Annotated in this window: 46 protein-coding genes and 9 pseudogenes (2 of these 55 only partly in view); 30 read left to right on the top strand and 25 right to left on the bottom strand. The window is 55.4% G+C overall.

Translation table 11 applies throughout. The features are described 5' to 3' along the window. On the bottom strand, positions 1-523 hold the beginning of the coding sequence (locus O1V66_RS15480; protein ID WP_045048296.1) for an ABC transporter substrate-binding protein. 533 nt of this gene lie to the left of the window's left edge; 523 of the gene's 1056 nt are visible here — the first part of the coding sequence; it begins with the start codon at positions 521-523; its stop codon lies off the left edge, out of view. Between the two features lie 230 nt (positions 524-753). Between O1V66_RS15480 and O1V66_RS15475 the strand changes: the two genes are divergently transcribed. From O1V66_RS15475 to O1V66_RS15460, 4 genes are all read left to right on the top strand, one after another. Further along, the gene (locus tag O1V66_RS15475) at positions 754-1614 is read left to right on the top strand and encodes an inositol monophosphatase family protein (protein WP_241481422.1); all 861 of its coding nucleotides are present in this window, start codon (positions 754-756) and stop codon (positions 1612-1614) included. Between the two features lie 67 nt (positions 1615-1681). Continuing rightward, entirely contained in the window at positions 1682-2350 is a 669-nt protein-coding gene (locus O1V66_RS15470) for a glutathione S-transferase family protein (protein WP_045048298.1), read from the top strand. Positions 2351-2708: 358 nt separating this feature from the next. Next, on the top strand, positions 2709-4076 hold the full coding sequence (locus O1V66_RS15465) for an NCS2 family permease (protein WP_045048299.1): 1368 nt from the start codon (positions 2709-2711) through the stop codon (positions 4074-4076). Positions 4077-4289: 213 nt separating this feature from the next. Continuing rightward, positions 4290-5936 carry a Na+/H+ antiporter gene (locus O1V66_RS15460; protein WP_045048300.1) on the top strand — a complete coding sequence of 549 codons (1647 nt, stop codon included), beginning with the start codon at positions 4290-4292 and terminating at the stop codon, positions 5934-5936. A gap of 64 nt (positions 5937-6000) precedes the next feature. Here O1V66_RS15460 and O1V66_RS15455 read toward each other — a convergent pair whose 3' ends face one another. The 5 genes and pseudogenes from O1V66_RS15455 to lpxP form a co-directional block, all read right to left on the bottom strand. Next, entirely contained in the window at positions 6001-6762 is a 762-nt protein-coding gene (locus O1V66_RS15455; RefSeq protein ID WP_045048301.1) for an amino acid ABC transporter ATP-binding protein, read from the bottom strand. An 8-nt stretch (positions 6763-6770) separates the two neighbouring features. After that, on the bottom strand, positions 6771-7880 hold the full coding sequence (locus O1V66_RS15450) for an amino acid ABC transporter permease (RefSeq protein WP_045048302.1): 1110 nt from the start codon (positions 7878-7880) through the stop codon (positions 6771-6773). Positions 7881-7889: 9 nt separating this feature from the next. Next, on the bottom strand, positions 7890-9068 hold the full coding sequence (locus O1V66_RS15445; protein ID WP_045048303.1) for an amino acid ABC transporter permease: 1179 nt from the start codon (positions 9066-9068) through the stop codon (positions 7890-7892). Positions 9069-9161: 93 nt separating this feature from the next. Then, positions 9162-10188, bottom strand: a pseudogene (locus O1V66_RS15440) (amino acid ABC transporter substrate-binding protein). 473 nt (positions 10189-10661) lie between these two features. Beyond that, complete coding sequence (gene lpxP / locus O1V66_RS15435) at positions 10662-11588, bottom strand: kdo(2)-lipid IV(A) palmitoleoyltransferase (protein ID WP_045048305.1); 927 nt, start codon at positions 11586-11588, stop codon at positions 10662-10664. 520 nt (positions 11589-12108) lie between these two features. Here lpxP and O1V66_RS15430 point away from each other — a divergent pair. After that, a complete protein-coding gene (locus O1V66_RS15430; RefSeq protein WP_045048306.1) occupies positions 12109-12330 on the top strand; it encodes a hypothetical protein in 222 nt (73 codons plus the stop codon). A gap of 110 nt (positions 12331-12440) precedes the next feature. Here O1V66_RS15430 and fis read toward each other — a convergent pair whose 3' ends face one another. The 10 genes and pseudogenes from fis to msrP form a co-directional block, all read right to left on the bottom strand. Then, complete coding sequence (fis, locus tag O1V66_RS15425; RefSeq protein ID WP_004097144.1) at positions 12441-12737, bottom strand: DNA-binding transcriptional regulator Fis; 297 nt, start codon at positions 12735-12737, stop codon at positions 12441-12443. A 21-nt stretch (positions 12738-12758) separates the two neighbouring features. Beyond that, a pseudogene (gene dusB / locus O1V66_RS15420) lies at positions 12759-13725 on the bottom strand (tRNA dihydrouridine synthase DusB). Between the two features lie 426 nt (positions 13726-14151). Then, the gene (gene prmA / locus O1V66_RS15415; RefSeq protein ID WP_045048307.1) at positions 14152-15036 is read right to left on the bottom strand and encodes a 50S ribosomal protein L11 methyltransferase; all 885 of its coding nucleotides are present in this window, start codon (positions 15034-15036) and stop codon (positions 14152-14154) included. Between the two features lie 37 nt (positions 15037-15073). Next, the gene (panF, locus tag O1V66_RS15410) at positions 15074-16519 is read right to left on the bottom strand and encodes a sodium/pantothenate symporter (RefSeq protein WP_045048308.1); all 1446 of its coding nucleotides are present in this window, start codon (positions 16517-16519) and stop codon (positions 15074-15076) included. Further along, positions 16509-16751, bottom strand: coding sequence for a YhdT family protein (locus tag O1V66_RS15405; RefSeq protein WP_045048309.1), 243 nt, complete (start codon positions 16749-16751; stop codon positions 16509-16511). The genes panF and O1V66_RS15405 overlap by 11 nt, the downstream gene beginning before the upstream one ends. Positions 16752-16818: 67 nt before the next feature. After that, a complete protein-coding gene (accC, locus tag O1V66_RS15400; RefSeq protein WP_045048310.1) occupies positions 16819-18162 on the bottom strand; it encodes an acetyl-CoA carboxylase biotin carboxylase subunit in 1344 nt (447 codons plus the stop codon). An 11-nt stretch (positions 18163-18173) separates the two neighbouring features. After that, positions 18174-18635: an acetyl-CoA carboxylase biotin carboxyl carrier protein gene (gene accB, locus O1V66_RS15395; protein WP_045048311.1), complete on the bottom strand. Its 462-nt coding sequence runs from the start codon at positions 18633-18635 to the stop codon at positions 18174-18176. Positions 18636-18665: 30 nt separating this feature from the next. Next, positions 18666-19118 (bottom strand): type II 3-dehydroquinate dehydratase, encoded by a 453-nt coding sequence (gene aroQ, locus O1V66_RS15390; RefSeq protein ID WP_045048312.1) that lies wholly within the window; start codon positions 19116-19118, stop codon positions 18666-18668. Between the two features lie 239 nt (positions 19119-19357). Continuing rightward, positions 19358-19966 carry a protein-methionine-sulfoxide reductase heme-binding subunit MsrQ gene (gene msrQ, locus O1V66_RS15385; protein ID WP_152623633.1) on the bottom strand — a complete coding sequence of 203 codons (609 nt, stop codon included), beginning with the start codon at positions 19964-19966 and terminating at the stop codon, positions 19358-19360. Continuing rightward, complete coding sequence (gene msrP, locus O1V66_RS15380) at positions 19966-20967, bottom strand: protein-methionine-sulfoxide reductase catalytic subunit MsrP (RefSeq protein WP_045048313.1); 1002 nt, start codon at positions 20965-20967, stop codon at positions 19966-19968. Before msrP ends, msrQ begins: the two co-directional genes overlap by 1 nt. Before the next feature lie 295 nt (positions 20968-21262). Here msrP and csrD point away from each other — a divergent pair, with 295 nt between their 5' ends. The 8 genes and pseudogenes from csrD (at position 21263) to tldD (ending at position 33951) form a co-directional block, all read left to right on the top strand. Next, entirely contained in the window at positions 21263-23200 is a 1938-nt protein-coding gene (gene csrD, locus O1V66_RS15375) for an RNase E specificity factor CsrD (RefSeq protein WP_045048314.1), read from the top strand. A gap of 348 nt (positions 23201-23548) precedes the next feature. Next, positions 23549-24592 (top strand): rod shape-determining protein MreB, encoded by a 1044-nt coding sequence (gene mreB / locus O1V66_RS15370; protein ID WP_007891976.1) that lies wholly within the window; start codon positions 23549-23551, stop codon positions 24590-24592. A 322-nt stretch (positions 24593-24914) separates the two neighbouring features. Continuing rightward, positions 24915-25927 (top strand): annotated as a pseudogene (gene mreC, locus O1V66_RS15365) (rod shape-determining protein MreC). Continuing rightward, on the top strand, positions 25924-26412 hold the full coding sequence (gene mreD / locus O1V66_RS15360; protein ID WP_045048316.1) for a rod shape-determining protein MreD: 489 nt from the start codon (positions 25924-25926) through the stop codon (positions 26410-26412). The pseudogene mreC and the gene mreD overlap by 4 nt, the downstream one beginning before the upstream one ends. A gap of 7 nt (positions 26413-26419) precedes the next feature. After that, positions 26420-27013, top strand: a complete 594-nt coding sequence (locus O1V66_RS15355) for a Maf family protein (RefSeq protein ID WP_045048317.1) — start codon at positions 26420-26422, stop codon at positions 27011-27013. After that, positions 27003-28471, top strand: a pseudogene (rng, locus tag O1V66_RS15350) (ribonuclease G). The gene O1V66_RS15355 and the pseudogene rng overlap by 11 nt, the downstream one beginning before the upstream one ends. 96 nt (positions 28472-28567) lie before the next feature. Next, entirely contained in the window at positions 28568-32422 is a 3855-nt protein-coding gene (gene yhdP, locus O1V66_RS15345) for an AsmA2 domain-containing protein YhdP (protein WP_045048319.1), read from the top strand. Positions 32423-32504: 82 nt separating this feature from the next. Continuing rightward, a pseudogene (gene tldD / locus O1V66_RS15340) lies at positions 32505-33951 on the top strand (metalloprotease TldD). Positions 33952-33991: 40 nt separating this feature from the next. On the opposite strand, the gene aaeR reads toward tldD, so the two are convergent. After that, entirely contained in the window at positions 33992-34924 is a 933-nt protein-coding gene (aaeR, locus tag O1V66_RS15335) for an HTH-type transcriptional activator AaeR (protein WP_045048320.1), read from the bottom strand. Between the two features lie 305 nt (positions 34925-35229). Between aaeR and aaeX the strand changes: the two are divergent. The 3 pseudogenes from aaeX to aaeB all read left to right on the top strand — a co-directional run bounded on the left by aaeX (position 35230) and on the right by aaeB (position 38332). Beyond that, a pseudogene (gene aaeX, locus O1V66_RS15330) lies at positions 35230-35432 on the top strand (p-hydroxybenzoic acid efflux pump operon protein AaeX). 7 nt (positions 35433-35439) lie between these two features. Further along, positions 35440-36373 (top strand): annotated as a pseudogene (aaeA, locus tag O1V66_RS15325) (p-hydroxybenzoic acid efflux pump subunit AaeA). Between the two features lie 2 nt (positions 36374-36375). Then, a pseudogene (gene aaeB / locus O1V66_RS15320) lies at positions 36376-38332 on the top strand (p-hydroxybenzoic acid efflux pump subunit AaeB). Positions 38333-38400: 68 nt separating this feature from the next. Here the strand turns inward: aaeB and O1V66_RS15315 are convergent. After that, entirely contained in the window at positions 38401-39966 is a 1566-nt protein-coding gene (locus O1V66_RS15315) for an APC family permease (RefSeq protein WP_269127896.1), read from the bottom strand. Positions 39967-40409: 443 nt separating this feature from the next. On the opposite strand from O1V66_RS15315, the gene O1V66_RS15310 reads away from it, so the two are divergent. The 3 genes from O1V66_RS15310 to O1V66_RS15300 all read left to right on the top strand — a co-directional run bounded on the left by O1V66_RS15310 (position 40410) and on the right by O1V66_RS15300 (position 42690). Beyond that, the gene (locus O1V66_RS15310) at positions 40410-41891 is read left to right on the top strand and encodes an NAD-dependent succinate-semialdehyde dehydrogenase (protein ID WP_045048325.1); all 1482 of its coding nucleotides are present in this window, start codon (positions 40410-40412) and stop codon (positions 41889-41891) included. A gap of 113 nt (positions 41892-42004) precedes the next feature. Next, complete coding sequence (locus tag O1V66_RS15305) at positions 42005-42394, top strand: ribonuclease domain-containing protein (protein WP_241481425.1); 390 nt, start codon at positions 42005-42007, stop codon at positions 42392-42394. 5 nt (positions 42395-42399) lie between these two features. Beyond that, entirely contained in the window at positions 42400-42690 is a 291-nt protein-coding gene (locus tag O1V66_RS15300) for a barstar family protein (protein WP_045048327.1), read from the top strand. 151 nt (positions 42691-42841) lie between these two features. Here the strand turns inward: O1V66_RS15300 and yjgA are convergent, their stop codons facing one another. After that, complete coding sequence (gene yjgA / locus O1V66_RS15295; RefSeq protein ID WP_045048328.1) at positions 42842-43390, bottom strand: ribosome biogenesis factor YjgA; 549 nt, start codon at positions 43388-43390, stop codon at positions 42842-42844. Between the two features lie 163 nt (positions 43391-43553). On the opposite strand from yjgA, the gene pmbA reads away from it, so the two are divergent. The 11 genes and pseudogenes from pmbA (at position 43554) to O1V66_RS15240 (ending at position 53418) form a co-directional block, all read left to right on the top strand. Then, positions 43554-44894 (top strand): metalloprotease PmbA, encoded by a 1341-nt coding sequence (gene pmbA, locus O1V66_RS15290; RefSeq protein WP_045048329.1) that lies wholly within the window; start codon positions 43554-43556, stop codon positions 44892-44894. A gap of 207 nt (positions 44895-45101) precedes the next feature. Continuing rightward, on the top strand, positions 45102-45488 hold the full coding sequence (gene cybC, locus O1V66_RS15285; protein WP_045048330.1) for a cytochrome b562: 387 nt from the start codon (positions 45102-45104) through the stop codon (positions 45486-45488). Positions 45489-45761: 273 nt separating this feature from the next. Then, a complete protein-coding gene (locus O1V66_RS15280; protein ID WP_045048331.1) occupies positions 45762-46082 on the top strand; it encodes a PRD domain-containing protein in 321 nt (106 codons plus the stop codon). A gap of 60 nt (positions 46083-46142) precedes the next feature. Further along, positions 46143-46508 carry a glycine-rich SFCGS family protein gene (locus O1V66_RS15275; protein WP_045048332.1) on the top strand — a complete coding sequence of 122 codons (366 nt, stop codon included), beginning with the start codon at positions 46143-46145 and terminating at the stop codon, positions 46506-46508. Then, positions 46508-46804 (top strand): DUF4312 family protein, encoded by a 297-nt coding sequence (locus tag O1V66_RS15270; RefSeq protein WP_045048333.1) that lies wholly within the window; start codon positions 46508-46510, stop codon positions 46802-46804. Before O1V66_RS15275 ends, O1V66_RS15270 begins: the two co-directional genes overlap by 1 nt. Positions 46805-46876: 72 nt before the next feature. Continuing rightward, entirely contained in the window at positions 46877-47653 is a 777-nt protein-coding gene (locus tag O1V66_RS15265) for a DUF4311 domain-containing protein (RefSeq protein WP_045048334.1), read from the top strand. 12 nt (positions 47654-47665) lie between these two features. After that, positions 47666-48313, top strand: a complete 648-nt coding sequence (locus O1V66_RS15260) for a DUF4310 family protein (protein WP_045048335.1) — start codon at positions 47666-47668, stop codon at positions 48311-48313. 37 nt (positions 48314-48350) lie between these two features. Continuing rightward, positions 48351-49490 (top strand): amidohydrolase/deacetylase family metallohydrolase, encoded by a 1140-nt coding sequence (locus tag O1V66_RS15255; RefSeq protein WP_045048336.1) that lies wholly within the window; start codon positions 48351-48353, stop codon positions 49488-49490. Further along, positions 49474-50622: a DgaE family pyridoxal phosphate-dependent ammonia lyase gene (locus O1V66_RS15250; RefSeq protein WP_045048337.1), complete on the top strand. Its 1149-nt coding sequence runs from the start codon at positions 49474-49476 to the stop codon at positions 50620-50622. The genes O1V66_RS15255 and O1V66_RS15250 overlap by 17 nt, the downstream gene beginning before the upstream one ends. Next, complete coding sequence (gene dagF, locus O1V66_RS15245; protein ID WP_045048338.1) at positions 50619-51359, top strand: 2-dehydro-3-deoxy-phosphogluconate aldolase; 741 nt, start codon at positions 50619-50621, stop codon at positions 51357-51359. The genes O1V66_RS15250 and dagF overlap by 4 nt, the downstream gene beginning before the upstream one ends. A gap of 144 nt (positions 51360-51503) precedes the next feature. Then, a pseudogene (locus O1V66_RS15240) lies at positions 51504-53418 on the top strand (BglG family transcription antiterminator). A gap of 51 nt (positions 53419-53469) precedes the next feature. Here O1V66_RS15240 and npr read toward each other — a convergent pair. The 6 genes from npr to lptB all read right to left on the bottom strand — a co-directional run. Beyond that, positions 53470-53742: a PTS phosphocarrier protein NPr gene (gene npr / locus O1V66_RS15235; protein ID WP_045048340.1), complete on the bottom strand. Its 273-nt coding sequence runs from the start codon at positions 53740-53742 to the stop codon at positions 53470-53472. 27 nt (positions 53743-53769) lie between these two features. Next, a complete protein-coding gene (gene rapZ / locus O1V66_RS15230) occupies positions 53770-54624 on the bottom strand; it encodes an RNase adapter RapZ (RefSeq protein WP_045048341.1) in 855 nt (284 codons plus the stop codon). 45 nt (positions 54625-54669) lie between these two features. After that, positions 54670-55140, bottom strand: coding sequence for a PTS IIA-like nitrogen regulatory protein PtsN (gene ptsN, locus O1V66_RS15225; protein ID WP_045048342.1), 471 nt, complete (start codon positions 55138-55140; stop codon positions 54670-54672). Between the two features lie 121 nt (positions 55141-55261). Next, positions 55262-55549 (bottom strand): ribosome hibernation promoting factor, encoded by a 288-nt coding sequence (gene hpf, locus O1V66_RS15220; RefSeq protein ID WP_045048343.1) that lies wholly within the window; start codon positions 55547-55549, stop codon positions 55262-55264. 23 nt (positions 55550-55572) lie between these two features. Further along, positions 55573-57006 carry an RNA polymerase factor sigma-54 gene (gene rpoN / locus O1V66_RS15215; protein ID WP_045048344.1) on the bottom strand — a complete coding sequence of 478 codons (1434 nt, stop codon included), beginning with the start codon at positions 57004-57006 and terminating at the stop codon, positions 55573-55575. Between the two features lie 66 nt (positions 57007-57072). Further along, a protein-coding gene (lptB, locus tag O1V66_RS15210; protein ID WP_045048345.1) for an LPS export ABC transporter ATP-binding protein crosses the window boundary here: on the bottom strand, positions 57073-57671 show its 3' portion. It continues 127 nt past the right edge of the window; only the last 599 of its 726 coding nucleotides appear in the window; its start codon lies beyond the right edge, outside the window — the gene reads right to left on this strand; the stop codon is at positions 57073-57075.

Below are 57671 nucleotides of genomic sequence, written 5' to 3'. Positions count from 1 at the left end.
CAGCCGCCTGTTTCTGGCGATTCACCACTTCGCCAATCAGCGTAATGCCAGTTTTAAGTCCCTGATTATAAGCTTGTTCCTCATCGGTCATCTCCGGGTTCATCTTGTCGGCTTCACCCGGTTTGTCTTCGCGTAACGAGATAGCCACGACCGCGATTCCGGCCTGCGAAATCTGCTCAATCATCTCTTTGGGCGCATAGTTGGTGACAAAAACGACCTGAGGATGCAGAGCAACCAGGCTTTCCAAATCGACGTGGGTTAAATCCCCCAGCGCCGGCGTTTTCAGCAAGCGGGGCGCAAGGCGCGCATAACCGTCGCCGAGTTGCTGCTTCCAGTTAGCCATGACACCCACGATTTTTGAGGTGGCATCGAGCTGCACCAGCAAGTTGAGCGTTTGATGTTGCAGCACGACGACGCGGTCAACCTGATCCGGTATCGTTACCTGACGCCCCAGTTGATCGGTTATCTGTCTTGCCGCCATCGAGGAAAAAGCGCTCAGACTTAATAAGGTACCCAGTACCATGCACGATACAAGCTTGCCTCTGGCGGGGAATTTTTCTAGAAAAGTGTTCAAGGGAAAACCTCGTTATACGTTGTATTTTTTATTATATAGCGCTGTCTGCTTTCTGAACATCACAAACGGGCCGACAATTTGCTGTCATTTTTTGTTCATCATTTATGGGCCAAACGGTCACAAAGCCATGTAATGTTACTTTCCCTGTAAACACATTTTGCTCTGCGGATCTTTGTACCGTGGCTCGGCAATCTGGCTTCCGTCTGCCGTGGCAGGAGGGTGGCATTGTCGATGAACAGAAAAGGACACGAATGATGAAAACCGACATTTCCGAACGTCTGCGTATTGCCAGCCAGATTACCGCACAGGCGGCCGAACTGGCGCTGGGTTACTTTTCGCGCCGCGATGAAATCGATGTCAGCAGTAAACGGACGCAAGACTTTGTGTCGCAAGCGGATGTGGCGGTTGAAAACTTCATCCGCCAGCAGCTAAGTCATTATTTTCCAGACTATCCTGTTATCGGCGAAGAGATGGGCGGACAGTTGAGCGATCGTGCCTGCTGGGTTATCGACCCTATCGACGGCACCTCCAATTTCCTGCGCGGATCGCCGCTGTGGGGCGTTTCGCTCGGGCTGGTGGAACGTCATCGTCCCGTTCTGGGCGTCGTGGCGTTGCCGGTGCTGAACGAGCTGTTTGCTGCCGAAAGTGGCAAGGGGATTTTCCTCAACGGCAAGCCGTTTACCCGTGACAACCGCTTTGCAGACGTGCAGGTACTTTCGCTTGGCGACAGCGCAGACGATAAGCTCGGCGAAGCGGCGGCCTTCTATCGCGGCCTGCGCGAAGCTGACTGGTCGGTGCATTGCTATCACTGTACGACGGTCGGGATGGTGTTCGCCGCAAAAGGCATTCTCGACGGCCATCTCCAGCGCCGCACCACGCTTTGGGACATTGCAGGCGGCGCTGTATTGTGTCAGGAAGCCGGGCTGGAAACGGTGGTCAATTTCGGCGATGAAGGCATTCGTCATCTGTCCATAGCCTGCGGTACGCCGTCGTTGATGGCCGCCGTCAAACCGCTGTGGCCTGATCTTTCGCCACGCTAAATCGGGCTCGCCGCGCCGTAGTCTATAGTTAACAGCAAACTTGACTCGACACTCTGGAGCGGAATGCATGATTATTCTTCACCACCTCAACAACTCGCGTTCCCAACGAATTCTGTGGATGCTCGAAGAGTTGCAGCTGCCTTATACTATCGAGCGCTACCAGCGCGACGAAAAAACCATGCTGGCACCGCCCGCACTCAAGAAGATTCATCCGCTGGGCAAATCCCCTGTATTGCAGGATGGTGATCTTGTTATCGCCGAGTCCGGTGCCATCATCGAATATCTGCAGGAAACCTACGACCCGCTGGGCGCGCTCAAGCCCGACGATGCGCCTTCACGTCTGCAATATCGTTATTGGCTGCATTATGCGGAAGGTTCCCTGATGCCGCTGCTGGTGATGAAGCTGATTTTCGGCAAGCTCGGAAAACCCCCGGTGCCGCTGCTTATTCGTCCTCTCGCCGGTGCCATCGGCAAAGGCGTGCAGCAGCAGTTTCTGGATAAACAACTCGCGACCCACGCGGCCTATCTTGAAGATCACCTGACCAGGAATGCCTGGTTCGCAGGCGATCGTTTCAGTGCGGCGGATATCCAGATGAGTTTCCCCATCGAAGCGCTGGCCTCGCGGGGTCCCATCGAAAAATGCCCGCATCTGCAACGCTGGTTGAAAACCATTCAAGCGCGTCCCGCCTATCAGCAGGCATTGAAACAGGGCGGTCCCTACCAGATTGGCCGCTGAATATTGTAGGTTAAGGGGTCGGGAATCGGCCCCGACCTCCCGCTGCAAGTTATTCCAGCACAACTTTTTAGCCGAAATGTCTTCAAAACGTACGGAAATCTGAAAAACATCGCTAACACAGTTGAAAGCAGAGCATTAATAGCTGGATAATCGTTTGCTTAGCCGTATCCACGACTTTTAAAAACCGCCGTATGCGATGAGCGTTAAGCGTTTGCCCTGGCTTTATGCAGCCCATTTTCGACGTTCACGCCGAAGATTGGCTGCATTCATCCTTTAGCCGGGTAGGGAAGCGAACGACAAGAAACGATTTCATAATGACCACGCAGGCATTTCAGTAGCACATTCAGAGGACTCCACCATGTCTCAACCACAGTCTCAAGCGGGCGGCAGCGTGACGCCTAAAGGATCGCTTGATGCTTTCTTCTCGATAAGTGCGCGCGGCAGCAACGTGCGTCAGGAAATCATCGCCGGTCTGACGACCTTTCTGGCGATGGTCTATTCGGTTATCGTCGTGCCGTCGATGCTGGGCAAGGCCGGATTTTCGCCAGCCGCCGTGTTTGTCGCGACCTGTCTGGTCGCCGGATTCGGCTCTCTGCTGATGGGTCTGTGGGCCAATCTGCCGCTGGCTATCGGCTGCGCGATTTCGCTGACGGCGTTCACCGCCTTTAGTCTGGTTATCGGCCAGCACATCAGCGTGCCGGTTGCGCTGGGCGCAGTATTTTTGATGGGCGTGCTGTTCAGCATTATTTCCGTTACCGGGATTCGTTCGTGGATCCTGCGTAATCTGCCCGCCGGTGTGGCGCATGGCACCGGTATTGGTATCGGCCTGTTTTTGCTACTGGTGGCGGCCAACGGCGTGGGTCTGGTTATCAAGAATCCGCTCGACGGCCTGCCGGTCACTCTTGGCGCTTTTACCTCCTTTCCGGTCGTGATGACGCTGCTGGGTCTGGCGGTAATCTTCGGGCTTGAGAAACTGCGCGTGCCGGGCGGCATTCTGCTGGTTATCATCGCGATTTCGATAATCGGCCTGATTTTCGATCCCGCGGTGAAGTATCAGGGCCTGTTCGCCATGCCTTCTCTGACCGATGCCAACGGCCATTCAGAATTCTTTAATCTCGATATCATGGGCGCACTGAAAGGCGCGGTTTTGCCGAGCGTTCTGGCGCTGGTCATGACCGCCGTGTTCGATGCGACGGGCACTATCCGCGCGGTTGCGGGTCAGGCCAATCTGCTGGATAAAGACGGGCAGATAATCAATGCAGGCAAAGCGCTGACCGCAGATTCGGTGAGCAGCATTTTTGCCGGTCTGGTAGGCGCAGCACCGGCGGCGGTGTATATCGAATCCGCCGCAGGCACGGCGGCAGGCGGTAAAACCGGTCTGACGGCAACCGTTGTCGGCGTGTTGTTCCTGCTGATGCTGTTCCTGTCGCCGCTTTCGTATCTGGTGCCGGCCTACGCCACGGCGCCTGCGCTGATGTATGTCGGCCTGCTGATGCTGAGCAATGTCACCAAGCTGGATTTCAGTGATTTTGTCGATGCCATGTCCGGCCTGCTGTGTGCGGTATTCATCGTGCTGACCTGCAATATTGTCACCGGCATCATGCTGGGCTTCAGCTCACTGGTCGTGGGCCGTCTCTTCTCCGGTGAATGGCGCAAGCTCAATCTCGGCACCGTTATCATCGCCGTCGCGCTGGTTGCGTTCTACGCAGGCGGTTGGGCGCTTTAACTTTTGAAGCCCCTCGAGTCTCATGCTTGAGGGGCGTTGACACACTCCTGCCGCATTCATAACCCAACAAAATTTGTTAACAAGCCTTACAATTCAGATTCAGAAATCTGCAATTTTTCTCCGTCGTAGAAATGAATTACTATCAAAGTGTCGTGCAGGTTCTGCCTGCGTCCTGCTTCAAGCATTAACTAAAAACAAGAGTCTAAGGAAAGCATGGAAATATTTTTTACCATTCTGATTTTGATTCTGGTGGTGTCGCTCTCCGGTGTCGTTACCAGGATGTTGCCGTTCCAGGTCCCACTTCCTCTCATGCAAATCGCCGTAGGTGCCTTGCTCGCCTGGCCGAACTTTGGTCTTCACGTCGATTTTGACCCCGAACTGTTCCTGGTATTGTTTATCCCGCCGCTGCTGTTCGCCGATGGCTGGAAGACGCCAATGCGCGAATTCCTGCACAAAGGCCGCGAAATTCTGGGTCTGGCGCTGGCGCTGGTGCTGGTCACCATTATCGGCGTCGGTTATCTAATTTACCTGATGGTGCCGAATATCCCGCTGGTGGCGGCATTTGCGCTGGCTGCGGTGCTGTCGCCGACGGATGCCGTGGCGCTGTCGGGCATTGTGGGCAAGGGACGCATTCCAAAATCCATCATGGGCATCCTTGAAGGCGAGGCGTTGATGAATGACGCGTCGGGTCTGGTCTCCCTGAAATTTGCCATTGCGGTGGCGATGGGCACGATGGTGTTTACCGTGTCCGGCGCGACGGTAGAGTTCCTGAAAGTCGCGATTGGCGGCCTGCTGGCCGGTGTGGCCGTGACCTGGCTGTACAGTAAATCGCTACGCATCATGAGCCGCTGGAGTGGCGATGACCCGGCGACACAAATCGTCCTGCTGCTGCTGTTGCCTTTCGCCTCCTACCTGATCGCCGAACATATTGGCGTATCGGGTATTCTGGCCGCCGTGGCCGCCGGTATGACGATCAGTCAGTCGGGGATTATCCGCAACGCGCCGCTGGCGATGCGCCTGCGTGCAAACAGCGTCTGGGCGATGCTGGAGTTCGTGTTCAACGGCATGGTGTTTATCATGTTGGGTCTGCAATTGCCGGGCATTCTTGAAAGCTCGCTGGATCAGGCAACGCATGACCCGAGCATTGTGACCTGGCACCTGTTTGCCGATGTCGGCATCATCTATTTTGCGCTGTTGCTGCTGCGTTTTGCCTGGCTGTGGCTGATGAAAAACTTCAGCAATCGCCTGCTGAAAAAGCGTCCGCTGATGTTTGGTGATTTCTCGACCCGTGAGTTGTGGATAGCTTCGTTTGCCGGTGTGCGCGGGGCGATTACGCTGGCCGGTGTGCTGTCGATTCCGCTGTTCCTGTCTGACGGCACGGCGTTTCCGTCGCGCTATCAGCTGGTCTTCCTCGCGGCCGGGGTCATCCTGTTCTCCCTGATTGCCGGAGTGGTCGCGTTACCCTTCCTGCTGCGCGGTGTGAAGGTCGATAAATCGTCCTATCGTGAAGAAGAGCGCATGGCGCGTTCCGTGTCTGCGGAAGTGGCAATCGAAAGCCTGCACAAGATGGAAGAGCGTCTGGCGGCCGATTCCGAGGAGAATATCGACGAGCAGACCCTGAAAGAGATAAGTTCACGGGTCGTCGGTAATCTACGTCGACGCACCGTCGGCAAGGATGATATCGAAAACGCGCTGATGCTTGAAAACCTTGAACGCCGTTTCCGACTGACGGCGCTGCGTGCGGAGCGAGGCGAGCTTTACCATCTGCGCGCGACACAGCGAATCAGCAACGAAACGCTGCAAAAGCTGCTTCATGATCTCGACCTGCTGGAAGCGTTACTGGTCGAAAAAGAAGTCTGACCTTGATTCGATAAACGAAAAAGCCCGCCGGTTTGCACTGGCGGGCTTTTTTTGCCTCGATGAATCAGTGAATAATCTGCGCCAGAAACTCGCGGGTACGCGCAGATTTCGGGTTGGCAAAGAACTCTTCGGGCGGTGCCTGTTCGACGATTTCGCCGCGATCCATAAAGATAACCCGATCGGCCACAGTACGGGCAAAGCCCATCTCGTGCGTAACGCACAGCATGGTCATGCCTTCGTCCGCCAGTCCAATCATGGTATCCAGCACTTCTTTCACCATTTCGGGGTCCAGCGCCGACGTCGGCTCATCGAAGAGCATGATTTTCGGCTTCATGCACAGGGAGCGGGCGATCGCCACACGCTGCTGCTGTCCACCGGAAAGCTGACCGGGAAACTTGTGCGCGTGCTCGGCAATCCGCACGCGTTGCAGGTATTTCATCGCCAGTTCTTCCGCCTCTTTCTTGGGCATCTTGCGCACCCAGCAAGGTGCCAGCGTGCAGTTCTGCAACACGGTCAGGTGCGGGAAAAGATTAAAGTGCTGGAACACCATGCCGACTTCGGTACGGATGCGCTCGATATTGCGCAGGTCGTCGTTGAGTTCGGTTCCGTCCACCACAATGCGCCCCTGCTGATGCTCCTCGAGGTGATTGATGCAGCGAATGGTGGTCGACTTGCCCGAACCGGACGGCCCGCAGAGGACAATACGTTCGCCGGCGGAGACGTTCAGGTTGATGCCTTTCAACACGTGGAACTGTCCGTACCATTTGTTGACGTCTTCCAGAGTGATCATCATTTTTTTAGCTTCAATGACGTTATGGTCGGTCATTTTATACCTCAGTGTGCGGAGTGCCCGGTGTGAAAGCGTTTTTCCAGATGCTGGCTATAACGCGACATGCTAAAACAGAAAATCCAGTAAACGGCGGCGGCGAAGACATAGCCTTCGGTCGACATGCCCAGCCATTCCGGTGCCACGGTGGCCTGCTGTACGCTGCTGAAAAAGTCCATCAGGCCGATGATGATGACCAGACTGGTATCCTTGAACAGCGCAATAATGGTGTTGACCAGACCGGGAATGACCATCTTCAGCGCCTGCGGCAGAATGACCAGCATCTGCGTGCGCCAATAGCCGAGCGCCAGCGACTGGGCGGCTTCGGTCTGTCCTCTTGGCAGCGCCTGCAAACCGCCACGCACCACTTCGGCGACATAGGCAGACTGGAACAGCACCACGCCGACCAGCGCGCGCAGCAGCTTGTCGATGCTGGTGCCTTCGCTCATAAACAGCGGCAGCATCACCGAGGACATAAACAGCACGGTGATAAGCGGCACGCCACGCCAGAACTCGATGAAAATCACCGACAGCACGCGCACGATAGGCAGTTGGGAACGCCGCGCCAGCGCCAGCAAGATGCCGAGTGGCAGCGCACCGGCGATACCGACGGCGGCTATCACCAGCGTCAGCGTCAGGCCGCCCCATTGATAGGTTTCAACGCGGACCAGCCCGAAATAGCCGCCATACAGCATGAACCAGGTAAACACCGGAAACGCCACGGCCCAGCAGGCGATGTACAGCCCGCGACGCGGCATGGCCGACAGGAACATCGGCACCAGCGACAGCAGGCCGACAATCAGCGTAGTGTTGATTCTCCAGCGTTGATCAATCGGGTAGAGGCCATACATGAACTGGCCAAATCGCGCGTGGATAAACACCCAGCACGCGCCTTCTTTGGTGCAGTCCGCGCGCGTGGTGCCGACCCAGTTGGCCTGAAAGATGACCCAGTTCAGCAGCGGCGGGACCAGTTCCCACAGCAGCCAGACGAAAAGCAGGGTCAGCAGGCTGTTGAACCAGCTGGAAAACAGGTTCTTGCGCGCCCATTGTACGGCGCGGCCGACCGGCGTACCGGCTTTGGCACCTCTGACGGATTGAGGGAGTGTTGTCATCGTCATTCGTTTCCCTTAACGCTCGACCAACGCAATGCGTCGGTTGTAGATATTCATCAGGAACGAGATCACCAAACTGATAATCAGGTAAACCGACATGGTGATGGCGATGGTTTCGATGGCCTGCCCGGTCTGGTTCAGCACCGTACCGGCAAACAGCGACACCATGTCCGGATAGCCGATAGCGGCCGCCAGCGAGGAGTTTTTGACGATGTTGAGATACTGACTGGTCAACGGCGGAATGATCACCCGCATCGCCTGCGGCAGGATAACCTGGCGCAGCGTGACCGGATTCGGCAGGCCAAGCGACCGCGCCGCCTCATGCTGACCATGAGAAACCGACTGAATGCCCGAACGAATGACTTCGGCGATAAAGGTCGAGGTATACACGGACAGCGCCAGCGTCAGCGCGCCGAGTTCCGGAATCAGCACCATGCCGCCGCCAAAGTTGAAGCCGCGCAGTTTTGGAATATCCCAATGCAGCGCCGGGCCGAAAATCAGCTGCGCAACCACCGGGAACAGCACCAGCATCGCGAGGCACCACGGCCAGATACGCCACACAAGCCCGGTATGAATCTGGCGGAAGTGGTTATAGCGCTTGAGGAACAGAATGCCGCCGACGGCCAGCAGCAACGCCACGATCATCGGCCAGAAACCGGCGGCCATGTCGGGCGAAGGCAGGTAAAGTCCGCGGTTGCTGGCAAAGACCGTATCGAAGGCATTCAGGCTCTGACGGGGTCCCGGCAGATTGCGCAGTACCGCAAAATACCAGAAGAAGATTTGCAGCAGCGGCGGAATATTACGAAACGTTTCGACGTAGACGGTACAGAGTTTGCGAATCAGCCAGTTGTCTGAGAGTCGTCCCAAACCCACGATAAAACCCAGCAGAGAGGCAAACACGATACAGAGCGCCGACACCAGCAACGTGTTCAGCAGGCCAATCAGGAAGACGCGCGCGTAGGTGTCGCCTTCCTCGTAACTTATCAGGTGTTGGACGATGCCAAAACCGGCACCGCGATCGAGAAAACCAAAGCCCGAGGTGATCCCTCGCGTCGTTAGATTGGTAATGGTGTTGTGTAACAGGTAGCCCAAAAAGGCGACCAGTAATACGACCGCTAAAATTTGATAAAGCCAGGCACGAACCGCAGGATTGCGCAGCGTAAAGGCGACTTTTTGGGTTGGGCGTTGCGACATAGGACAGCCTCAGTATGCGGTAATTCGGGTGTTTCAGTTTTGATTGGAAGCGGCACGCCAGGGATGAGGTGGCGCGCCGCTTGCCGGCAGGAATTAACGAACCGGTGGTGCGTACTGAATACCGCCCTTGTTCCACAACGCATTCTGGCCGCGTTTGATTTTCAGCGGGCTGCCTTCGCCAACGTTGCGGTCAAAGCTCTCGCCGTAGTTCCCCACCTGTTTCACGATTTTCACCACAAAATCGTTTGGCAGTTTGAGGTCTTCGCCGTATTTACCGGTTTTACCCAGCAGGTTGCTCATGTCTGGCGTGGTCGGGTTGGCTGCCATCGCCTCGACGTTTTTGGAGGTCACGCCCATTTCTTCGGCGTTCAGCATGGCGAACCAGCGACCAGCGAACGATTTCCAGCCAGTCTTCATCACCACGACGAACCACAGGACCCAATGGCTCTTTGGAGATGACTTCCGGCAGAACGATGTAATCATCCGGCTTGCTCAGCGACTGGCGCAGCGCATAAAGCTGGGACTGGTCGGAAGAAAGGGTATCGCAACGGCCTGATTCCAGCGCCTTGGCGCTGTCGCTCGACCGGTCGAAGGTCACCGGCGTGAAGGACATCTTGTTGGCTTTGAAGTAGTCGGCGACGTTCAGCTCGGTATCGGTACCGGCCTGCAGGCAGACGGTTGCACCGTCGAGCTCTTTCGCACTTTTCAGGTCGGCTTTTTTATGTGCCAGGAAACCGATGCCGTCGTAGTAGTTGACGCCGGCGAAGATCATGCCCATGCCGCCATCGCGGGATGAGGTCCAGGTCGTGTTGCGGGAGAGCACATCGACTTCACCTGACTGCAACGCGGTAAAACGCTCTTTTGCCGTGAGCTGGGTGTACTTCACTTTTGTGGCATCACCAAATACCGCCGCGGCCACGGCGCGACATACGTCGACATCCAGACCGGTGGTGTTGCCTTTATCATCCTTGGAAGAGAAGCCTGGCAAACCGTCGCTGATACCACATTTGATAAAGCCGTTTTTCTTGATGGTATCCAGAGTCGTGCCTGCCTGGGCCTGTCCGGCCAGAGTGACAAGACTTGCAGCGGCAATCAGGGTTGAGAGCAATATTTTTTTCATAAATCGTCCTGTGAGGCGAGAGCGAAAATTATTATTTTCGAGTGCCGGAGCACCCTGTCTATTTATGGGGCAAAGCCCTCAGCTCTGAATCGTGCGAGCAAGACGGCTAAAGCAAAGGGAGTGCCAACATTGAAAAGGCTTAGTAATCAAGTACCGCGACGATATTGACCAGTAACATTAATACCGACAAGGAGATTTATTGACCTAAATTGGGGCGTTGTAAATGGCTTTGCTGCAAAATGGTGCGCAATGTTCCAATATTTGATTAATGCGTAAACAACGAATGGCTAGTTGATAACATCCGGTAATATTTCGTAGGAAAATGTATTGATGGTGTGAATGTCAGGCGGCATACAGAAGGATCACGACACATCATGATGCAGTTCTGCACATTCCGGGGCAGCAGGAGCGGGGGAGAAGAGAAGGCATAAAAAACCCGGCGCGAGGCCGGGTAATGACAGGACGTTTACCGCTTAGAGATACAGGGACGGCGCACCTTCTGGGCGGGTCTTGAACCGGCGATGCAACCACAGGTATTGATCGGGCGCGCGCATGATCTCTTTTTCGACGACGCGATTCATATAGGCGGCGGCCGCAAGCTCGTCGTCGATAGGATAGTCTTTCAACTCGGGCTGAATCACCAGTTCGTAGCCTGCGCCTTTAGGCTTACGGACAAGTACAACGGAAACCAGCGCAGGTTTGGCGAGACGAGCCAGCATAAAGGTGCCGCTGGTGGTCGCTGCCTGATCGACGGCAAACAGCGGGGCGAAGACGCTGCCGCGCGGGCCGTAATCCTGATCGGGCGCGAACCAGACTGCTTCGCCGCGTTTCAGGGCATGCACCATACCGCGCAGGTCTTTGCGGTCGAGCATGGCCTTGTTGGAGCGCATACGGCCCCAGGTCTGCACGAACTCCATCACCTTGTTGTTGTGCGGGCGATACATGGCCATCATCGGCTGACACAGGCCCATTGCACGACCGCCGAGTTCCAGCGACATGAAGTGTACGCCGATAATCAGCACGCCCTGTTTGTTCTGCTGGGCAAGTTTGAGATTGTTGAGACCGCTGACGTCGAACCAGCGTTTAACACGGGCATCGGACCAGAACCAGGCCATGCCGGTTTCGAGCAGACCCATGCCGAGGGATTCGAAATTGCTGACTATCTTGCTTTCGAGCAGCGAGCTGTCCATGTCGGGAAAGCACAGTTGCAGATTGCGACGGGTAATGGACACGCGGCGTTTGAGAAAGCGCATGGAAGTGCGGCCGAGCCAGACGCCCAGACGATACAGGACCGGATAGGGCAGCTGGACCAGCAAAAACAGAACGCCCAGGCCAAACCAGGTAAACCAGTAGCGTGGGTGCAGGAATGATTTTTTGAATCTTTGAGTTGGAGCGATCATGTAATTTCAATCATCAATATGAGTGAATTTGCGTAACGCGTAGGGCAAAGCTTAATCGCGATACATGCTTGGTTTGCAAATAGTCGGACTCCCGTTTCGGGCATAAGTTGTACAGAATCTTTTTATTCCGACAATATTTACGAATATCTACATTAAAGGGCGGGCATCGCGGGGCTAAAAGGCTTTCCGTAGGCGATTGGCGGGGCGAATTCGACTCTTGGCAGGGATTATATCACGGTCGCTTATCCTTACAGAGAGGGGAATCATCCTAATAGTGCAAAGTTTACGCACCTATTATGTCCATTTGTAAAATTGGAACTGCATAGAAGGTTAACAAATCGGCATAATCATTCGATTAACTGTAAAAGAGTTTTCAAGCAGGTAAGTGCCGTGAGTGGTTAGCGTAAATTTTTCGTAAGGTCGATTTTTTTAGGATATTTCATGCTGTTAGTTCTGCATTCTGTGGCCGATATTCAATGCTGCACGCTGTATCGCAGTCTATTAACGCCAAGGAATCCCCATGAAAAAAACGACTTTAGCCCTGATCTTCTCCGTACTGGCAAGCAATGCCGTACTGGCAACCGCCCACGCCGAAGGCCCGATGAATAACCACAAGCCGCAAGAGCGTGTGGTTATCGTGAAAAAGCCGGTGCACCACGTGGTCAAGCATCATCCCAAGCCGCATCACCCGGTACCGAAGCGCGAAGTTATCGTCAAGCACGAACCGGTTCGTCACGGCTAATCGTCAGGACAGCAGGGTGCACGCCTGAATCACCTGAGCGTGCACCCAAAGAAAAAGGCGCCCTATCTCGCGATAGAGGCGCCTTTTTTCAATACATCAACTGACTAGTATCAGTTCATGCCGTATTTTTTCAATTTCTTACGCAGAGTACCGCGGTTGATACCCATCATCAGGGCTGCACGAGTCTGGTTGCCACGGGTGTACTGCATCACCATGTCCAGCAGTGGCTGTTCAACTTCAGCCAGTACCAGCTCATACAGGTCATTGACGTCCTGACCATTCAGTTGAGCAAAATAGCCCTTAAGTGCTTGTTTTACCGAGTCACGCAGGGGTTTTTGGGTTACCTGATCCTGAGAATTAACGGTAGAAACGGTCAGTACATCAGAATTCACGCGTTGTTCGAACATAGTTCTGTCAGCTCTTTTTTGTTACGCAAGATTTTCGAAATATGCTTCCAACGCCTCCAGCTGGTTCGCTGGCATCCTCTATGGCGTTGAAGGAGCGCCGAAACTGGTCATTCGGGGCATGTTCCTGTAAGTACCAGGAGACGTGCTTACGGGCGATACGGAATCCTTTGCCTTGACCGTAAAAGTCGTGCAGTTCCCGTACGTGCCCTATCATCAAGCGCTGTACTTCCCCAAGTGCTGGCGGCGGTAACAGCTCCCCTGTGTCCAGATAATGCTGGATTTCCCGGAAGATCCAGGGTCTCCCCTGAGCGGCGCGGCCTATCATCAGAGCATCAGCCCCAGTGTAGTCGAGCACCGCCCTGGCTTTATGCGGGTCAGTTATGTCGCCATTCGCGATAATCGGAATGGAGACACTCTGCTTAACTGTCCGAATACTGTTGTACTCTGCTTCTCCATTGAAGAGGCAGGCACGGGTTCGGCCATGAATCGTCAGGGCCTGAATGCCACAGTCTTCAGCCAATTGGGCAATTTGTATACAATTACGGTTTTCCGGATCCCAACCAGTACGAATTTTCAACGTGACTGGCACATCCACTGCATTGACGACGGTCCTCAGGATCTGTTCAACCAGTTCCGGGTACTGAAGCAACGCAGAGCCTGCCAGTTTGCGGTTCACTTTCTTGGCTGGGCAACCCATGTTGATGTCAATGATCTGAGCCCCTGCCTCCACGTTAATACGGGCGGCGGCGGCCATATCTTCAGGGTCACAGCCGGCAATCTGCACGGCGCGAATCCCTGCTTCGTCGCTATGTACCATACGCAAACGCGACTTATCCGTCCGCCAGACCTCTGGATTAGAGGACAGCATTTCGGATACTGCCATTCCAGCCCCCATTGAATGACATAAGGCACGAAACGGTCGGTCTGTAATACCGGCCATTGGGGCGGCAATCAGGCAATTTGTAAGCTGGTGGTGTCCAATGCGCATACTAGGAAAGACCATACTGAAGTCCGCAAGGGCGCGTATATTACGCATTTTTTACAGGATATGAAAGGCCAAACTTTAACCAATTGCTCAATAAAAAGCACCTTTACATCTACTTAACGTCGACATTATTTATATTAATGTTATTTAACAAATAGTTAAGCGATAATGTTCAAAAAGTGCGCTTGAATAATTTAGTGACTTATCGCTGATTAAGCGCTTTCAAACAGCGTAATCTAAGGTGAAAATTGATGTTTTAAGTAGCAATAACCGCAGTTTTTCCGTGATGTAACTCGCAGTTTTGCTAAAAAATGACCAGTTGGACTGAATAGACACGCACTAAAAAAGCGTAAAAAAAGCAGGCGGGGCGGCAGAAACAGGGCAGCGGAAGAAAAGGGGAACAGCGTTCCCCTTTCTGTAGCACAATAATCAGGCTTTCTTGACGCCGGTAATGCGGCACCATTCTTCCTTCTCGGCGACCGGATCGAGCGTAAAGGTGTCGGCATAGGCTTCCACCACGCTTGCCGACTGGCTCGCCAGAATCCCGGACAGACCCAGATAGCCGCCGGCCACCGGCAGTACGCTGATAAGCGGTGCCAGTTCGCGCAGCGGGCCTGCAAGGATGTTGGCGACTACGACGTCGGCAGACAGGTTCTCGGGCTGATCTTTTGGCAGATACAGCGACAGGCGCTCAGACACGCCGTTACGCTCGGCATTGTCGCGGCTGGCGAGGATGGCCTGCGGGTCGATGTCGATACCAATGGCTTTTGCGGCACCCAGTTTCAGTGCGGCAATCGCCAGAATGCCGGAGCCGCAGCCGAAATCGATGACCGTCTTGCCGGCCAGATCCAGTCCGTCGAGCCATTGCAGACACATCGCCGTGGTCGGATGCGTGCCGGTACCAAAGGCCAGACCGGGGTCGAGCATCACGTTGACCGCCGTCGGATCCGGCACGTCGCGCCAGCTCGGGCAAATCCACAGACGCTCGCCAAAGCGCATCGGGTGGAAGTTGTCCATCCATTCGCGTTCCCAGTCCTTGTCTTCGAGCTGCTCAATCTTGTGCGCAAAACCTTTGCCCAGCAGCGGCTCGTTTTCCAGGATAGCCACCACCATTTCCATGTCGGTTTCGGCGTCATACAGGCCGATGGCGTCAGTGTCGCCCCACAGCAGGGTTTCGCCCGGCTGCGGTTCGAAGACCGGATTGTCATGGGTATCGAGGAAGGTCACGGAAACCGCGCCGCTTTCGATAAGCGCGTCGCTCAGCGTCTCCGCGTCCTGCGCATTGGTATTGATTTTCAGTTGGATCCAGGGCATAGCCATTCTCTTCTAACAATATGTTTTGGCTGCCATCTTATGCAGAGGGCAGCGCGTTTGCACGGCGGTAATCTCCGAACCTGTTGCCGAGATAAAAGGCCAGCAGGGAGAGCAGCAGTGACGGAACAATAGGGTGTAAACCGGCTATGTGCAGGTCAATAGTGGCTAACAGGGTATAACAAACCGCGCCCACGATCATTGACGACAATGCACCGGCGGCGTTTGCCCGTTCCCAGTAAAGCCCAAGCACCAGCGGCCACAGGAACACCGCCTCAAGGCCGCCGAAGGCCAGCAGGTTGAGCCAGATAATCATCTCCGGCGGTCGCCATGCGGCGAGTACCACCAGCAGCCCCAATATCAGCGTTGCCAGACTTGAAAAGCGTTTAAGCAGGCGCTCGTTGCGCAGTTGGGCTGGACGCACGCCGAGATACAGATCTTTGACGATAGTAGCCGAAGACTGCAACAGCTGCGCGTTGATGGTCGACATTATCGCCGCCATCGGCGCGGCGAGAAAGATACCGGCGGCCCACGGCGGCAGAACGGCAATCATCAGCGTCGGGATAACCTGATCGGGGATCTTGAGGTCCGGCAGAATCGCGCGACCCAGTGCGCCCGCAAGATGCATGCCGAACATCAGCACGGCAACCACCAGCGTACCCAGCACGATGCCGCGATGCACCGCCTTGCTGTCGCGATAGGAGATGCAGCGCACGGCGGTATGCGGCAGGCCAATCACGCCGAAACACACCAGAATCCAGAACGAGGCCATGAACGGCAGCGACAGCACGTTGTCAGCGCCCTGAACCGACACCAGCCGGGGATCGATCTGCTGAAGCTTGTCTACGGCGCTGTGCAGTCCGCCTGCGGCGTGGATAACCGCAACCAGCAGCAGCACGGTGCCCAGCAGCATCACCAGCCCCTGCATGGCATCGTTCAGCACGCTGGCTCGAAAACCGCCAAACGACGTGTAGAGCGCGATACTGATGCCAAAAATCAGCAGCCCCGTGTCGTAGGGAATGCCCGCCGCCGTTTCGAGCAGCCGTGCACCGCCGATAAACTGCACGGTCATCGCGCCCAGAAAGGCGACCAGCAGACTCAGGCTCGCCAGCCAGACCAGCAGGCGGCTCTTGTAGCGCGCATACAGCATGTCATTGAGCGTGACGGCATTGTAGCGGCGAGCCAGAATCGCGAACTTCTTGCCAAGTACGCCGAGCGAGAGCCACACGGCGGGCAGCTGGATCATCGCCAGCAAAACCCAGCCGAGTCCATATTTGTAGGCCGCGCCCGGTCCGCCGATAAAGGAACTCGCGCTGATGTAGGTCGCCGTCAGCGTCATGGCCAGCACGAAGCCGCCCATCGAACGATTACCCAGAAAATATTCGGTCAGAAAACTCCCCTGCTGACGACGGGTGTAGGCAAAGACCGAGAGGCCGAATACCAGCAGCAGATAGGCCAGCAGCGGCAGGAGAACTTCAGTCTGCATGATTATCCTCCAGCGGGATATCGCGATAAATCACGCGCACCATCACCCAGCTCAGCAAGACAAAGACAAGCGGAACCAGCAGGCATGACATTTCAAACCAGTGGGGAAGGCCGGTAATGCCCTGCGCATCGTTTGGCAGATAGGCGGCCAGCGACCAGGCCAGAAGGTAGGCAATGGTCAGGCCGAAAGCCCAGCGTGCCTCGCGGTTGGCTTGTAAAAAGCGTTTGTCCACTTTTACCTCTAAACGAAAAAAAGGCCGGAATATCCGGCCCTTGGGGTCTTGTTTGCTGCAGGGACTCTTAGTCCTGCAAGCCGAGTTTCTTCTCGAGATAGTGGATGTTGGTTCCACCGTTCTGGAAGTTCTCGTCGTTCATGATGCGCAGCTGCAAATCGACGTTGGTTTTAATGCCATCGATGATAAGTTCAGCCAGAGCATTTTTCATGCGCGAAATCGCCACGTCACGGTTTTCACCGTAGGTGATGAGTTTGCCTATCATGGAATCATAGTACGGAGGCACAGTGTAACCCGCGTAGATATGAGATTCCCAGCGAACGCCAAAACCACCTGGTGCATGGAAGCGGGTGATTTTGCCGGGGCTTGGCAGGAAGGTATTCGGGTCTTCGGCGTTGATACGACACTCAACTGCGTGGCCCTGAATACGGACTTCGTCCTGCTTGATGGACAAAGGCTGACCTGCGGCGATGCGCAGCTGCTCTTTGATCAAGTCAACGCCTGTGATCATCTCGGTAACCGGATGCTCAACCTGAATACGGGTGTTCATTTCGATGAAATAGAACTCGCCGTTTTCATACAGGAACTCGAAGGTACCCGCGCCACGGTAGCCGATGTCTACACAGGCTTTGGAACAACGCTCGCCGATGTAGCGACGCATTTCGGCAGTGATGCCCGGTGCTGGCGCTTCTTCGACGACTTTCTGGTGGCGGCGCTGCATGGAGCAGTCACGTTCGGCTAGATAGATGGCGTTACCCTGACCGTCGGCCAATACCTGAATTTCGATATGGCGTGGGTTTTCCAGGTATTTTTCCATGTAGACCATGTCGTTGTTGAAAGCCGCTTTGGCTTCAGCACGCGTCATGTTGATGGATTCTTCCAGATCTTTCTCTGCGCGAACAACGCGCATACCGCGACCGCCGCCGCCGCCGGATGCCTTGATGATGACCGGATAACCGATGCGCTTGCCGAAAGCACGGTTCTTGTCCATATCATCGGTCAAAGGACCGTCGGAGCCAGGCACGCAAGGTACGCCGGCTTTCTTCATCGCGTTGATGGCAGAAACCTTGTCACCCATCAGGCGAATGGTTTCGGCACGCGGACCGATGAAGATAAAGCCGGAACGCTCGACCTGCTCGGCGAAATCGGCATTCTCGGACAGGAAGCCGTAGCCCGGGTGAATCGCCACTGCGCCGGTGATTTCGGCAGCAGAGATGATTGCCGGGATGTTCAGGTAGCTTTTGACTGAAGGTGCAGGACCGATACAGACGGTTTCGTCTGCCAGCAGCACGTGTTTCAGGTCGCGATCAGCGGTCGAGTGCACGGCGACGGTTTTGATGCCCAGTTCTTTACAGGCACGCAAAATGCGCAGGGCAATCTCGCCGCGGTTAGCGATTACAATTTTATCCATGGTACGCCTCGTTATTCGATGACGACCAGCGGCTCGTCGAACTCAACCGGTTGGCCGCTTTCTACCAGAATGGCTTTAACCACGCCAGATTTGTCAGCTTCGATCTGGTTCATCATTTTCATTGCTTCAACGATGCACAGGGTGTCACCTGCGTTAACCTTTTGACCGACTTCAACGAATGCTTTCGCATCCGGGCTTGGCGTGCGGTAGAAGGTCCCTACCATTGGCGAGCGAACGATGTGACCACTGATGGCAGCAGGTGCAGCCGCTTCAGCCGGTGCCGCAGGAGCAACTGCAGCAGCCAGTGGCTGTTGTGGTGCCGGCATGGCGTAAGCCTGTTGCATCATTGGGTAAGCTTGTTGCGGTGCTGCGCGGCTGATACGTACTGATTCTTCACCTTCAGAAATTTCCAGCTCGGAAATGCCTGACTCTTCAACCAGTTCGATCAGTTTTTTGATTTTACGAATATCCATGAGTTGATTCCGTACTCTTATGCGAAGTAATTAATTGGATTTTGACAAGCGGTTAACCGCTGCCTGTAAAGCAAAATGGTAGCCATCTGCGCCGAGGCCACAGATAACGCCCACCGCGATATCGGAAAGATATGAATGGTGTCTGAATGCTTCGCGGGCATGAACGTTGGACAGGTGGATCTCGATAAACGGGATCTGCACGGCCAGCAATGCATCGCGAAGCGCCACGCTGGTATGGGTAAAGGCTGCGGGATTGATCAGAATAAAATCGGTGTTTCCCCGTGCCTGATGAATCTTGTCAATCAGGAGGTGCTCTGCGTTGGACTGCAGATGGCTCAGCGCAACGTCGGCTGCGGCGGCCTGCTCTTCCAAACCTTTAACAATATCGTTTAGCGTGGTACTTCCGTAGGTTTCCGGCTCACGCGTTCCCAGTAAATTCAGGTTGGGACCGTTGAGTAGCAAAATGTCAAACTTATGCGCCATTGTGAGCCTATCTCCTGCGATTGGAACGAGGTCGAAGAAAATACCTTGATGATTCCAATTTGTCACCCTTTTCGTGACAAATCAACCCAGACTTTTCTTAGGATGGGCTGCATAATAACCATATCGTGGCAATTCGCCGCTAAATACTGGCCTTATCAGCGAAGATAATCAACCCCCAGTGTGAAACTGGGGGTTACATGAGGGGACGTAATTTTAGGAAAACGGCGTGTGCTCTGGGCTCAGCGAAACCACTGACGAAACTTCTTGTAGCGAAGTCCCAGCAAGATCGCTGCAATTAGCGCATAGATGAAGGGTTGTGGCGAAAAGGTCTTGACCGACCATAAATAGTGAATGGGCGCGAGAATGGCGACCAGATAGATACCGTTATGAATTAGCTGCCATTTTCTTCCGAGTTTGCGTTGCGCCCACATCGGCGAGGTCGAGGCCAGCACGAGAAGGATTATCCAGCTGATGATACCGAGCGTCAGATACGGACGGGAAATCAGCTCGCTGCCCAGCAGGCCGAGATTGCTGATGCCGAGTTCGAGGAAGGAATAACTCAGCAGATGCAGCGTCGCCCATGCAAAGCACCATAATCCAATCAGACGGCGTACGCGAATGAGCAGCGGCTGCTTGCCGTAGCGAATCACCGGCGTCACCAGCAGGGTCGCCAACAGCAGTTTTAACGTCATTCTGCCGGTAAAATGCTGGATATCCTTGGCCGGATCGGCACTGAACCCTCCTTGATTGATAGACAGGATTATCCACAGAAACGGCAGGAAGGCCGCAAGATGGATAAGCACCTTGAGCCATTTTATCTGTTTCAGCGACAGACGCGGTATCTTCATCAATAGTTCTCCCGCAGATCCAGTCCACGGTAAAGATGCGCCACTTCCTTTTCATAGCCATTAAACAGCAATGTTGGCTGGCGCTTCACGTCGAGAATGCCGCCGGAGCCGATAAAACGCTCCGTCGCCTGCGACCAGCGCGGGTGATTCACCTGCGGGTTCACGTTGGCATAGAAACCGTATTCATCGGAGGCAATCTGGTTCCAGGTCGTTGGCGGCTGATCTTTGACCAGTTTGATGTGCACGATGGACTTGATGCCCTTGAAGCCGTATTTCCACGGCACGGTCAGGCGGATTGGCGCGCCGTTCTGCGGCGGCATGCTCTTGCCGTACACGCCCACCGAAAGCAGCGTGAGCGGGTTCATCGCCTCGTCGAGCCGCAGGCCTTCGACATAGGGATAATTCAGTCCGCCGCCGATAAAGCGGTCTTTCTGTCCGGGCATGTGTTCCGGGTCGTAAAGCGTGGTGAAAGCCACGTAACGGGCATCGCTGGTCGGCTCGACCGCTTTTAGCAGCGCACTCAGCGGGAAACCAATCCACGGCACGACCATTGACCAGGCCTCGACGCAGCGCATACGGTAAATGCGTTGTTCCAGCGGAAAGCGCTTGAGGATGTCGTCCATGTCCAGTGTCATCGGCTTGCCGACTTCGCCGTCGATGGTGATTTTCCAGGGCGAAGTGGGCAATTGACCGGCGTTGGCCGCAGGATCGGCCTTATCCAGCCCGAATTCATAAAAGTTGTTGTAACCCGTCACCTTGTCTTCAGGGGTTAAGGGCAAATCGTTTTGATACATGGCCGGTTTGGTGAAGTCGAGCGGTTTGCCCGCCGGTGCCTTTGGACGATCGTTGCCCTTGAACCACGACAATACATCGGCCTGCGAGGTTGCAGGTATTGCCAGGGATGCGGCGCCCAAACCCAGCGCCTGCAAGACTTTACGACGATCGTGGAAAATACTTTCCGGCGTGACATCCGCCTCGGTCAATTCTCTTCTCTTACTCATGACATGCTCCGGGAATGAGCCTTCGTCTAGAACGGCATCGGGTGAGTTATGGTTGAATTATTCTTATCATTAAGCATTTATCACTGTGCGCCGTTCGACAAGAAGAGAATATCCGTATTATCAAACTTCGGCGAGCGAGGCGCGAAAGACTTAACCCAAATTTATAGGGAATTCAGTGGGGTAAAACATCGGTGGCGCTAATACATAACTATTCTGAATTTATGAAACCGCGTGTTGCTATGCTAAAAAGCATATAGGCTACCTACAATTCGAATAAACTGAGTAAGGCACAGGGATGCGATTTACTACCAGATTATATGCGATGATCTCAATGCTGGTCGCGCTCACCATCTTTTTGATGCTGGTGGGTGTCACGTTCAGCTTTGTGTTTCTCAATAAACAGAACGCCGAACAGCATTTGCGCGCGCTTTCGACCTCGGTCGATCAAAGCCTGCTGGCCAGCCCGCCGTCATCCCTGAAAAACTGGATGCCGCTGGTGATGAATCAGCTCGATATCAGCAGCGTTGAGGTGATTGCCCATCACGGCCCGCTTTATAGCCACGATAATCAGCACAATACCGGCAGCGCCTGGGATAGCCATTTCCCCGACTTTATCACCCAATATCTTCCTCTGCTACAGCATCCCGATCTCAAGCTGAAGGTGGTGTACCTCGACCCCGTCAGCAATTATGCCCGCTCACTGCGCACCACGCTGTACATCAGCCTCGCCATTGTTCTTATCCTTATTGCCACCCTGGTGAGTTTCCGCTGGCTGCGATTGCAGACACTCGGTTTTGAAAAGCTGGAGGAGCGGGCGCAGCGGATCCTGCGCGGTGAGCGCGACAATCTGCCGCTCGGCGATGTCAGCGAGTGGCCGCAGCACGCCAGCGCCGCCATCGACAAGCTGCTGGTGGATCTCGGCGAGGCCCGCGAGCAGCGCAGCCGCGTGGACACCTTGATTCGCGCCTTTGCCCAGCAGGATGCCAAGACCGGCCTCAGCAACCGTCTGTTCTTTGACAACCAGCTCACGACCGAGCTGGAAGAGGAGGGCGCGTACGGCATTCTGATGCTGATTCGTCTGCCGGATTTCGACACCCTGCGCGATACTCACGGGCAGGTGCCGGTCAAAGAGCTGATGTCGTCCATCGTGAACCTGCTGTCGACCTTCGTGATGCGCTATCCGTCGGCGCTGCTGGCGCGCTATTACCACAGCGATTTTGCCGTTCTGCTGCCGCACAGCACGCTCAAAGAGGCCGAAGTCATGGCGGCTCAGCTGGTGAACGCGGTGGGCGTGCTGCCGACTACCTCGATAATCGATCGCGATGCCTTGCTGTATATCGGCATAAGTTCCTACCGTTACGGGCAGACGGTGGAAGAGGTGATGGATTATGCCGAGCAGGCCACGCGGCATTCGGCTTTCCAGGGCAGCAACAGCTGGTCGGTCTATGACAGCAGCGTGCCCGAAAAAGGCCGTGGCAGCGTGCGCTGGCGAACTCTGCTGGAAGACACGCTGGCGCGCGGCGGCCCAAGGCTTTATCAAAAACCGGCGATGAACAGGAGCGGCGTGCTGGATCACCGCGAAGTGCAGCGCCGCATCTTCGATGGCACCCGGGAGCTGCTGGCGGCCGAGTTTATCCCGCTTGTGACGCAATTCGGCATGTCGCAAAGCTTTGATAGACGTATGATTAGTCAGATTATTCCGTTACTGGCCCATTGGCCGGACGAGATGCTGGCATTCCACCTGACCGTTGATTCATTATTGCAGCGCTCGTTTGTCCGCTGGTTAAGAGATGTGCTCCTGCAATGCGAAAAAACGCAGAGAAATCGAATTCTTATTGAACTTGCAGAGGCGGATCTCTGTCAACATACCGACCGTCTGCGTCCTGCGCTGCGATTACTGCAGGGACTAGGATGTCGGCTGGCCGTTTCGCAGGCCGGATTGACGGTGGTCAGTACCTCTTATCTGAAATCGTTCCAGATAGAACGGGTAAAACTTCACCCCGGTCTGGTACGCGATATCGACAAGCGGGTTGAAAATCAGCTGTTTGTGCAGAGTCTGGTAAGCGCATGCAAAGGCACCAATGCCAAGGTTTATGCCTCGGGTGTGCGCAGCATGGATGAGTGGCTGGCCCTGCTGGAGAGCGGAATCCACGGCGGTCAGGGCGATTTTTTTGCCACGCCGCAGAGTATCGACCCAGTCAGTAAAAAATATTCACACAACCACGGGGTTTAATCTGATCCCAACGGATGAATTTAACGTAGAATGGCGCAGCCCTGCCATTTGCACATGAGGGTCAGCCTGTTTCAGCGCCCAATTTCCTCCGCATGCGCTGTGTAATATCAGGTAAAGTGTAAGAATTTATGTGTGATGTCCGTGACTTAACGTGTGCCTGCGTGAGATAACCTGAGCCTGTGGTTCAGATTTCCACCGTAGCGTATTAAATCACCCGTTTAAGTGACAGACGTCGCTGACAATTTTCACGGAAGCAGAACGTTTTTGCGCCTTGTCGCTGCTTCGCGTGGTTGGTAAAGTAGGCGGATTTTATTTTTCGCCCCCAGCTTGCAGGATTATCCTTTCGTTATGTTTAAGAAATTTCGCGGCATGTTTTCCAACGACTTGTCCATCGACCTGGGTACTGCCAATACCCTTATTTATGTAAAAGGACAAGGCATCGTGCTGAATGAGCCATCGGTTGTGGCCATTCGACAGGATCGTGCTGGTTCACCTAAAAGCGTTGCGGCCGTGGGTCATGATGCAAAGCAGATGCTTGGCCGTACGCCAGGCAACATCGCAGCTATTCGTCCAATGAAAGACGGCGTCATCGCCGACTTCTTCGTGACCGAAAAAATGCTGCAACACTTTATCAAACAGGTTCACAGCAACAGCTTTATGCGCCCAAGCCCGCGCGTATTGGTATGTGTGCCCGTGGGCGCGACTCAGGTTGAGCGTCGTGCTATCCGCGAATCTGCACAAGGTGCAGGCGCGCGTGAAGTTTTCCTGATTGAAGAGCCAATGGCCGCTGCAATCGGTGCAGGTCTGCCTGTTTCCGAAGCGACCGGTTCCATGGTTGTCGACATCGGTGGGGGTACGACCGAAGTGGCCGTCATCTCCCTGAATGGCGTGGTGTACTCTTCTTCCGTGCGTATCGGCGGTGACCGCTTCGACGAAGCCATCATTAATTACGTGCGTCGTAACTACGGCTCGCTGATTGGTGAAGCCACTGCCGAGCGTATCAAACACGGTATCGGTTCCGCTTATCCGGGCGATGAAGTGCACGAAATCGAAGTGCGCGGTCGTAACCTGGCCGAAGGCGTTCCGCGTGGTTTCACCCTGAACTCCAACGAAATCCTGGAAGCGCTGCAAGAGCCGCTGACCGGTATCGTGAGCGCCGTGATGGTTGCTCTGGAACAGTGTCCACCCGAGCTGGCATCCGATATCTCCGAGCGCGGCATGGTGCTGACCGGCGGTGGCGCATTGCTGCGTAACCTCGATCGCCTGCTGATGGAAGAAACCGGCATTCCGGTGGTTGTCGCCGAAGATCCTCTGACCTGCGTGGCACGCGGCGGTGGTAAAGCACTGGAAATGATCGACATGCACGGCGGCGACCTGTTCAGCGAAGAGTAATCGCGCTGTTCGAGTGACCGACAAGTAGTGTATGCCCATGTAGAGGGAGTTGCAGCAACCGTGTTGGTGCACCTTCCTGTACGACGGGGAGAGTGAAGACTGGCCTGCCGCGGAAGAGGGCTGCCCCACGGGGTTCAGCCAGCAGTGTCTAAGTTTGAGTGTCTGAACGGATTATGACGCTACGCCTGAATCCTGACGGGATTCAGGTACGTTTTCCGATCCTGTTCGTCTGCACCCTTTTATACCTGCTACCATTCCTGTTAGGGTATTGTTTCGCTCAGATCGGCTGAAATTTCCCGTTGCCGAGGAACTCGCATATTTTATGAAGCCTATTTTTAGCAGAGGTCCGTCTCTGCAGTTGCGACTTTTTTGGCTATTCTTACGGCCATCGTCCTGATTTTTGCCGACAGTAAAGTAGGTACGTTCGTCAAGATCCGCACCTATATGGATACTGCCGTCAGCCCTTTCTATTTCTTGTCCAATGCGCCAAGAGAGTTTCTGGACAACGTCTCCCAGACCTTCGCCTCACGCCAACAGCTCGAACTCGAAAACCGCGCCCTGCGTCAGGAACTGCTTTTGAAAAACAGCGATCTGCTGCTGCTCGGCCAGTTCAAGCAGGAGAACGCCCGTCTTCGCGAACTGCTGGGTTCACCGCTGCGTCAGGACGAGCACAAGATGGTGGCGCAGGTGCTGTCGACCAGCAACGATCCTTATAGCGATCAGGTGGTAATTGATAAAGGCAGCAACAGCGGCGTTTACGTCGGCCAGCCTATCATCAGCGACAAAGGGGTGGTGGGGCAGGTTATTGCCGTCGCGGCCGTGACCAGCCGTGTTCTGCTTATCTGCGATGCTTCGCACGCCATTCCGATTCAGGTGCTGCGCAACGATATCCGCGTCATTGCCGCCGGTAGCGGTTGTGCCGACGATCTCCAGCTTGAGCATCTGCCGGCCAATACCGATATCCGCGTGGGCGATGTGCTGGTGACGTCAGGTCTTGGCGGCCGCTTCCCGGAAGGGTATCCGGTTGCCGTGGTGTCGTCCGTGAAAGTCGACAACCAGCGTGCCTACACCGTGATTCAGGCGCGTCCGACCGCCGGTTTGCAGCGCCTGCGTTATCTGCTGCTGCTGTGGGGTGCGGATCGCAACGGCGATCACCCTATGCCGCCGGACGAAGTGCATCGCATTGCCAACGAACGTCTGATGCAGATGATGCCGCAGGTATTGCCGCCGCCGAATCAAATGGGTCCGCCGGCACCGTTGCCTGCGCCGGCCACCGGCACGGTAACAAGCTCCACCGCGCCGGCTGCGGCCTCGACTACGGGTAGCAGACCATGAACGGCTATCGCAGTCACGGGCGCTGGATAATCTGGCTATCCTTTGTGGTCGCCATGTTGCTGCAGGTCATGCCGTGGCCCGACCAAATCTACATGTTCCGCCCCTCGTGGCTGATGCTTATCCTGATTTACTGGGTAATGGCGTTGCCGCATCGGGTGAACGTCGGCACCGGTTTTCTGGTTGGCTTTATCATGGACCTGATTCTGGGGTCGACGCTGGGTGTACGCGCGCTGGCGCTGGCGATTACCGCCTATCTGGTGGCCTTCAAATTCCAGCTGTTCCGCAATATGGCGCTGTGGCAGCAGGCATTGATAGTCATGCTGCTGTCGATGGCGGTGAACGTGATTGTCTTCTGGGCCGAATTCCTGGTGGTCAATATCTCGTTTCGTCCGCAAATTTTCTGGAGCAGCGTGGTCGATGGCGTGCTGTGGCCGTGGCTGTTCCTGCTGATGCGTAAAATCCGCCGTCAGTTTGCCGTACAATAAGGCCATTATGACTCTACTTTACCTTGCCTCAGGTTCGCCGCGTCGTCGTGAATTGCTGACGATGCTGGAATTGCCCTTCGAGCGTCTCTCTACCGACGTGGCCGAACAACGCCAACCCGATGAATCGCCTACCGATTATGTCCAGCGTCTTGCACTGGACAAAGCGCGCGCGGGCGTGGCCGTTGCGCCGCAGGACTTGCCCGTATTGGGTGCAGACACTATTGTGGTACTGGATGGCCGCGTTCTGGAAAAACCTGCCGATATTCAGCAGGCTGCCGACATGCTGGCAGCGCTTTCCGGACGGCAGCATCAGGTGATGACCGCCATAGCCCTCGCCGACGCCGACTGTCATCTGACGTCGTTGGTTGTGACCGATGTCACCTTCACAACCCTGTCCTCCGACGACATTCAGCACTATATTTCCAGCGGTGAGCCCATGGATAAAGCGGGAGCATACGGAATTCAAGGAAAGGGCGGTTGTTTCGTCCGTGAGATTCGCGGCAGTTACTATGCGGTGGTAGGGCTTCCTCTGGTGGAAACTCGGGAACTGTACAGTAATTTTGTTGCACTACGCGTTCTTAGGAGAAAGCATGACGGCTGAATTACTGGTCAATGTGACCCCATCGGAAACTCGGGTGGCATACATCGACGGTGGCATCTTGCAAGAGATCCACGTAGAGCGGGAAGCAAAGCGCGGTATCGCAGGGAATATCTACAAAGGCCGTGTCAGCCGTGTCCTGCCCGGCATGCAGGCGGCTTTTGTTGATATTGGCCTGGAAAAAGCCGCGTTCCTGCATGCTTCCGACATCATGCCGCACACCGAATGCGTTGCGCGTGAAGAGCAAAAAAGTTTAACGTTCGCGATATCGTCGAGCTGGTCCATCAGGGACAGGATTTAATGGTGCAGGTGGTGAAAGATCCGCTCGGCACCAAAGGCGCGCGACTCACCACCGACATTACTCTGCCTTCCCGTTATCTGGTGTTTATGCCGGGGGCCTCGCATGTGGGCGTGTCCCAGCGTATCGCCAGCGAAGCCGAACGCGATCGCCTCAAGCGTATCGTCTCCGCCTATTGTGACGAGCAGGGCGGCTACATTATTCGCACCGCCGCCGAAGGGGTGCGCGAAGAGGAGCTGGCGCAGGACGCCGCCTACCTCAAGCGCCTGTGGACCAAGGTGATGGAGCGCAAGCGCCGGAACGTGACCAAGTGCAAACTGTATGGAGAGTTAGCACTCGCTCACCGCGTACTTCGCGATTTTACAGGGCAAGAGCTGAATCGCATTCGTGTCGATTCGCGTCTGACCTATGAGCTGCTGATCGAATTCACCAGCGAGTACATGCCCGAGCTCACCGACAAGCTCGAGCATTACAGCGGCAAGCAGCCTATCTTCGACCTCTTCGACGTCGAGAATGAAATCCAGCGCGCGCTGGAGCGCAAGGTCGAGCTCAAGTCCGGCGGCTATCTGATAATCGACCAGACCGAAGCCATGACCACCATCGACATCAATACCGGTGCGTTTGTCGGTCACCGCAATCTCGAAGAGACCATCTTCAACACCAATACCGAAGCCACGCAGGCCATCGCCCGCCAGCTGCGACTGCGCAACCTCGGCGGCATTATCATCATCGACTTTATCGATATGGCGAGCGAAGACCACCGTCGCCGCGTGCTGCATTCGCTCGAGCAGGCGCTGTCGAAAGATCGCGTGAAAACCGGCATTCACGGCTTCTCGGCGCTTGGACTGGTCGAGATGACCCGCAAAAGAACCCGCGAAAGCGTGGAACATGTGCTTTGCAGCGATTGTCCAACCTGTCATGGGCGCGGCACCGTGAAAACGGTCGAAACGGTCTGCTACGAAATCCTGCGCGAAATCGTTCGTGTTCATCATGCCTATGACGCCGACAGATTTCTGGTCTACGCTTCTGTGGCCGTGGGTGATGCGCTGAAAGGCGAAGAGTCTCATGCTTTGGCCGAAGTCGAAATTTTCGTCGGTAAACAGGTCAAGGTGCAGATTGAGCCGCTGTACAGCCAGGAACAGTTCGACGTCGTCATGATGTAATTCCCAGAATTGACTGGTTAATCTAGAGCATTTTTTAACGTAGGATCCCTCTTGCGTAGTCGATTATTGCGCGGTATTGAAGACAAGGAGAAATGAGTGAGGCGACTACCGGGGATACTGCTAACCAGCGTGGCAACGATTGTGGTGATCGTGGCGTTGGCTATCAGTGGGTTACGTTTGGCCCTGCCTCAGCTCGATCGAATCAAACAGCCTCTGGTCGATAAAATCCAGTCAATGACCGGCGTGCCCGTCAGCCTGTCGCAGATCCACGGAAGCTGGCAGACTTTCGGCCCGACGCTGGAAGTCAGAGACTTGGCGATCACCTTGCCCGACTCCTCGTCGAAGGTGGAACGCGTCACTCTGGCGCTGGATGTCTGGCAATCGCTGCTGCACCTGCGCTGGCAGTTCCGCAATCTGACCTTCTACAATCTCCGGCTTGACCTCAACTCGACGCTGGGTGGCGGCGACGATAAAGGCAAGGGCATCGGTGCCAATCGCATCAGCGATATCTTTTTGCGTCAGGTCGACCATTTCGATCTGCGCAATAGTCGCGTCAGCTTCCTGACGCCCTCCGGCCCGCGCGCCGAGTTCGACATTCAGCAGATGACCTGGCTCAACTCGCCCAATCGCCACCGTGCGGAAGGGCAACTGGGGCTGTCGAGCTTCAACGGCCAGCACGGCGTGGTGCAGGTGCGTATGGATCTTAACGACGACGACGGCCTGCTCAACGACGGTAAAATCTATCTTCAGGCCGATAATATCGACATGAAACCGTGGTTTAGCCGCTGGCTGCGCAGCAATACCGGTCTTGAAAGCGCCAACTTCAGCCTCGCGGCCTGGCTCACGGTGCGTGATGGGCAGGTCTTTGCCGGTGATGTGCATGTCAGGGAAGGCGAGGCGGTATGGCACAACGACGACCAGCCACATCGTCTCGACGTCGATAATCTCACGCTGCACGGTAATCGTCAGGGCAACGGCTGGCAGGTCGGCACCCCCGAACTCAATCTGAAAACCGACGGCGAAGCCTGGCCGAAGGGTGGGCTGACCGCGCTGTATCTGCCTGAAAACGGCACTACCGCGAATACCCAGTTCCTCGGACCTGACCAGCAGGAGCAGCTGCGACTGCGCGGCAGCAACATCCAGCTCGAAAGAATCGGGCCGCTTATCCCGACCATCTCCTTCATGACGCCCGCGCTGCTCGAGCGCTGGCAAGACCTTAAACCGTCCGGCACGATTGATACGCTGGCGCTGGATATCCCGCTGAAACAGCCGGAACAGACCCGGTTTAACCTCAAATGGCATAATCTGCGCTGGGCGCGCTGGGAACTGCTGCCCGGCGTGAACAACTTCAGCGGCAGCCTCAGCGGCAGCGTGCCGCGCGGTCAGATAAAGATTGATTTGCAGGACAGCCTGCTGCCTTTCGGCGAAATGTTTCGTTCGCCGCTGGATATCAGTCAGGCCAGTGGCACCTTCGACTGGACCTTTGATGACAAGGGCTGGTCGCTGTGGTCGCAGAATGTCGACGTGAAAGCCAAAGGATTGTGGGCCACCGGCGGATTTTCCTACGAGCAGCCTGCAAAGGGGCAACCGCTGCTGAAAATTTTGTCGGGCATTCGCCTCTATGATGCCGGTCAGGCGTGGCGTTACTTCCCCGAGCCGCTGATGGGCAAGCATCTGGTGAATTATCTGAGCGGTGCCATTCAGGCCGGACAGGTCGACAATGCCACGTTGAGCTTCAACGGCAATCCGCATGACTTCCCGTTCAAACATAACGAAGGCCAGTTCCAGGTGTGGGTACCGCTGCGCCACTCGACCTTTGAATTCCAGCCGGGCTGGCCTGCCTTGACCGATTTGGATATCGACCTCGATTTCCTTAACGACGGGCTGTTTATGAAGGCGGCGCACACTCGGCTTGGCAATGTTTCAGGCAACAATGTCGTGGCGAATATCCCCGATTACCTGAAACAGAAACTGCTGATCGATGCCGACATTCAGGGCGCTGGCAAAGAGATTGGCAGCTACTTTATGCAGACGCCGCTGAAAGGTTCTTTAGGTGCCGCGCTACAGCAGTTGCAGATTGGCGGCGATGTCAGTGGGCGCTTACATCTCGATATTCCGTTGAACGGCGAGCAGGTGCGTGCCACCGGCGGCGTGAATTTGAAGAATAACAGCCTGTTCATCAAGCCGCTTGAAAGCAAAATCGAAAATCTGGACGGCCAGTTCAGCTTCGATAACGGCAATCTGGACAGCAACCGAATGACCGCCAAATGGTTTGGTCAACCGGTGAATATCCGCTTTAAAACGCTGGAACTGACTGATAATTATGGCATTAACGTCGATCTCGACGGCAACTGGCAACCGGCAAAACTCCCTGGATTGCCGAAGGCCATCGCCGAGAAGATTTCCGGCAGCGCCAACTGGAAAAGCAATGTCGATATCATGCTGCCGCATAAAGGCACGCCGAACTACAAAGTCACGGCCAATGCAGATCTCAGGAATGTAAGCAGTCACTTACCTAATCCGCTCAATAAAACCGTGGGTCGTGCCTTGCCGCTCGCTGTCAATGTGCAGGGCGACCTGAACAGCTTTACGCTCAACGGCGTGCTGGCGGGCAAAGATCGTTTCAACAGCCGCTGGCTACTCGGCAAACAGCTGACACTCGACCGCGCCGCATGGGAAGTCAACGCCGCGAAAACGCCTGCGCTGCCCGAAACCAGCAGTCTGACGCTGCATCTTCCGGCGCTCGACGGCGAAAACTGGCTTGGCCTGCTCTCCCCCGACAAGGCCACGCAGACACAAAACAGCAAGACCGTCGGTTTCGGCTTCCCGCATCAGATTACCGTGACCACACCGCGCCTGACGCTCGCCGGTCAGGGCTGGAACGACTTGACGTTAAGTTCGACGCAGAACGCCAAAGGCACGCAGATCAAGGCCAAAGGTCAGGAGATAGACGGTACGCTGGACATGAACGACCGCGGTCCGTGGCTGGCAAGCCTGCGTTATCTCTATTTCAACCCGCAGTGGACATCTCTCGACAAGAGCGAAGCCGGGAGCACCAGCGGGCAAAATCCGTTTGGCAGCAGCGAAATCTCCTTCGCCAGCTGGCCTGCGCTGAATGTACGCTGTGCGGCCTGCTGGTTCCTGGGGCAGAGCTTCCGCACCGTCAATGCCGATTTCGTGCCGCAGGGCAGTCAGCTAAGCCTGCGCAACGGCGTCATTGACACTGGCGAGGGGCGGCTCGATGTGCAGGGTGACTGGAAACAGGGCGGACAGACCGCCAACAATACCGGCCTGCGCGGCACGCTGAGCGGCAAGGATTTCGACCGTGCCACCGCCTTCCTCGGCATAAGTACGCCGCTGAAAGGTGCGCCATTCAATGTCGATTTCGATCTGCACTGGAAAGATGTGCCGTGGAAGCCGGATGCCAAGACGCTGAACGGCACGATGAAGACCCGCTTCGGCAAGGGCGAAATCGTGGATATGGGCGGCGGCCGGGCAGGTCAGCTGCTGCGTCTGGTCAGCTTTGACGCGCTGCTGCGCAAATTGCAGCTCGACTTCCGCGATACCTTCGGCGATGGCTTCTATTTCGACTCCATCAAGTCTACGGCCTGGATCAAGGACGGAGTAATCCACACCAACGATCTGCTGGTGGATGGACTGGCTGCCGACATTGCCATTAACGGCAACATTAATCTGGTGAGTCAGCGACTCGATCTCGAGGCCGTGATTGCCCCTGAAATCTCGGCGACCGTCGGCGTTGCCACCGCGTTCGTGATAAACCCTATCGTCGGTGCCGCCGTGTTTGCGGCCAGCAAGGCGCTGGCCCCGCTATGGAATAAAATTTCGCTGATTCGCTACCAGATAGACGGCACCATCGCGCAGCCCACGGTGCATGAAATCCTGCGTCAGTCGAAAGAAGACAAGCAGGCCAACAAGGTCCCGGCTTCCTGAGCCGGGCTTCGCGGTGTTGGGCAACGTCATACTGTGTTACGCTGTATATTGACTTTACATGACCAAAGAGAGCGATGAAATTATGAGTCTGGACCTCGTCAGTGAGCGGTTACTCGCTGCTAATAATCTGAGTCAGCAAGACCTGTTTTCGGTATTGGGCCAATTGGCCGAGCGTCGTCTCGATTATGCCGATCTCTTTTTCCAGTCCAGTTTTCATGAAGCCTGGGTCATTGAAGACAGCATTATCAAAGACGGCTCCTACAATATCGATCAGGGCGTCGGGGTTCGTGCCGTCAGCGGCGAGAAAACCGGTTTCGCCTATGCCGACCAGATAACCCTCAATGCGCTGAACCAGAGCGCACAGGCCGCGCGCAGCATTGTTCGCGAGCAGGGGAACGGCAAAATTCATACGCTGGGGGCGGTGAGCCACTCGGCGCTCTATTCGCTGGCGGATCCGCTGCAAAGCATGCCGCGCGAAGAAAAAATCGCCTTGCTGCACCGCGTCGACAAAGCCGCACGTGCGGCTGACAAGCGCGTGCAGGAAGTGTCGGCGAGCATTACCGGCGTGTACGAAAGTGTGCTGGTGGCGGCGACCGATGGCACACTGGCGGCCGACATTCGTCCGCTGGTTCGTCTTTCGGTCAGCGTGCTGGTTGAACAGGACGGACGTCGCGAACGCGGTGCAAGCGGCGGCGGCGGGCGTTTCGGGTATGAATATTTCCTCGAAAACACCGACGGCGAAGTGCGTGCCGATGCCTACGCCCGTGAAGCGGTGCGTATGGCGCTGGTCAATCTGGATTCTGTCGCGGCGCCTGCCGGCACCATGCCGGTAGTACTGGGTGCGGGCTGGCCGGGCGTGTTGCTGCATGAAGCGGTCGGTCACGGTCTCGAGGGCGATTTCAACCGTCGCGGCACGTCCGTGTTCAGCGGACAGATGGGCAAGCTTGTCGCCTCCGAGTTGTGTACCGTGGTGGATGACGGCACGATGCAGGGCCGTCGTGGCTCCCTCTCTATCGACGACGAAGGCGTTCCGGGTCAGTACAATGTCCTTATCGAAAACGGCGTGCTTAAAGGTTACATGCAGGACAAGCTCAATGCGCGTCTGATGGGCGTGGCACCGACCGGTAATGGTCGCCGCGAATCCTACGCGCACCTGCCTATGCCGCGAATGACCAACACTTATATGCTGGGCGGGCAATCGACGCCGGAAGAGATCATCAGCAGCGTCGAGTACGGCCTGTATGCGCCAAACTTTGGCGGCGGCCAGGTAGATATCACCTCCGGCAAGTTCGTGGTTCTCGACCTCCGAAGCCTATCTGATTGAAAAAGGGCGCATCACCAAACCGGTGAAAGGCGCTACGCTCATTGGCTCCGGTATCGAGGCGATGCAGCAGATTTCAATGGTCGGCAACGATCTGGCGCTGGATAAAGGCGTGGGCGTGTGCGGCAAGGAAGGGCAGAGCGTGCCGGTCGGCGTGGGTCAGCCCACGCTGAAACTGGACTCTATCACCGTGGGCGGCACCGCTTGACCCACGCGGCTTGAGTGATGGTTCTGCAAGCAGACGGGCGCTATTTGGCGCCCGTTTTTGTTTTACGGTGTTTACGATACACCTTGCTGACTTCCTTGAAATACTCCGTGAGATAATTGATGCACACCTGCACTTTGAGCGGCAGCTTGTCTTTTTCGGTATGCAGCGCATACACCGGTCGCGGCGCGGACTGATAATTACCAAATAGAATCTCGACCTCTCCCGAATTTATCTCGTCGATAATCCACATCAATGGAATATAGGCAATGCCGACGCCGGATTTCAGCCAGCGGATCATGGTTTGTGAATCATTGGTGACAAAACGTCCCTGCGGATGAATACGGATGGTCTGCCCCTGCGGCGACACCAGGTCGAACTCGCTGTCGGGGCGCACGCTGTATTCCAGCCAGGTAAAATTCACCATGTCCGCCGGGGCTTCGGGTTTGCCATGCTGCATGAGATAGGATTTCGCGGCGCACACCACCATGGGCATCGAGCCAAGGTGTTTGGAAAACAGGCTAGAGTCCTGAAGCGTGCCGACGCGGATAACGATATCCAGTCCGTCGGCGATAAGATCCGGCGCAGGGCTGCCCGTCACCAGATTGACCGTAAGTCCGGGATATTCGTGGAGCATCTTGGCGGTCATGGCGGCAAGGACATTTTGTGCCATTGTGGATGAACTGCCGATGCGTAATGTACCGGTTGGTGTGTTATTAAACGCATACAATTGCTCGTGCACTTCATGCACGTTATGCAGCATCTTGTGGCAGCCCTGATAGTAGATCTTCCCGGCTTCGGTTAATCCGAGACTGCGGGTGCTTCTGTTTAACAACTTGATTTGCAATTCATTTTCAAGCTTGCTAATACTTTGGCTGATGGCGGAAACGCTCATTTGAAGGCGCGGTGCGGCGGCCGTATAGGACCCGCTTTCCACGACCTGAGCAAAAATCGACATGCGTTTTAGACGGTCCATTGTTAAGCCCAGCTTAAAAGTGATTGTGATCACGGAATGTTGATAACTTGATAATAAGCAGGCTAATATACTTGTCCAGATAAAAGCCTCAAGTTCGGATGCAGTGAATCAGTTATCTTACCTCCGCCGACATTTCTGGCAATCCAACGTTTTCCTTTATGCATGCTTAGAGAGCATTCTCTTGAAGTGTGTCGGTATTGTTGAAAATACTAAATCCATGTCCGCGCGGTAATGTTAAAATAAATGAATAATATGAGGGCTGCTGTGCGTCACTACCTTTGTGGTATGAGTTTAAGGAACTATCCATGAGTTTGCTTCCGGTAATGGTGATTTTCGGATTGTCGTTTCCCCGGTATTTTTTGAAATACTTCTGGCGCTGGCTATTTTCTTTATATTGCGCCGAATTCTGACACCTACCGGGATCTACGATTTTGTCTGGCATCCGGCTTTGTTTAATACGGCATTGTATTGCTGTCTCTTCTATCTAATATCCTGCTTTTTCGTCTGAGGCTGTCGTGAAAAACTTATCAATAAAAATAATACGTTACGCAATAACGTTTATCATTGTGATCCTGGCTGCCATCGCGATTTTCCGGGCGTGGGTTTTCTATACCGAATCGCCGTGGACGCGTGATGCGAAATTCACCGCCGACGTGGTCGCCATGTCTCCCGACGTCAGCGGTCTGGTGACAGACGTGCCGGTGCGTGATAACCAGCTGGTTGCCAAGGGTGATGTGCTGTTCAAGATTGACCAGCCGCGCTATCAGGTTGCCCTGGACGAAGCCAACGCCGACGTCGCCTATTACGAAGCGCTGGCCGACGAGAAGAAACGTGAAGCCAATCGCCGTGTGAAACTGGGCACGCAGGCCATGTCCATCGAAGCCATCGAGCAGGCCACCAGCGACCTGAAAACGACGCAGCATCAGCTGGCGAAAGCCAGGGCCGTGGCCGCCGCCGCCGCACTGGACTTGCAACGTACCGTCGTGGTTGCCCCGGCAGACGGCTGGATAACCAACCTGACCGTTCACCCAGGCGATTTCATTACCCGTGGCGAAACCACCGTGGCTCTGGTCAAGCAGCATACCTTCTATGTGCTGGCCTATATGGAAGAAACCAAACTTGCCCGCGTGCGCAGGGGTGACCGCGTCGAGATTACCCCGCTTGGCAGCAATCGTGTCCTGCACGGCACCGTCGACAGCGTTGCGGCTGCGGTCACCAACAGCAGCAGCACCGCCGCAAGCAACGGACTGGCGACGATTGACAGCAACCTCGAATGGGTACGTCTGGCACAGCGTGTTCCGGTCAAGATTACCCTCGACGATATGGATGAAAACCACCCGTATTCGGCGGGAACCGACGGCTACCGTAGTGGTTGCAGGCGAACATGACCGCGCCGAAAAGAGCACGTGGTTCACCAAGTTCCTGCACCGCATGCGTGAGTTCGGATAAAAATGGTCAGCCCCTCAATCCTGCGCCTGCGCTTTGCGTGCAAACTCACCTTTGCCATTCTGGGGGCGCTGGTATTCGGGTTCTACCTGCAGCTTGAAACCCCCGCTGGTCGGCCATGACGGCCGCCATCGTAGCCGGTGGTCCGGCGATGGTGGCAGGGGAGAACCCTTTGCAGGTGCCATCCGCCATCGCGGCATCCTTCGTGTTATCGGCACCTTTATCGGTTGTATCGCCGCCATCACCATCATCATGGCTACGGCACGGGCACCGGCCGTCATGCTGCTGCTATGCTGCCTGTGGGCCGGATTCTGCACCTGGTGGTCCTCCATTGTTCGCGTCGAAAACTCCTACGCCTTTGGTCTGGCCGGTTATACCGCGCTGATTATCGTCGTGCTTTCGTCCTCCAACCTGACCGAATCGCCACAGTTTGCCGTCGAGCGCTGTAGCGAAATCGTGGTCGGCATTTGCGCGGCGATCGTTGCCGACCTGCTGTTTTCTCCGCGATCGATCAAGAAAGATATCGACAGAGCCGTGGATCAACTGATGCTGGACCAGTTCAAACTGCTCCGGCTCAGCGTGAATCAGGCGGAAAAGGAAGAGATAGACAAGGGCTGGAACACGCTGGTGAAAAGCTCGACCGCCCTCAACGGGATGCGCGGCAGCCTGATGATGGAGTCTTCGCGCTGGCAGCGTGTCAATCGGCGCATGAAGGCGCTGCACAGCCTGTCGTTGAGCATGATCACGCAGGCCTGTGAAACCTATATCATTATGCAGACCACGCCCGAACTGGTGCCGCAGGCGATTAAAGATCTGGTCAACGAGCCGGTGGAAAATCTCACCGACATCCGCCACATCATGAAACGTCTGCGCCAGGTCGCCACGACCTTACCCAATGACACTATCGCCCTGCCGCTGTATGCCTGGATTGGCTCCGGCACCCGCGCGTTGCTGATGTGCAAGGGCATTCATACCAACAGCAGCATCAGCAGTACCGAAAGCAGCGTGCTGAGCAGCGAAGTGGTGGTCAAACCCGCCTCGGCCGAAATGCACCATGCGCTGATCAACGGGTTGCGTACCTTTGTTTCCAGCGCGGCAGGTTGCCTGCTTTGGCTGTGGACCGGCTGGACCTCCGGCGCGGGCTGTATCGTCATCATCGCCGTTATCACCTCGCTTGCGATGCGCACCCCGAATCCGCGCATGATGGCGATGGACTTTCTGGTCGGCATGCTTGCCGCCCTCCCGATAGGGTCGATGCTGTACATGGTTATCATGCCGTGGACCCAGCAAAGCCTGTTCCTGCTCTGCCTGTCGCTCGGGATCTTTATCTTTATCTGCGGCATCGAAGTGCAGAAGCGGCGACTGGGGATTCTGGGTCTGCTGGTCGGCTGTATCAACATTCTGGTGTTGAGCAACCCGATGACCTTCGACGTCATGACCTTCCTCGACAACGCGACCGGTCAGGCGATAGGCTGCGTGATTGCGCTGGTGGTGCTGTCGCTCATCCGCGACAAGTCGCGTGACAAAACCGGACGCACGCTGCTCAACCGCTTTGTCAGCAGCGCCGTGTCGGCGTTGACTACCAAGGCCTATCGTCGTCGCGAGAACCACCTTCCGGCGCTGTATCACCAGCTTAATCAGCTGCTGGTACTGTTCCCGAACGATATCGGCAAGTATCGACTGGCGTTGCAGCTGATTATTGCCCATCAGCGGTTGAAGGTCGCGGAAGTGCCGGTCAACGAAGAGCTGTCGGCGTTTCACAAGAAAATCCGCCATACCGCCGACCGCGTGGTGTCGTCGCAGCGTGAAGGTAAACGCGAATACTATTATCAGCGTCTGCTGAGCGAGATGAGCGAATACCAGCAGAAACTGGTGGAGTACGATGCGCCGCCGAAAGTCACCGAACCGGTTCGCCGCCTGTGCGACCTGTTGCACAACTATCAGCGGGCATTCCTGCAATAGACGAATTCAGGCAATAAAAAAGGCTGGCGTCATCACTGCGCCAGCCTTTTTGTATTGTTGTTACAGGCTCAGGAATAGGCTTTGCTGGTTTTCGCCACCGGTATCTCGTGCTCCGGTTCGTCTTCATCCTGTGGAATGGTCAGTTTTTCATGACCGGAAGCCACGCCCCAGTAGTAGCACACCAGCGTCACCACGATCAGCAGCACCATATCGGTCGGGCTGGAAATCGCGTTGATTCCGCCGTAGGTCCCGAGATAGGACAGCACCAGCACTACCAGATAGTAGACCAGCAGCCACAGCGAACTCATGACGTCGCGCTTGAAGTGTTCATCCTTTTTCCCGAACACCACATAGGCAAGCCAGGCGACAACCAGGATAGGGATAAGCAAGACATTGACCGACCAGCCGCTCCAGTAAATCAGCAGGCTGCTGGCGATAAAGGCCAGCGGACTAAGCAGACCGAATACCGGCAGTTTGAACGGACGTTTCATGCCCGGCAGACGCGCACGCAGTACGCCCGCATTGACCGGACCCGGCAGATAGGTAAATACGGTTGCTGACGTCACCGCGCCGATAAGCCCGCCCCATACCTGAAACTCGGAAGGCAGCGTCCAGGCGATAGCCAGAATCAGCGACAGCCACAACGCGCCGCGCGGCACGCCGGATTTCGGGTCAACCTTGGCAAAAATGTTGAACAGATGGCCGTTTTTCGCCCAGGCAAACAGCACGCGCGATGCCCCTGCCAGATAGATGTTGCCGGTGCCCGCCGGGGAGATAACCGCATCGATGAGGATAAGGTTAATCAGCCAGGTGATACCCAGACTGCGCGCCAGATCGGCATACGGCGACTGGAAGATAGCTTTCAGTCCTACCCAGCCGTGGGCATTCAGCAGATCGGTCGGCACTGCGCCCATAAAGGCGAATTGCAGCAGAATATAGACCGCAAAGCTGATGGCGATGGCCAGAATGATGGCGATGGGAATGTTGCGCTGGGGATTTTTGGCTTCGCTCGCGAAATCGACCGCCTGACGAAAACCGAGGTAGGCAAAGACGATGCCCGCGCCGGTCAGCGAGGAGAAGACGCCGTGCGCGCCGCCCGGATTGGTGCCCGGTACTTCGAGGTTGGCCCCGTGGTAGTAGCCGAACAGGGTCACAATCACCATCAGAGGCACGATGAACTTGAAGGTGGTAATAATGGTATTGATGCGACCAAAGAAGCTGACGCTCCAATAGTTCAGCAGGAAGAACGCTACCAGCAATGCAATCTGCATCACAAAGCCGAGTGTGGTCGGACTGCTGTCGGCATTGCCCAGCGCAGGCCACCAGTACATGGCGTACTGACGCACGGCTTCGACCTCGACGCCTGCGGTGCTGGTGTAAGCCAGCAGAGAACTGACGCCGATAACAAACCCCACCACATTACCGTGCGTGTATTGCGGATACCGCACAAAGCCGCCCGCGCGCGGAATGGCGGCGGAGAGTTCGGCAAACACCAGACCAATCAGCAACACCATGACGGCACCGAGCAACCATGCCCAACCGGTTAATCCTCCTGCATAGCCCGAACTGGTTAATGCTGCGTATAGCCACCCTGAGCCAATCATGGAACCGACGCCGAGAAGGGTCAAATCCACCAGGCCTAATTTTTTTCAATGTCCCCTGAGTCATAGCAGTCCTCTTTAGGGTTTTTTAGGAAAATGACAGAAACTTTCTCTGTTAACGTTTTTCAAACCGGCATCAGTCTTCCTTTCATGACACCTGAAACGTATCAGCAGGAAGCGTGCCAGACTGCCGAATTGGGGTGGAAATTGTATTAATAGGAGGCATATGAGGCGTTGGCGCATTATTTGCGTGCTATTTATTAAACGTTCTGCACTGATAGGGTGCGCCACGGCAACGGGGTAAATAGCAGAAACGGATTGAAAAGCAGCAGGAAAGACTGGCGTTAAGCTTTCCTAAAAGCATGGTGAGCGGGTGCGTTTAGGCTACGGGCGGGGGATTACTGGCTATACTTAACCGTTAATTACCTTTGAATTTTTCGCCCTGCGTGGCGCACCTCACTGGAGGAATCCCTATCATGTCAGTCCAGCAAACATCCTCATCCGCCAACCTCAAAACCCTTTCCGAACATCCGTTGTTCAAAACCGGCTACTTTGTGAATGGCGAATGGAAAAATGCGGTGCAAACCTTTGATGTCGAGAACCCCGCCACCGGCGACATCGTGGCGAAAGTCGCGCGTGCCGGCAAGGCCGAAACCGACGCCGCCATCAATGCGGCCAGCAAAGCATTTCCCGAATGGCGCAAGAAAACCGGCAAGGCCCGCGGCGAAATCCTGCATCGCTGGTATACGTTGATGCTGGAGAACAAACAGTTTCTCGGCGAACTGATGGTTGCCGAACAGGGCAAGCCGTTGAAAGAGGCGCTGGGCGAGGTGGAATATGCCGCCAGCTTCCTGCAATGGTTTGGTGAAGAGGCAAAGCGCGCCAACGGCGAGATAATTCCTCCCGTCAAAGCCGGTTCGCGCATTCTCGCCACCCGCGAACCCGTTGGCGTTGTCGCGGCGATTACGCCGTGGAATTTCCCGCTCGCCATGCTGACCCGCAAACTGGGTCCGGCGCTGGCCGCAGGTTGCACAGGGCTTATCAAACCCGCCAACAATACGCCGCTGTCGGCTTTTGCCCTGCTCGAACTGGCGAAACAGGCGGGCGTGCCGGAGGGCGTGCTCAACGGTGTGGCGGGTGACACCTCCGCCATCAGCGAGGCGATTATGGCCAGCAGCGCGGTGCGCAAGATTTCGTTTACCGGCTCCACCGAGGTCGGCAAAACGCTGGTGCGCAACAGTGCCGACACCATGAAAAAAGTCTCGATGGAGCTGGGCGGCAACGCGCCTTATATCGTATTTGACGATGCCGATCTCGATGCCGCGCTGGAGGGCGTCCTGGCCTGCAAGTTCCGCAATTCCGGCCAGGTTTGTGTGTCGATCAACCGGATTTATGTCCAGGACGGCATTTATGACACCTTTGTGCATCGCCTGGCCGAAAAAGTGGCGCAACTCAAGGTCGGCAACGGCATGGAAGAGGGCGTCATCGTTGGTCCGTTAATTAACATTAAAGGTCTTGAAAAGGTCGAAGAACATGTGAAAGATGCTCTTTTGCACGGCGGAAAACTGCTGACCGGCGGCGAACGGCATCCACTGGGCGGAAACTTCTTCCAGCCGACAGTGATTGCCGAAGCCAACGATCGCATGAAAGTCGCTGCCGAAGAGACTTTTGGCCCGCTGGCCGCCTGTTTCCGTTTCAAGACGGAAGAGGAAGCCATCGAGCGCGCCAACGCGACTGAATTCGGACTGGCGGCCTATTTCTATTCACAGAATCTTCAGCGGGTATTCCGCGTCGCCGACGCCATCGAAAGCGGAATGATTGGCATCAACGAATGTGCGCTGTCGACCGAAGTCGCGCCGTTCGGGGGTGTGAAAGAGTCCGGTCTGGGCCGTGAAGGTTCCGTGCTGGGGCTGGAAGAGTATTTGCAGGTTAAAACACTGCATCTGGGTAATTTGTAATGGGCGGGCGGTTTCGTATAAAGCCGGACCGCCTACCGCGCATAATTTGACGAGTAATCACGATGAAAGCAGGAAAAACGTGGGGTTGGGCAGCTTTGCTGGTGGCAGGACTGATGCTGGGCGGCAGTGCAGCGGCAAGGATGAGCTTTTTCTCCCCCACGCAGGGCAATATCGAGTCATTGACCAGTGAAAAAACCGTGGTGAGTTATGTGCAGCAGCATCACCGTTTGCCCGACTATTATGTGACCAAGAAACAGGCGCGTGCCGCCGGATGGGACGCGCGTGCCGGAAATCTGTGTCAGGTCTTGCCGGGCAAGGCGATTGGCGGTGATCGCTTTTCAAACCGCGAGCGCAGCCTGCCGGATGCGCCGGGCCGCGTATGGCGTGAGGCCGATATCAATTATCACTGCGGAAGACGCGGTGCCGATCGCGTATTGTTTGCCAATGATGGTCTGATTTACATCAGCCGCAATCACTACAAGAATGTTGTTCGGGTGGAGTAGAACATATGAAAAAAGCGGTTTTCGATTTTAATCACATCCCCGACCTGTCAGCGTTTTATGCCGATTTCGCGCAGCAGTTCGCGCTCGGCGACGAGTTCGGTGCCAATCTGGACGCACTCTGGGACGTCGTTACCGGCGGTATTCCGCTTCCTGCCGAAATCGATTTCACCAATCTGAACGCGGCGCGCAAACGCAAATTCGGCTCGCTGGTTTTATTGTTTGAAGAGGCAGAAGAAGAGTTGGACGGCGAGTTACGATTCAATCTTTTCGATAAAGCGGTGGCGAAAAAGCCGTAAGGTTTCACGTGCCGTGTCGTAGAAAAGATTTTGAATCAGAAGACTGGCGTTGTCGCACGGCGGCAGATAAACAAAGCCCGACACGCTGACAGACGTCAGGGAGTCGGGCGAGCGCATGCAGCTGACGCCGTTACAGCATCAGGAAAGACGATCAGTCTCTGGCTTCGGCGAGTTCGCGAAGATACTGGAAAATCTGGCGATAGGCTTTCGGCGGCTTGTTGGTCGCCTTCTCTTTCTGCGCATTACGGATAAGCGCACGCAACTGCTGACGATCGGCTTCCGGGTAAAGATCCAGCACCGCCGGTACGGCGTCATCGCCTTCTTCGACCAGACGGTCGCGCAGGACTTCAAGCTTGTGGAACAGCGAAACCTGCTGGTTATGGCGGTTTTTCAGCTTGTCGAGCGCGGTCTGAATCGGCTCTACGTCGCGGGAACGCAGCATCTTGCCTATCAGCTGAAGCTGACGGCGACGGCCTTCTTTCTTGATTTTTTGAGCCAAATCAATCGCCGCGCGCAGGTCGTCGTCAAGCTGAAGCTTGTCGAGGGAGTTTTTCCCAAGCTCGACCATTTCGGCACCGAGATCTTTCAGCGCTTCGGCATCACGTTTGATTTCACTTTTGCTGACCCAGATGATCTCGTCATCTTCTTCGTTGTTCTCTTCGGGAACATCGTTGAGCCAGTCTTCTATTTTCTTAGTCATTAGGGATCCTTAAAATTCTTGGCCGCATTATCGCACGGTTGGCAACAAAAGACCCAGTCGGAATGCGAAATTGTCCTAAGTCTCTGTTAGACTCTGGAGAATCTATAAGTAATTAACTCCAACTTTTTACTTAACACCTTATTTCAAAAAGAAGGGCGGGCTGATGAACGTAACCACTCAAGTGGCAGAGCAACGTAAAACGCTGGAACAAGCTGTCGCGCAGGCTCTGGAATTAGCGAAAGCCGGTTCTGACGGTGCAGAAGTGGCCGTCAGCAAAACCACCGGTATCGGGATTAGCACCCGTTTCGGTGACGTTGAAAACGTTGAATTCAACAGCGATGGTGCGCTTGGCATCACCGTTTATTATCAGCAGCGTAAAGGCAGTGCGTCTTCCACCGATCTGAGTCCCGATGCCATTTCCCGCACCGTGCAGGCGGCGCTGGATATCGCCCGCTATACGTCGCCGGACCCTTACGCGGGCGTCGCCGATGAAGAAATGCTGGCCTTCGAGGCACCTGATCTCGACCTTTTCCACCCGACCGAACTCGACGCCGATCGCGGTATCGAACTGGCTGCCCGTGCGGAACAGGCGGCGCTGGCGGTGGATAAGCGTATTACCAATACCGAAGGCGGCAGCTTCAACAGCCACTACGGGATCCGCGTGTTCGGCAACAGCCACGGCATGCTGCAAAGCTACTGCTCGACCCGTCATTCGATTTCGGCGTCAGTCATCGCCGAAGCGGCGGGCGATATGGAGCGCGATTACGCCTATACCATCGCCCGTTCGTTTGACGAGCTGAAAAGCCCGGAGTGGGTTGGTGCAGAGTGTGCACGCCGCACCTTGTCCCGCCTGTCGCCGCGCAAACTGCCGACCATGAAAGCCCCGGTCATGTTTGCCGCCGAAGTGGCCACCGGCCTGTTTGGGCATCTGGTTGGCGCAATCAGCGGCGGAAGCATCTACCGCAAATCGTCCTACCTGCTCGACAGCCTGGGCAAGCAGATTTTGCCGGAATGGGTCACCGTGGAAGAACATCCTCATCTGCTCAAAGGCATGGCCTCGACGCCGTTTGACAGCGAAGGCGTGCGCACCCAGCGCCGCGATATCGTGAAAGACGGTGTGCTGCAAACCTGGCTGATGACCTGCTATTCGGCGCGTAAACTCGGCCTGCAAACCACCGGTCACGCGGGCGGCATTCATAACTGGCGTATTGCGGGTCAGGGCGACGACTTCAAGGCCATGCTGCGCAAGCTGGACAAAGGCCTGCTGGTCACCGAACTCATGGGACAGGCGGTGAGCGGCATTACCGGCGACTATTCCCGTGGCGCGGCCGGTTTCTGGGTTGAAAACGGCGAGATTCAGTATCCGGTCAGCGAAATCACCATCGCCGGAAATTTAAAGGACATGCTGCGTAATATGGTGAGCATCGGCAGCGATATCGAAACGCGCAGCAATATCCAGTGCGGTTCCATCATTCTGCCCGAAATGAAAATCGCTGGTGAATAACCGGCGTTGATTGTTACAGCGGCGGTGCTTCCGTCGCTGCATTTTCCTCTTTTCTCCTCCCGCCCTGAATTTTCTATACAAAAAAGTGATACCACTTTCTCGCTGTTGCATCTATGTTAAACATAGCCACACAAACAATGTCGTTATACCTTTATCACGCCACGCCGATGGCTGATTTCCCTATAAAAATAGAACTGGAAGGTGAGCATGCGTAAACAGATGATGGCAATCGCCACGGTTGCCCTGCTGGGTTGGAGCGCCCATTCGCTGGCGGCCGATTTAGAAACGGATATGGACACACTGTCGGATAACTACAGCAAAATCTTGAAAACCGACGACAAGGCCGAATTCCTCCAGGGTCTGGGCAAAATGAGAGAAGCCGCCGAAGACGCCAAAAAATCCAAACCGCCAAAATTTGCCTCCAAACCGGATAACAGCCCGGAAATCCAGGACTTCCACAAAGGTCTGGATACCCTGATTGGCCAGATAGACAAAGCCTCGGGCTATGCCAAATCCGGCAATATGGATGAAGCGAAAAAAGAAGCCGAAGGGTTCAAGGCTACCCGCAACGCGAACCACAAGAAATTCAAGTAAAGGCCCATTGTTCAAAACCTCCTCTTTAATCGGCAGGAGGTTTTTCTCTTGAACGCCAGTTGTTTCCCCTGCCTCCTCACTGCTTTTCAGCGCGCTCTGCTTCTTAATTGCATTTTTGCGAAATCGATCCGCTTGGTCTGCTCTATTTCCACTTTGAACTGGAAAAATACCGGCTACACACCTTTTTGTCATGGGCGTAGGGTAAGAACCAGCAGAAAGAGGGTCGTGAGAAATAATAGAGTCGCATCTGTAAAAGGGGCAGAGCAGATTGTTATGAAAAATGCACTTGATTTAAAAGATGCGCCAGAAAGAACGGAACAATTACTCGCGGACATTCAGAGCATGTTGAATGCCGAAAATATCTATACCAATGATGTTCAGCAGCAAATGCTGGCATCGCATGTCAAGGCGATGGTCCTGCGTTCCATTACCGGCGAGCCTCTGCCTGAGGTCGAGAAAGCGTTATTCGATGAAATCTCGGCGGAGTCTATTCAAATGGCCGAGCAGGTTGTGAATAGACTGGGGAATTTACCGATTGAGGAAGCTTATTTATTGTCGGTACATTTCGAGGTCGCGAAAGACAATAATTCCTGACAGTCCACACCTTCACTTATTTTATTTATTTTCATCACCTCTTATCCGGAGAGTTTATCCATGGCACAAGTCATTGTAGTTATCGGCGATCGTTTAGGTAAAGGCCAGAAAGTGGCGGCAGGTGTGGAGGCGGCGGGCGGTAAAGCCATCGTGATTCCGGGCGTTGCGGCAGACATGAAGCTTGGCGACGTGATGAAAGCGGAAGACGCGAGCTTCGGGATCTCTTTCTGCGGCAGCGGCGGCGCAGGTGCCATCACGGCGCAGAATAAATACAAGTACAAGGCCAAACACGGCATGCGTTCTGTCGATGAAGGGGTTACGGCCATTAACGAAGGCTGCACGGTGCTCGGTTTCGGTTTTATGGATAAAGAAGAACTGGGACAGAAACTGGTCGAGTCTTATATCAAGAAATATGGCCAGCCGTAATGAAGCAGCAATTAACGTCGACGGTGAGAGTGGAAGGAAAGGGTGAAAGCAAGGCGGCCGCCTTTTCCTCGGCATTAAGTCAGGTGCAGAAAAACGTACTTAAATCGACGCAGAATATATTGCTGCGTATCGAACCGCAGGACGTCAAGGTTATTACCGCCGAAGAGACAATTACCCGCGAAAAATTTTTGTTCTTTTTTCTGCCGAGGGAGAGGAGAAGTTATTACGTCGTATTAGATATCGCCGTCACTATGACGGTGATTAATACCGAACAGGTCCTATTCACCAAGAAATAAATATTTTCCGAGCCTTTTTGCCGTCGTTGGGCGGGAGGAAGAGAGGGAATATTAAATTATAAGGATAACCTGATGTTTTTAATTATCTTGTTTAAATCACTGATTATTGGCGGACTCGTGGGCGTCGGCGTGGGGGCCGGTGCCGCGCGCATGTTCCACGCGCCGACCGTACAGGGCATGGGCGCTTTCCGTACGCTCGGCGAGCTGAATTCCTGCGAGGGGGATCCCGCGTCGCACTTCTCGTTCGGTCTCGGCTTCTTCTTCAACGCCTGGGCGTCTTCCGTGGCGGCGGGATCCTTCACGCAGGACGTCGATCATCGCATCATTCCCAACTGGGCCGCTGCGGTGCTGATGATAAAAAATCGCAACGTTGCCGACACCCTGCATGATCCGCGCAAGATGGCGATCGCCGGGGGCATTATCGGCATGATTGTGGTGGCTTTTCTCAACACCACCGCCTCGGCGGTTCCGCCTGCGTTGCAGGTAACGGCCATTAAAGTGCTGGTCCCTGCGGCCAATATGCTGGTCAACACTGTGATGCCCGTTATCTTCTGGCTGGCCGCTATCGATGCCGGTCGTCGTTCCGGTTTCTGGGGCACCATCTTTGGAGGACTGGCGCAGATGATTATGGGCAATGCCGTGCCGGGTCTGGTGCTGGGCATTTTGATAGGCAAGGGCGTCGAAGAGGGCGGCTGGAACCACGTCACCAAAGTCATGATGGCGGCGATTATCGCGCTGTTCGTGTTAAGCGGCTTCTTCCGCGGTTTCGACGTCAAACTGTTGCAGTCATTCATGCTTGACGTGCCGGCGTGGCTGAACGGTATCCATAACTCACTCAGTGGCAAATAAGGGGACATGACAATGGAAGAACAAGCCAAAAAGGGCTTCTGGTACGCCGAATGGTCATTCCCGATTTTTGTCGGATTACTCTCCTCGGGCGTGTTTGCCGGTACGCATATGTATTACCTGTACGGCATCGGGGCTTTCAATGAAGTGGCCTTTGTCTCGATGCTGCGCTCCGGCATGGACACCGGCGTCTACGGCGCGGTTGCCGCCTTCGGGGCGAGCTTTCTGTTTGCCCGCATCATTGAAGGGTCGCTGGTCGGCATTCTCGATATCGGCGGTGCCATTCAGACCGGGATCGGTCTTGGCGTGCCTGCGCTGCTGCTGGGCGCGGGTATTGTCTTTCCGGTCGCCAATTTTGCCGCGTCGCTGGTGACAGGCCTGATTCTTGGGCTGGCGGTCGGCTACATCATTATTCTGGCGCGTAAATTTACCATCAATCAGGGAAACTCGACCTACGGCGCAGACGTGATGATGGGCGCGGGCAACACCACCGGTCGTTTTCTCGGCCCGCTGATTATTCTCTCGGCGATGGCCGCCTCTATCCCTATCGGTCTGGGTGCGTTGCTGGGTGCGCTGCTGTTCTATATCTGGAAAAAACCCCTGACCGGCGGCGCGATTCTGGGTGCGATGATTTTAGGCGCGCTGTTCCCGATTTCGCTGTAATCAACCGTTATCCAGGCAACTTCAAGGAGACGTGGCCATGTTCGATCTGATCCTCAGACAGGCAAAAACGGCCGGGGGCGAGCTGCTCGATATCGCCGTTTTCGACGGCAAACTAGCGGCGATAGGTTCTCTCGCCGCCGATGCCAAAGCCACCCAGGTCTACGATTTGCAGGGCAAATACTGGGTAAGCGCGGGCTGGATAGACTCGCACGTTCACTGCTATGCCCAATCGCCCCTCTATCACGACGAGCCGGATTGCGTGGGCGTAGGCAGCGGCGTCACCACCGTCATTGACGCGGGCAGCACGGGCGCCAATGACGTCGATGATTTCTACCGCATTACCCGCGACGCCAAAACCAACGTCTTTGCCTTTCTGAATATCGCCCGTACCGGCATCGTGACGCAAAACGAACTGGCGGACCTGAGCCAGATAGACAAGGTTGGCGTACGGCAGGCGATTGCCCGTCATTCCGATTTCATTCTCGGCCTGAAGGCGCGAATGAGCAGCAGCGTAGTCGGTCAAAACGGCATCAAACCGCTGGAGATAGCCAAGACGATGCAGCGGGAAAACGCCGGTCTGCCGCTGATGGTGCACATCGGCAACAATCCGCCCAATCTGGATGACATCGCCGACCTGCTGACCTCCGGCGACATCATTACCCATTGCTACAACGGCAAGCCCAATCGCATCCTCACCGCTGAAGGCGAATTGCGGGCCTCGATAAAACGCGCGCTGGCCCGTGGCGTTCTGCTCGACGTCGGTCACGGCTCGGCCAGTTTCAGCTTCGCGGTGGCCGAGATTGCCATTCGGCAGGGGATTCTTCCACACACCATCAGCTCCGATATCTACTGCCGCAATCGCCTCGCCGGGCCGGTTCACAGTCTGGCGACGGTGATGTCCAAATTTTTCGGTATCGGACTCACGCTGGCGCAGGTCATTGACTGTGTCACGGTTCACGCCGCCGACGCGCTGCGTTTGCCAGCCAAGGGCCGACTCGAGGTCGGGGCGGATGCGGATCTGACCCTGTTCGACATTGTGCACACGCCCCAGGTGTTTATCGATTCGGAAGGGCTGACGCTCGAAGGCGACCGCATTCTGGTGCCGCTGGCGGCAATCGTTGCCGGTGTGCCGCTACCTACAGACGAAGGGAAGTCAAAAAATGTCTTCAATCTATGAGAAATACGGCCTGAAACAGGTCATCAATGCCTCTGGCCGCATGACGATTCTGGGTGTGTCGACCCCGCGTGCCGACGTCGCCGAGGCGGTCGATACCGGACTGAATCACTTCTTCGAAATGAAGGATCTGGTGAACAAGACCGGGGCGTACATTGCAAAACTGCTGAATGTCGAGAGTGCGGTTGTGGTGTCTTGCGCCTCTGCGGGCATTGCCCAGTCCGTGGCCGCGGTGATTATCAAGGACGATGCCTGGCTGCTGGAAAACCTGCACGCGGCACCCTTGAACATTCCGGACGAAATCGTGCTGCCGAAAGGCCATAACGTCAACTATGGCGCGCCGGTAGGCACGATGGTGCTGATGGGCGGCGGAAAAATCAGAGAAGCCGGTTATGCCAACGAATGCTCGGCTGCGCAGCTTGCGGCAGCCATCACGCCGCGCACCGCCGCCATTTTGTATATCAAGTCTCACCACTCGGTGCAGAAGAGCATGCTGTCGGTGGCCGAGGCCGCACAGGTCGCACGCGCACACAACCTGCCGCTTATCGTCGATGCGGCGGCGGAAGAAGATCTGACCTGTTATTACGAAATGGGGGCCGATCTGGTGATTTACAGCGGTGCCAAGGCGATTGAAGGGCCGTCGAGCGGACTGGTGCTCGGTAAAGCGCAGTATATCGAGTGGGTCAAACGGCAATCCGGCGGTATCGGGCGCGCCATGAAGGTCGGCAAGGAAGGCATTCTCGGCCTGACGCAGGCTATCGAGAGCTATGTCACGCAGCCTAAAATTACGGGGCGGGAGTTGGTCGAGCGAATGACGCCGTTTATCGACAGGCTGAATGCGCTTGACGGCGTTTCGGCGTGCGTCGTCTGGGACAGTGCCGGTCGTGACATCGCCCGCGCTGAAATCACCTTTGACGAGGCGGTGCTGGGCTGGAAAACCAAAGCCATTGTCGAGGCGCTGAAAGAAGGTGACACCGCCATCTATTTCCGTGGCTATCGCGCCAATGAAGGCAAAATCGACGTCGATGTGCGCAGCGTAACGGCGGAACAGCTTATCGTTGTCGCCGACCGTTTCCGCGCCTTGTTCGGGAGAAACACGGGCGGTTCGGACAGTAACCAGGGAGAAAAAGCATGAAGCTCAGCCCCAATTTTTACCGCGACCGCGTATGTCTGAATGTGCTGGCCGGTTCCAGAGAAAATGCCCGCGACATCTATCTGGCGGCCGAAGGGCATGTGCTGGTTGGCGTGCTGTCAAAGCATTACGCCGATGTGCCGAGCGCGGTGGAAGACATGAAAGCCTATGCGGCGCTTATCGACAATGCGCTGTCCGTAGGGCTTGGTGCGGGCGATCCGCGTCAGTCGTTGATGGTCAGCGAGATTTCCCGTCAGGTGCAGCCGCAGCACGTCAATCAGGTCTTTACCGGTGTCGGCACCAGCCGCGCGCTGCTGGGGCAGAATGACAGCGTCGTTAACGGACTGGTTTCGCCCACCGGCAAAGTAGGGTTTGTCAAAATCTCCACCGGCCCGCTGAGTTCGCAGGCAAGCGACGGCATTGTGCCTATCGATACGGCCATCGCGTTGCTCAGGGATATGGGCGGCAGCTCGGTCAAATACTTTCCGATGGGCGGATTAACCACCCGCGAGGAGTTCGCCTGCGTGGCGCGTGCCTGCGCCGAACAGGATTTCTGGCTCGAGCCTACCGGCGGTATCGATTTGCAAAACTTCGAGCCGATTATGGACATCGCCCTCGAGGCGGGCGTCAGCAAAATCATTCCCCATATCTATAGCTCGATTATCGACAGCGTCAGCGGCAATACGCGGCCCGAAGATGTAAAAACGCTGCTGGCGAGCGTCAAAAAACTGCTGGGTTGAGCAATCTCGGCCTTTCCCGTTGCCGTTTTTACTTTGAAAAGGGGAGAGGTCGCGCAAAAGGAAACGTTGTCAGCAGGCGGCGATTGCATTACAAGCGTAACAGGAACTCAATGGTGAATATGCCCTGACAATAGAAGGTCTAATGTGAGATTTCCCTATCAGAGACTGGCGATATTATTCGATGCCCTACAGACGGAAACCTTGCCGCAGGACGAACTGGCAAAACGTCTGGACGTGTCAACCCGCACGGTGCGCGCGGACATCACTGTACTGAATGACATCATGCAGCAGTATGGCGCGCACTTCGTTCATAATCGGGGCAGTGGTTATCAGCTGAAAGTCGAGGACATCGCGCTGGTTCTCGCTGCTCAAGCAACCCGTTCGCCCGACCAATCCGACACCGCGCACCGCCGCAGAACGGGTAAACCGCCTCTTGATTCGCTTTCTGACGTCGGCCTATTCGCTGAAACTCGAAGACCTGGCCGATGAATGGTTTATCAGTCGGGGAACGCTGCAAAACGACATGCCCGAAGTCCGCGAGCATCTGGCGCGTTATCATCTGGATATCGAAACCAAACCGCGCTACGGCATGAAACTTTACGGCGCGGAGCTTTCCATTCGCGCCTGCCTGACCGACTTGCTGTTCCAGCTTAATCCCGACGATCCTACCCGCTCCTTTCTGAAAGCCGAAAGCCTGGCGGCCGACGCCGTGCAGCCGCTGACCGAGTTTATGCATCAGCTGTTTGCGCCGTCGTCGATTCAACTTACCGACGAAGGCGAGCAATACCTGATTCTTTACTGCGCCGTGGCGGTAAAACGCATTGCCGGGGGCTATCCCTTGACCGATTTTGACGTCGAAGAAGAGGAACCGGCGGTAAAGCAGGCCTCGGTGAAGCTTGCCGCCGAGCTTAAACGGCTGGTCGGCAAGGAGATTCCGGCCGCCGAAGAAGCCTATCTGCGGGTCAACATTGCCGTACGCCGTGTGCAGAGCCTCTTGCCGACCGACATCAACGCCGACGACGATGAGTCACTGGTCGACTACATCCTGTCGTACATCAACGCCAACTATAACTATGACTTGCAGCGCGACAAGCAGTTGCGCTCCGACCTGCTGACCCACATCAAGGCGATGATTACGCGGGTGAAATATCAGATAAACATCCCCAATCCGCTGCTCGGCAACATCAAGCAGCACTACCCCATGGCTTATGACGTCACGCTGGCGGCGGTGTCGAGCTGGGGGAAATATTCGCCGTACAGTCTGAGCGAAAATGAAATCGGCTTTCTGGTGCTGCACATCGGTGTCGGTCTGGAGCGCCATTACAATATCGGCTATCAGCGCCATCCGCAGGCCATGCTGGTCTGCGATACCGGCAATTCGACCATTCGCATGATTCAGGCGCAAATCAGCCGCAAGTTTCCACAAATCGTCATTACCCGGGTGATTTCATTGCGCGATTACGAAAAGCTCGCGCACATTGACGAAGACTTTATCATCGCCAATGCGCGGGTTACGGAGCGCAACAAGCCGGTGATTGTCCTTTCGCCTTTTCCGACCGACTACCAGATGGAGCAGCTCGGCAAACTGGTGCTGGTGGACCGCACGCGCCCTTATATGCTGGAGAAATTCTTCGACAAGCGGCACTTTATGCGCCTCGACGAGCCGATGACGCAGGCACAGCTGTTTCGCAAGGTATGCACGCAGCTTGAAGAGGAGGGCTATGTCGATGACGAGTTTTATCCGTCGGTGGTCGAGCGCGAAGAGATTGTGTCCACCATGCTTGGCGAAGGCATCGCACTGCCGCACTCGTTGGGTTTGCTGGCGAAAAAAACGGTGGTGATCACGATTTTGTCGCCGCACGGCATCAAATGGGGCGACGGCGAAACGGCGCACGTGATTTTTCTGCTGGCGATAAGCAAAGCGGATTACGAAGAGGCGATGGCTATCTATGACCTGTTTGTCACGTTTGTGCGCGAGCGGTCGATGAGCCGACTGCTCACTAGCCCGGACTTCGACTGTTTCAAGGCGGTGGCTATCGACTGTTTGAGCAGGATTTAGAATTCGAAAGGCGAGGGCGACGTATTCGCGCCCTTTGTGCGGGAGGCGGGACTATTCTTCGTCGAAGCCTGAATTAATCAGGTTGATGACCGCGGCGAGGGCTTCGGCTTCATCGGGACCGTTGGCCTCGATTTCAATCTCCTGACCCTTTGGCGAGTCGAGCATCAGCAGGGCAATAACGCTGCTGGCCTCGGCTTCAATGCCGGAATCGTTGCGCAGCAAGACTTCCGACTCGAAACTCTGTACCAGTTCAAACAGTTTCATGGCCGGACGCGCGTGCATGCCGAGCCTGTTTTTAATCTCGACTTTCTGTTTAATCGACATAACTTTTCACCGTCAAAAGAGTCACCCTCATGCTTTGCGTTTTTCGAGCGTACGGTGGCGAGACTGCACGTTTTTGCCCCGTGAACGGAAATAGTCGGCAAGCTGTTCGGCGACATAGACCGAACGGTGTTTCCCGCCGGTACACCCGATGGCGACCGTCAGATAGCTGCGATTATTGGTTTCCAGCATCGGCAGCCACTGTTCGAGATAGCTGCGGGTCTGGTAGATGAAGTTGTGCACTTCCGTATGCCGGTCGAGAAAGGCCGCAACGGGCTTGTCGAGTCCGGTCATCGGGCGTAGCTTGGGATCCCAGTGCGGATTCGGCAGGAAACGCACATCGAAGACGTAGTCGGCATCGATAGGAATGCCGTGCTTGAAGCCGAAAGACTCAAACACCATTGTCAGTTCGCGTTCGCGCTTGCCGAGTAAACGGGTGCGCAGCATTTCCGCCAGCTCATGCACGGACATCTCGGAAGTATCGATAATCAGGTCGGCACTGGAGCGCAGGGGTTCAAGCAGCTCGGCTTCGTGATCGATAGCGCTTTCGAGAGACAGATTCTTGCTGGAAAGAGGGTGCAAACGCCGCGTGTCGCTGTAGCGACGGATGAGCGTATTGCGATCGGCATCCAGGAACAGCAGCTGTGGCGAGAAGCTGTCCGGAAGCTGGGTCATGGCATGTTCGTAAACTTCAGGCGTTTCCGGCATATTGCGAACGTCAATGCTGACGGCGGCCGAGGTATTGCGTTCAGCCAGCTCGCGAGCCAGCTGGGGCAATAACACCACCGGCAGATTGTCGACGCAATAAAAGCCCATATCTTCCAGCGCACGCAGGGCGACGGACTTTCCAGAACCGGAACGGCCGCTGACTATCATCAGCACCATGAGTTTCTTACTCCTTCGTTAAATCAATCGTCTATTTTCAGCGATTTACTCGTCTTCGGTCATTATCTGGTAAAGCTCTTCGTCACTTTGCGCACTTCGCAGGCGACGGCATACCGCTTTGTCGGCCAGCTTTTTCGCCACCAGCGACAGGGTATGTAAATGGGTTTTACATTGATCCGCAGGAACCAGCAAGGCAAAAAGCAGGTCAACCGGCTGATTATCCACGGCATCGAATGCAATGGGCTGCTCGAGCTGGATAAAAACGCCGACCGCGCGCAGTGTGTCCTCTTCAAGTTTTCCATGAGGGATTGCAATCCCAGCACCGATCCCGGTACTGCCCATGCGTTCACGGGTCAGAACGGCATCGAAAATCACCTGCGGCGCGAGGTTCAGCTGTTTGGCTGCCAGTTCGCTAATGATCTCCAGTGCGCGTTTCTTGCTGGCGCAATGGACGTTGCTTTTCGTGCATTCGGCGTTTAACACCGAAGTCAGCTGCAGTGCTGTATCGTTAATCATCTCATTTTCACTTTGGCGTCTGCCTTAAAGATTTAACGGCTCGCTTTTTACCCGTCGTGTGTGAAGCAGGGGCTTCGGAAACGTTGGGTAAAAACACGAGCCGATATAAAGGTCTTAAGGATCAGTGCTGTTTCAGTTTGTCTTTGTGTTTGTTCAGTTGGCGAGCCAGTTTATCAACCAACCCGTCGATAGCGGCGTACATGTCCTGATGCTCCGAGGTGGCATGCAACTCGCCTCCGTTCACGTGCAGCGTGGCTTCGGCCACCTGCTGCACTCTTTCGACACTCAATATTATATAAACCTGATTGATTCGGTCAAAGTACTGCTCGAGTTTGGCAAACTTTGCGTTCACGAATTCTCTGAGAGGTTCGGTAATATCTACGTGATGTCCGGTAATGTTGAGTTGCATAATGTCTTCCTTCTCTGTTGAGGTCAAACCAACTGTTTGCGCTGGTTTGAAGGCGGGATTGACAAAGACTCTCGGTATTTTGCTACAGTGCGTCGCGCCACCATAATGCCTTGATCCGATAGCATAGTGGCTAACTTGCTGTCGCTCAGAGGTTTGACGGGGTTTTCCGCCGCGATTAATTTCCTGACCAGTGCCCGGATAGCCGTGGATGAAGCTTCACCCCCGCTGTCCGTACTCACATGACTGGAGAAGAAATACTTAAGTTCGAAAATGCCCCGTGGACTGTGCAGAAACTTCTGCGTCGTCACGCGGGAGATGGTCGATTCGTGCATGTCCACGGCACTGGCAATATCGGCCAGCACCATAGGTTTCATATACTCTTCACCGAGATCAAAGAATGCCTGCTGCTGTTCAACAATACAACGCGTTACCTTCAATAACGTCTCGTTGCGACTTTCCAGACTCTTTATCAGCCATTTGGCTTCCTGCAAATTACTGCGGATAAATTGCCCGTCGCTATCGTTGCGCACTGAATTTCCCATTGCAGCGTACTGCTGGTTTATCTTCAGGCGTGGAATGCTGTCGGAATTCAGCTCTACCGTCCAGATTTTGCCGACCTTGCGCACCAGCACGTCGGGGATCACGTATTCGGATTCGCCGGTGTTGATGGACTGGCCAGGTCTGGGATCCAGAGACTGAATCAGCTGCATCGCTCCCTTAAGTGTATCTTCTTTTAGGCGAGTTGAACGCATTAGTGCGCGAAAATCGTGATTGGCGAGCAGATCGAGATGTTCGCCGACGATCAACCGCGCTTCGGTCAGAAAAGCGGTCTCGGGAATGTATTGGGAAAGCTGAATCAGCAGGCAGTCGCGCAGATCCTTGGCGGCAACGCCCACAGGGTCAAACCGCTGAACGCGTTTAAGCACTGCCTCGACCTCGTCCATGCTGACGTCTTCGTCGCCGATGCTTTCGAGAATATCATCGAGAGAAATGGTCAGATAACCGGTGTCATCGACGGCATCGACAATAGAGGTAGCGATTGCGCGATCGGTTTCGGTAAACGGCGTCAGCTCGACCTGCCACATCAGGTAGTCTTGCAGCGTCTGGGTCGTTTCACCCTGATAAACCGGCAGCTCGTCATCGCTGTAATCGTTGCCGGTGCCGGACGGCGTGCCTGCGGTGTAGATTTCGTCCCACGTGGCATCGAGCGGCAGCTCCTCGGGCATGTCTTTCTGCTCGAGGGCTTCGCGGGTGTCCAGCGCCTCGCTTTCGGTCGCTTCTTTGGCGTCTACTTCATCATGCAGATCGGATTGCTCCAGCAGCGGGTTGCTCTCCAGTGCCAATTGTATCTCTTGCTGGAGTTCAAGCGTGGACAGCTGCAGCAGACGAATTGCCTGCTGGAGTTGCGGTGTCATTGCCAGTTGCTGGCTGAGCCTGAGTTGCAAACCTTGCTTCATATCTTGATTTCAATTCCGTTACGACAAATTAGCGGAGTATCTACTTTTAAAGACCGAAAGCCTCAATTAAAGACGGAAAGCCTCGCCTAGATAGACGCGTTTAACCTGTTCATTCTGCATGACTTCTTCCGGCGTGCCGTGGGCAATCATATGGCCCTGGCTCACAATGTAGGCGCGTTCGCAGACATCCAGCGTTTCGCGCACATTGTGGTCGGTAATCAGCACGCCAAGCCCGCTGTCGCGCAGATGTTCGATGATCTTCTTGATATCGATAACCGAAATCGGGTCGACACCGGCAAAAGGTTCATCGAGCAGGATGAATTTTGGATTGGCGGCGAGCGCACGGGCAATCTCCACGCGGCGACGTTCACCCCCGGACAGCGACTGCCCGAGGCTGTCGCGCAGGTGCGAGATATGGAACTCTTCCATCAGCTCGTTGGCGCGAGCGACGCGCTGCTCTTTGTCGAGATCGTCTCTTATCTCCAGCACGGCCATGAGATTGTTGTACACGCTCAAACGACGGAAGATGGAGGCTTCCTGCGGCAGATAGCCGATTCCGCGACGCGCACGGGTATGCAGCGGCAGCAGGCTGATGTCTTCGTCGTCAACGACAATGCGACCCGCGTCGCGCTGCACAATGCCCACCACCATATAGAAAGTGGTGG

This window comes from Rouxiella chamberiensis, assembly GCF_026967475.1.
In the GTDB taxonomy this organism is placed as follows: domain Bacteria; phylum Pseudomonadota; class Gammaproteobacteria; order Enterobacterales; family Enterobacteriaceae; genus Rouxiella; species Rouxiella chamberiensis.
The sequence above is the reverse complement of the archived record's forward strand: the minus strand, read 5'-3'. Positions and strand labels throughout refer to the sequence as shown.

Excerpts from the sequence above, each read along its gene's own strand:
- npr (WP_045048340.1), bottom strand. The coding sequence starts at position 53,742 with ATGTCGATTAAACAGAAAGTCGAGATTAAAAACAGGCTCGGCATGCAC.
- msrP (WP_045048313.1), bottom strand. The coding sequence starts at position 20,967 with ATGAGTAAGAGAAGAGAATTGACCGAGGCGGATGTCACGCCGGAAAGT.
- O1V66_RS15275 (WP_045048332.1), top strand. The coding sequence starts at position 46,143 with ATGGCACAAGTCATTGTAGTTATCGGCGATCGTTTAGGTAAAGGCCAG.
- O1V66_RS15280 (WP_045048331.1), top strand. The coding sequence starts at position 45,762 with ATGAAAAATGCACTTGATTTAAAAGATGCGCCAGAAAGAACGGAACAA.
- O1V66_RS15255 (WP_045048336.1), top strand. The coding sequence starts at position 48,351 with ATGTTCGATCTGATCCTCAGACAGGCAAAAACGGCCGGGGGCGAGCTG.
- O1V66_RS15305 (WP_241481425.1), top strand. The coding sequence starts at position 42,005 with ATGCTGGGCGGCAGTGCAGCGGCAAGGATGAGCTTTTTCTCCCCCACG.
- rpoN (WP_045048344.1), bottom strand. The coding sequence starts at position 57,006 with ATGAAGCAAGGTTTGCAACTCAGGCTCAGCCAGCAACTGGCAATGACA.
- fis (WP_004097144.1), bottom strand. The coding sequence starts at position 12,737 with ATGTTCGAACAACGCGTGAATTCTGATGTACTGACCGTTTCTACCGTT.
- O1V66_RS15455 (WP_045048301.1), bottom strand. The coding sequence starts at position 6,762 with ATGACCGACCATAACGTCATTGAAGCTAAAAAAATGATGATCACTCTG.
- O1V66_RS15260 (WP_045048335.1), top strand. The coding sequence starts at position 47,666 with ATGGAAGAACAAGCCAAAAAGGGCTTCTGGTACGCCGAATGGTCATTC.
- aaeR (WP_045048320.1), bottom strand. The coding sequence starts at position 34,924 with ATGGACCGTCTAAAACGCATGTCGATTTTTGCTCAGGTCGTGGAAAGC.
- pmbA (WP_045048329.1), top strand. The coding sequence starts at position 43,554 with ATGAACGTAACCACTCAAGTGGCAGAGCAACGTAAAACGCTGGAACAA.
- yjgA (WP_045048328.1), bottom strand. The coding sequence starts at position 43,390 with ATGACTAAGAAAATAGAAGACTGGCTCAACGATGTTCCCGAAGAGAAC.
- rapZ (WP_045048341.1), bottom strand. The coding sequence starts at position 54,624 with ATGGTGCTGATGATAGTCAGCGGCCGTTCCGGTTCTGGAAAGTCCGTC.
- O1V66_RS15310 (WP_045048325.1), top strand. The coding sequence starts at position 40,410 with ATGTCAGTCCAGCAAACATCCTCATCCGCCAACCTCAAAACCCTTTCC.
- accC (WP_045048310.1), bottom strand. The coding sequence starts at position 18,162 with ATGGATAAAATTGTAATCGCTAACCGCGGCGAGATTGCCCTGCGCATT.
- mreB (WP_007891976.1), top strand. The coding sequence starts at position 23,549 with ATGTTTAAGAAATTTCGCGGCATGTTTTCCAACGACTTGTCCATCGAC.
- ptsN (WP_045048342.1), bottom strand. The coding sequence starts at position 55,140 with ATGATTAACGATACAGCACTGCAGCTGACTTCGGTGTTAAACGCCGAA.
- msrQ (WP_152623633.1), bottom strand. The coding sequence starts at position 19,966 with ATGAAGATACCGCGTCTGTCGCTGAAACAGATAAAATGGCTCAAGGTG.
- O1V66_RS15470 (WP_045048298.1), top strand. The coding sequence starts at position 1,682 with ATGATTATTCTTCACCACCTCAACAACTCGCGTTCCCAACGAATTCTG.
- prmA (WP_045048307.1), bottom strand. The coding sequence starts at position 15,036 with ATGCCCTGGATCCAACTGAAAATCAATACCAATGCGCAGGACGCGGAG.
- csrD (WP_045048314.1), top strand. The coding sequence starts at position 21,263 with ATGCGATTTACTACCAGATTATATGCGATGATCTCAATGCTGGTCGCG.
- aroQ (WP_045048312.1), bottom strand. The coding sequence starts at position 19,118 with ATGGCGCATAAGTTTGACATTTTGCTACTCAACGGTCCCAACCTGAAT.
- cybC (WP_045048330.1), top strand. The coding sequence starts at position 45,102 with ATGCGTAAACAGATGATGGCAATCGCCACGGTTGCCCTGCTGGGTTGG.
- O1V66_RS15430 (WP_045048306.1), top strand. The coding sequence starts at position 12,109 with ATGAAAAAAACGACTTTAGCCCTGATCTTCTCCGTACTGGCAAGCAAT.
- O1V66_RS15355 (WP_045048317.1), top strand. The coding sequence starts at position 26,420 with ATGACTCTACTTTACCTTGCCTCAGGTTCGCCGCGTCGTCGTGAATTG.
- O1V66_RS15450 (WP_045048302.1), bottom strand. The coding sequence starts at position 7,880 with ATGACGATGACAACACTCCCTCAATCCGTCAGAGGTGCCAAAGCCGGT.
- O1V66_RS15250 (WP_045048337.1), top strand. The coding sequence starts at position 49,474 with ATGTCTTCAATCTATGAGAAATACGGCCTGAAACAGGTCATCAATGCC.
- lpxP (WP_045048305.1), bottom strand. The coding sequence starts at position 11,588 with ATGATCGCTCCAACTCAAAGATTCAAAAAATCATTCCTGCACCCACGC.
- O1V66_RS15300 (WP_045048327.1), top strand. The coding sequence starts at position 42,400 with ATGAAAAAAGCGGTTTTCGATTTTAATCACATCCCCGACCTGTCAGCG.
- hpf (WP_045048343.1), bottom strand. The coding sequence starts at position 55,549 with ATGCAACTCAACATTACCGGACATCACGTAGATATTACCGAACCTCTC.
- mreD (WP_045048316.1), top strand. The coding sequence starts at position 25,924 with ATGAACGGCTATCGCAGTCACGGGCGCTGGATAATCTGGCTATCCTTT.
- O1V66_RS15270 (WP_045048333.1), top strand. The coding sequence starts at position 46,508 with ATGAAGCAGCAATTAACGTCGACGGTGAGAGTGGAAGGAAAGGGTGAA.
- accB (WP_045048311.1), bottom strand. The coding sequence starts at position 18,635 with ATGGATATTCGTAAAATCAAAAAACTGATCGAACTGGTTGAAGAGTCA.
- O1V66_RS15465 (WP_045048299.1), top strand. The coding sequence starts at position 2,709 with ATGTCTCAACCACAGTCTCAAGCGGGCGGCAGCGTGACGCCTAAAGGA.
- O1V66_RS15265 (WP_045048334.1), top strand. The coding sequence starts at position 46,877 with ATGTTTTTAATTATCTTGTTTAAATCACTGATTATTGGCGGACTCGTG.
- dagF (WP_045048338.1), top strand. The coding sequence starts at position 50,619 with ATGAAGCTCAGCCCCAATTTTTACCGCGACCGCGTATGTCTGAATGTG.
- panF (WP_045048308.1), bottom strand. The coding sequence starts at position 16,519 with ATGCAGACTGAAGTTCTCCTGCCGCTGCTGGCCTATCTGCTGCTGGTA.
- O1V66_RS15445 (WP_045048303.1), bottom strand. The coding sequence starts at position 9,068 with ATGTCGCAACGCCCAACCCAAAAAGTCGCCTTTACGCTGCGCAATCCT.
- O1V66_RS15460 (WP_045048300.1), top strand. The coding sequence starts at position 4,290 with ATGGAAATATTTTTTACCATTCTGATTTTGATTCTGGTGGTGTCGCTC.